Origin of the sequence: Mesorhizobium sp. M0030 (assembly GCF_040323695.1) — a bacterium.
In the GTDB taxonomy this organism is placed as follows: domain Bacteria; phylum Pseudomonadota; class Alphaproteobacteria; order Rhizobiales; family Rhizobiaceae; genus Mesorhizobium.
The window spans coordinates 114,331-172,001 of the sequence record NZ_JAMYVE010000015.1 but is presented as its reverse complement, the minus strand read 5'-3'; the positions used below and the strand labels follow the sequence as shown (position 1 = coordinate 172,001).

At 60.0% G+C, this 57,671-nt stretch carries 36 protein-coding genes and 3 pseudogenes (2 of these 39 only partly in view); 15 read left to right on the top strand and 24 right to left on the bottom strand.

The window, feature by feature from the left end:
- Both NKJ80_RS26465 and NKJ80_RS26460 read right to left on the bottom strand, forming a co-directional pair.
- Window positions 1-441, bottom strand: the 5' end (the start) of a protein-coding gene (locus tag NKJ80_RS26465) for an MFS transporter (protein ID WP_023704122.1). It extends 1,206 nt beyond the left edge of the window; 441 of the gene's 1,647 nt are visible here — the first part of the coding sequence; it begins with the start codon at window positions 439-441; its stop codon lies beyond the left edge, outside the window.
- Window positions 442-989: 548 nt separating this feature from the next.
- Window positions 990-2,135 carry a trans-sulfuration enzyme family protein gene (locus NKJ80_RS26460; protein WP_352498594.1) on the bottom strand — a complete coding sequence of 382 codons (1,146 nt, stop codon included), beginning with the start codon at window positions 2,133-2,135 and terminating at the stop codon, window positions 990-992.
- Between the two features lie 89 nt (window positions 2,136-2,224).
- Between NKJ80_RS26460 and NKJ80_RS26455 the strand changes: the two genes are divergently transcribed.
- Both NKJ80_RS26455 and NKJ80_RS26450 read left to right on the top strand, forming a co-directional pair.
- On the top strand, window positions 2,225-2,869 hold the full coding sequence (locus NKJ80_RS26455) for a helix-turn-helix domain-containing protein (protein ID WP_031197303.1): 645 nt from the start codon (window positions 2,225-2,227) through the stop codon (window positions 2,867-2,869).
- A 49-nt stretch (window positions 2,870-2,918) separates the two neighbouring features.
- Complete coding sequence (locus tag NKJ80_RS26450; RefSeq protein ID WP_023672382.1) at window positions 2,919-3,557, top strand: FMN-binding negative transcriptional regulator; 639 nt, start codon at window positions 2,919-2,921, stop codon at window positions 3,555-3,557.
- Between the two features lie 644 nt (window positions 3,558-4,201).
- On the opposite strand, the gene NKJ80_RS26445 is transcribed toward NKJ80_RS26450, so the two are convergent.
- From NKJ80_RS26445 to NKJ80_RS26425, 5 genes are all read right to left on the bottom strand, one after another.
- Complete coding sequence (locus NKJ80_RS26445) at window positions 4,202-6,265, bottom strand: carbamoyltransferase family protein (RefSeq protein WP_352498604.1); 2,064 nt, start codon at window positions 6,263-6,265, stop codon at window positions 4,202-4,204.
- Window positions 6,266-7,404: 1,139 nt separating this feature from the next.
- Window positions 7,405-9,615: a xanthine dehydrogenase family protein molybdopterin-binding subunit gene (locus tag NKJ80_RS26440; RefSeq protein WP_023827298.1), complete on the bottom strand. Its 2,211-nt coding sequence runs from the start codon at window positions 9,613-9,615 to the stop codon at window positions 7,405-7,407.
- A gap of 3 nt (window positions 9,616-9,618) precedes the next feature.
- Complete coding sequence (locus NKJ80_RS26435; protein WP_023708041.1) at window positions 9,619-10,077, bottom strand: (2Fe-2S)-binding protein; 459 nt, start codon at window positions 10,075-10,077, stop codon at window positions 9,619-9,621.
- A 1,170-nt stretch (window positions 10,078-11,247) separates the two neighbouring features.
- A complete protein-coding gene (locus NKJ80_RS26430) occupies window positions 11,248-12,147 on the bottom strand; it encodes a dihydrodipicolinate synthase family protein (protein ID WP_023747238.1) in 900 nt (299 codons plus the stop codon).
- A 52-nt stretch (window positions 12,148-12,199) separates the two neighbouring features.
- The gene (locus NKJ80_RS26425) at window positions 12,200-13,432 is read right to left on the bottom strand and encodes a trans-sulfuration enzyme family protein (protein ID WP_023750580.1); all 1,233 of its coding nucleotides are present in this window, start codon (window positions 13,430-13,432) and stop codon (window positions 12,200-12,202) included.
- Between the two features lie 74 nt (window positions 13,433-13,506).
- Here NKJ80_RS26425 and pdxR point away from each other — a divergent pair, with 74 nt between their 5' ends.
- From pdxR to NKJ80_RS26405, 4 genes and pseudogenes are all read left to right on the top strand, one after another.
- Entirely contained in the window at window positions 13,507-15,012 is a 1,506-nt protein-coding gene (pdxR, locus tag NKJ80_RS26420) for a MocR-like pyridoxine biosynthesis transcription factor PdxR (RefSeq protein WP_032888641.1), read from the top strand.
- A gap of 158 nt (window positions 15,013-15,170) precedes the next feature.
- Window positions 15,171-15,661, top strand: a pseudogene (locus NKJ80_RS26415) (MOSC domain-containing protein).
- 6 nt (window positions 15,662-15,667) lie between these two features.
- Window positions 15,668-16,618, top strand: coding sequence for a PDR/VanB family oxidoreductase (locus NKJ80_RS26410; protein WP_352498593.1), 951 nt, complete (start codon window positions 15,668-15,670; stop codon window positions 16,616-16,618).
- 52 nt (window positions 16,619-16,670) lie between these two features.
- The gene (locus NKJ80_RS26405; protein WP_352498592.1) at window positions 16,671-19,067 is read left to right on the top strand and encodes a transketolase; all 2,397 of its coding nucleotides are present in this window, start codon (window positions 16,671-16,673) and stop codon (window positions 19,065-19,067) included.
- 186 nt (window positions 19,068-19,253) lie between these two features.
- On the opposite strand, the gene NKJ80_RS26400 is transcribed toward NKJ80_RS26405, so the two are convergent.
- The 3 genes from NKJ80_RS26400 to gmd all read right to left on the bottom strand — a co-directional run bounded on the left by NKJ80_RS26400 (window position 19,254) and on the right by gmd (window position 23,028).
- Window positions 19,254-20,675, bottom strand: coding sequence for a phosphomannomutase (locus NKJ80_RS26400; protein ID WP_352498591.1), 1,422 nt, complete (start codon window positions 20,673-20,675; stop codon window positions 19,254-19,256).
- 338 nt (window positions 20,676-21,013) lie between these two features.
- A complete protein-coding gene (gene fcl, locus NKJ80_RS26395; protein ID WP_352498590.1) occupies window positions 21,014-21,958 on the bottom strand; it encodes a GDP-L-fucose synthase in 945 nt (314 codons plus the stop codon).
- Window positions 21,958-23,028, bottom strand: coding sequence for a GDP-mannose 4,6-dehydratase (gene gmd, locus NKJ80_RS26390; protein WP_023672397.1), 1,071 nt, complete (start codon window positions 23,026-23,028; stop codon window positions 21,958-21,960). Before gmd ends, fcl begins: the two co-directional genes overlap by 1 nt.
- A 995-nt stretch (window positions 23,029-24,023) precedes the next feature.
- Between gmd and NKJ80_RS26385 the strand changes: the two genes are divergently transcribed.
- A complete protein-coding gene (locus tag NKJ80_RS26385; RefSeq protein WP_023708037.1) occupies window positions 24,024-25,010 on the top strand; it encodes a nodulation protein NodZ in 987 nt (328 codons plus the stop codon).
- A gap of 241 nt (window positions 25,011-25,251) precedes the next feature.
- On the top strand, window positions 25,252-26,667 hold the full coding sequence (locus tag NKJ80_RS26380; protein ID WP_023746212.1) for a mannose-1-phosphate guanylyltransferase/mannose-6-phosphate isomerase: 1,416 nt from the start codon (window positions 25,252-25,254) through the stop codon (window positions 26,665-26,667).
- Between the two features lie 198 nt (window positions 26,668-26,865).
- On the opposite strand, the gene NKJ80_RS26375 is transcribed toward NKJ80_RS26380, so the two are convergent.
- The 4 genes from NKJ80_RS26375 to NKJ80_RS26360 form a co-directional block, all read right to left on the bottom strand.
- Window positions 26,866-28,422, bottom strand: coding sequence for an E2 ligase fold family C protein (locus NKJ80_RS26375; RefSeq protein WP_023672400.1), 1,557 nt, complete (start codon window positions 28,420-28,422; stop codon window positions 26,866-26,868).
- A gap of 3 nt (window positions 28,423-28,425) precedes the next feature.
- Window positions 28,426-28,812 (bottom strand): hypothetical protein, encoded by a 387-nt coding sequence (locus NKJ80_RS26370; RefSeq protein ID WP_245261414.1) that lies wholly within the window; start codon window positions 28,810-28,812, stop codon window positions 28,426-28,428.
- Between the two features lie 98 nt (window positions 28,813-28,910).
- A complete protein-coding gene (locus NKJ80_RS26365; protein ID WP_023746214.1) occupies window positions 28,911-29,528 on the bottom strand; it encodes a putative metal-binding protein in 618 nt (205 codons plus the stop codon).
- A complete protein-coding gene (locus NKJ80_RS26360; RefSeq protein WP_023672403.1) occupies window positions 29,521-29,817 on the bottom strand; it encodes a DUF2604 domain-containing protein in 297 nt (98 codons plus the stop codon). The genes NKJ80_RS26365 and NKJ80_RS26360 overlap by 8 nt, the downstream gene beginning before the upstream one ends.
- Window positions 29,818-30,061: 244 nt before the next feature.
- Here NKJ80_RS26360 and NKJ80_RS26355 point away from each other — a divergent pair.
- Window positions 30,062-30,632: pseudogene (locus NKJ80_RS26355) on the top strand (DUF6088 family protein).
- Window positions 30,633-31,055: 423 nt separating this feature from the next.
- On the opposite strand, the gene NKJ80_RS26350 reads toward NKJ80_RS26355, so the two are convergent.
- From NKJ80_RS26350 to NKJ80_RS26310, 9 genes are all read right to left on the bottom strand, one after another.
- On the bottom strand, window positions 31,056-31,247 hold the full coding sequence (locus NKJ80_RS26350) for a hypothetical protein (protein WP_023672407.1): 192 nt from the start codon (window positions 31,245-31,247) through the stop codon (window positions 31,056-31,058).
- Window positions 31,248-31,553: 306 nt separating this feature from the next.
- The gene (locus NKJ80_RS26345; RefSeq protein ID WP_352498589.1) at window positions 31,554-34,928 is read right to left on the bottom strand and encodes a P-loop domain-containing protein; all 3,375 of its coding nucleotides are present in this window, start codon (window positions 34,926-34,928) and stop codon (window positions 31,554-31,556) included.
- Window positions 34,925-37,084 (bottom strand): trypsin-like serine peptidase, encoded by a 2,160-nt coding sequence (locus NKJ80_RS26340; RefSeq protein ID WP_023672410.1) that lies wholly within the window; start codon window positions 37,082-37,084, stop codon window positions 34,925-34,927. The genes NKJ80_RS26345 and NKJ80_RS26340 overlap by 4 nt, the downstream gene beginning before the upstream one ends.
- Window positions 37,085-37,115: 31 nt before the next feature.
- Window positions 37,116-38,294, bottom strand: a complete 1,179-nt coding sequence (locus NKJ80_RS26335) for a trypsin-like serine peptidase (protein ID WP_023672411.1) — start codon at window positions 38,292-38,294, stop codon at window positions 37,116-37,118.
- The gene (locus tag NKJ80_RS26330) at window positions 38,291-42,133 is read right to left on the bottom strand and encodes a DNA/RNA non-specific endonuclease (protein ID WP_352498588.1); all 3,843 of its coding nucleotides are present in this window, start codon (window positions 42,131-42,133) and stop codon (window positions 38,291-38,293) included. The genes NKJ80_RS26335 and NKJ80_RS26330 overlap by 4 nt, the downstream gene beginning before the upstream one ends.
- A gap of 118 nt (window positions 42,134-42,251) precedes the next feature.
- Window positions 42,252-43,094, bottom strand: a complete 843-nt coding sequence (locus tag NKJ80_RS26325) for a matrixin family metalloprotease (RefSeq protein WP_031214812.1) — start codon at window positions 43,092-43,094, stop codon at window positions 42,252-42,254.
- A gap of 268 nt (window positions 43,095-43,362) precedes the next feature.
- Window positions 43,363-44,298: a hypothetical protein gene (locus tag NKJ80_RS26320; protein ID WP_352498587.1), complete on the bottom strand. Its 936-nt coding sequence runs from the start codon at window positions 44,296-44,298 to the stop codon at window positions 43,363-43,365.
- A 179-nt stretch (window positions 44,299-44,477) separates the two neighbouring features.
- The gene (locus NKJ80_RS26315; protein WP_023669242.1) at window positions 44,478-45,395 is read right to left on the bottom strand and encodes a DUF3616 domain-containing protein; all 918 of its coding nucleotides are present in this window, start codon (window positions 45,393-45,395) and stop codon (window positions 44,478-44,480) included.
- A 36-nt stretch (window positions 45,396-45,431) separates the two neighbouring features.
- Window positions 45,432-47,504 (bottom strand): N-acetylmuramoyl-L-alanine amidase, encoded by a 2,073-nt coding sequence (locus NKJ80_RS26310; RefSeq protein WP_050588523.1) that lies wholly within the window; start codon window positions 47,502-47,504, stop codon window positions 45,432-45,434.
- Window positions 47,505-47,864: 360 nt separating this feature from the next.
- Between NKJ80_RS26310 and NKJ80_RS26305 the strand changes: the two genes are divergently transcribed.
- The 6 genes and pseudogenes from NKJ80_RS26305 to NKJ80_RS31515 all read left to right on the top strand — a co-directional run.
- Complete coding sequence (locus tag NKJ80_RS26305) at window positions 47,865-49,493, top strand: AfsR/SARP family transcriptional regulator (protein ID WP_156936420.1); 1,629 nt, start codon at window positions 47,865-47,867, stop codon at window positions 49,491-49,493.
- Window positions 49,494-49,723: 230 nt separating this feature from the next.
- The gene (locus NKJ80_RS26300) at window positions 49,724-51,046 is read left to right on the top strand and encodes a DegT/DnrJ/EryC1/StrS family aminotransferase (protein WP_023827285.1); all 1,323 of its coding nucleotides are present in this window, start codon (window positions 49,724-49,726) and stop codon (window positions 51,044-51,046) included.
- 241 nt (window positions 51,047-51,287) lie between these two features.
- Entirely contained in the window at window positions 51,288-52,637 is a 1,350-nt protein-coding gene (locus NKJ80_RS26295; protein ID WP_352498586.1) for a hypothetical protein, read from the top strand.
- Window positions 52,638-52,818: 181 nt separating this feature from the next.
- On the top strand, window positions 52,819-53,850 hold the full coding sequence (locus tag NKJ80_RS26290; protein ID WP_156936421.1) for an exonuclease/endonuclease/phosphatase family protein: 1,032 nt from the start codon (window positions 52,819-52,821) through the stop codon (window positions 53,848-53,850).
- Window positions 53,851-53,950: 100 nt separating this feature from the next.
- Complete coding sequence (locus NKJ80_RS26285; RefSeq protein ID WP_155922515.1) at window positions 53,951-54,580, top strand: hypothetical protein; 630 nt, start codon at window positions 53,951-53,953, stop codon at window positions 54,578-54,580.
- A gap of 314 nt (window positions 54,581-54,894) precedes the next feature.
- Window positions 54,895-55,083, top strand: a pseudogene (locus NKJ80_RS31515) (ATP-binding protein); the annotation flags it as partial.
- Window positions 55,084-55,527: 444 nt separating this feature from the next.
- Here NKJ80_RS31515 and NKJ80_RS26275 read toward each other — a convergent pair.
- Window positions 55,528-57,671 carry the end of an HNH endonuclease gene (locus tag NKJ80_RS26275; protein ID WP_352498585.1) on the bottom strand. The gene runs 2,662 nt beyond the window's last position, so 2,144 of the gene's 4,806 nt are visible here — the last part of the coding sequence; its start codon lies off the right edge, out of view; its stop codon occupies window positions 55,528-55,530.

Below are 57,671 nucleotides of genomic sequence, written 5' to 3'. Positions count from 1 at the left end.
TATGTCGCGCTTTTCCAGGATATCGCCTACCGACGCGTGCCATGCTGGATCGTTCAAGGCAAAGCCGCATCCGGCCAAGAAACTCAGTCCCAGGATCAGCCATGGACTAACAAAGCCCAGTCCCACAGCGAGTGCCAGCGCCGTGGATGCCAGTGCGATAAGGCAGTGTCCGGCAAGCATCACGCCGCGGCGGCTGAAGCTGTCTGCAATGGCTCCAGCAAGGATCGACAAGAAGAACGCGGGCAGTGTCGATGCAGCCTGTACGAGCGCAACCATTAGATCGGAGGCTGAAATCGTCGCCATGAGCCAGCTTATAGCCACGCTCTGCACCAGCCAGCCAAGGCTGGATATCTGCGTGGCTGTCCAGATAGAACGAAAGACCGGGTTGTGAAGAGGGATCAGTGTGTTTGCCGCAAAGCGCGGAGGATCTTGACGCCGCATCACTTCTCTCCTCCACTGGGTGTCGTTCGTCCGCTCATTTGCTTACAGCGGTGCGCTCTGTGCACAGACTGCGTCACAACGAAGTTCCGAAATCGCGCTCGCAACAAGGACAATGTGACATCCATGGTGCTGATGCGCCTTGAGGTACCAACCTGGCCGTTAGCTGATGGGTCCCGCAGCCCGCTGGGTGCGGTCAGTTCTGCCCTGCGACTCTTGGCTTTGGACGGTGCTAGCGCCCCGATGGCCGGCTTGTCAAACTGCCGTAGTGCCAGCACATCCATCCCATCTGTTGACCGCGATCTCCGACGAGGTCGAGCAGCAGTAGGTCAACGGCAAATCTGGGTATTTCCGCTATCCGGTCGAGCGCGTGGCCATCGTCCGGAAACCCGAAGACGTTCATCACCCAGGCGACCACCACGCCCGAGACAATGCGACACGGCGGTAGCGGTTCACCAGAGGACGTGCGTTCTACTCAGCAGGAACATTGTTCTGCCGATCGTCGGCTGCGTCAGCCGTCACGTAAAGCGGCGCCAGAGTTCTTGCACCCGTCATTGGACTCCCGCTTTGCAGGTTTCGCCTAGGGCCTGCATCAGGTCATCTATAATGTCCTGAGGATGTTCAAGCCCTACAGAAATTCGCAGCAATCCGCCTGGCGCTTTGGACTTCGCACCTTCAACGGATGCGCGATGCTCTATCAGAGAATGCGTCCCGCCAAGGCTTGTCGCCCGGACCACAATCTTCAGGCGGCCGGCCACGGCCATTGCAGCATCGGCTCCGCCCTCGACGATAAAGGATAGCATCGCTCCGTAATGGCTCATTTGCCGCGTAGCAAGATCGTGTCCCGGATCAGTTTGCAAACCAGGAAAGAGCACTTTTTCGACGCGCGGATGAGACGCCAGGGCCTCGGCCACTTTCTGGGCGCCTTCGCAATGGGCGCGCATGCGGACCGGCAATGTCTGCAGGCCCCGCAACGCCAGCCAACAGTCGAAGGGCGCTGCGACGCTGCCCTTGTGTTTCTGGACCATCCGCAATGGGCGACCGAGGGGTGACGCGTTTGGGACAATGACGACACCGGCCATCAAATCCGAGTGGCCGCCAATGTACTTTGTCGCCGAGTGCATCACCGCGTCTGCCCCGATTTCGAGTGGCAGTTGAAGCACTGGGGTGGCCCACGTATTGTCCACCACCGCCAAGGCGTCTGCCTCGTGCGCGATTGCGCAGATGGCCGCAATGTCGACAACGCGGATCATCGGGTTTGACGGCGTCTCGACCCAGACGAGGCCAGTCCGCTTCGATGTCACCGCGGCGCGCAAAGCGTCCAAATCGCGCATGTCGACGGGGGCAAAGTCGAAGCGAGACCCAATGTCGGTCTCTTCGATCAGCGAACGAATGCCGAAATACATGTCATCCGGCAGAACGATCCGACCCGCCGACGGATGGCTCTCGAAAACTGCAGCGATTGCGGCCATGCCCGAAGCGAAGGCGATGCCCTCTCCCCCTCCCTCAAGCGTCGCCATGGCCGCCTCGAACGCATTGCGTGTCGGATTTCCATCCCTTGTGTATTCGAAGCCGGACGGAAATGACCCGTTGGCGCCTCGTTCGAACGTGGTGCTGGTGTGCAGCGGCATGGATACGGCCCCCGTGGACGCGTCGACACCTCGGCCGCAGTGGATCGCCTTCGTCTCAAAACGCATCGGCTATTTCCTTCCTAACGGGCAGTTGCAATTTCGTGCCGGTCACTATACTGACCGCAATACGCGAGCCGAGGACCCAAGTCAATATAATGACCAATGTTACGGAAGCGTTTGATGCCGAGCAAGCGCTTGGGCAAGCGATAGCAGCCCGGATCCGAGACTTGAGGCGTGACCAAAACCTGACCCTGGATCGCCTGGCTAAACTAAGTGGCCTATCGAAGGGAACCGTGGTCGCGCTGGAGCAGGCTAGGGCGAACCCCAGTATCGGCATACTGTGTCGGCTGGCGGCGGCGTTTTCGCTCTCGGTGGCCGATTTGTTGAACGAGCACCCTTCCACGGTGCGCCTTCCCATCGAGCGGACAGAGACCAGGAGGCTTTGGACGAGCGCCAAGGGAAGCTCTGCGCAACTGCATTCGTCGACCTCGGGACGCACGATGTTCGAACTGTGGAGCTGGGTCATGATGCCGGGCGACGTGTTTTCCGCGGACGCTCATAGTCCGGATACGCGCGAGCTGATCTCGGTCAGTCAGGGTGCCCTGAGCGTTGTGGTAGGTACCCACGTGGAAATTTTAAGCGAAGGCGAGAGTGCGCGGCTTGTCACTGACCAACCTCACTCATATGCGGCGGCATCTGATGTGCCCGCCCACTTCACGATGGCGGTGCTTGAGCGTGGTGGACACCGAAATCCGGGGCACTCGTCGACGGCAGCGAAGATTCAGGGGCACGTTCCGTAAGGCCCCGCCGATTACTAACAACCGCACATTCGCGACAGGAGATAAACCGTTGTACGTTCCGCCTCATTTTGCCGTCCCTGATCAGAACGCCCTGTTCGACCTTATCGAGAGACACCCGCTCGGTATCCTCGTCACCCAAAGCAAAGGCACGCTGGACGCGAACCACCTCCCTTTCGAGCTTGACCGCTCGAAGGGAGACAAGGGCGTTCTCAATTGCCATGTCGCTCGCAAGAACCCAGTCTGGGAGGAAGTCGCCAATGGCGATGAGGTTCTCGTAATCTTCCGTGAGGCCGACGCTTACATCTCGCCGAACTGGTATCCGAGCAAGCATGAATTCCACAAGCAGGTGCCGACCTGGAACTATCTCGTCGTCCATGCCCACGGACGCATCACTGTCCGGGATGATGAGCGGTATGTGCGCCGCAACGTGGCGAAGCTCACTCACATGCAAGAAGCCTCGCAGCCGGTCCCATGGAAGATGGGCGACGCGCCGAAGGACTTCATCGACACGATGGTCAGGGCAATCGTCGCCTTGGAGATCGAGATCACCGGCCTGGTTGGAAAATCAAAACTCAGCCAGAACAAAGAGTTGCGCGACATTCAGAACCCTGGCGAAATGCTGCGTGCCCAAGGGGCCATTGCGATGGGAGAAGCGATGCTCGCGGCTGCGGCGGTCAAATCCCAATAGCATGTGTCTTGTCCCGACAAAGCCGCTGGTGCCGGCTTCCCGACGGGTCACCTAGTCCGCCTTGACGCACGGCAATAGCGTTTGACGGCCTGAAGCGACGCTGTGGTCACCCTTGTGATGCTTTTCCACGCGCCTGGTCAGGCGACAGGATTGCTCCGTCGTGAGGACAGGCGGGAGTTTGCAGGTTGCGGTGGGCGGGTTCGTTTCCGGCGCCTGCGCCCCGTCGTATGTCGCGAGTTGAGGAATGCGATCGAGGGCGATGTGCAGGATGCGCTGCGGGAACGTCGTCGGCTGGCACAGACGGACTTCCGATTTCACCTCGACCACCCGCGCAGCGGTTTTGAATGAGGCGCAAACGCACGCGTGTCGAATTGGGCGATTTCCCTTGGGCGCCGAGCTCGACCATGCGCGATGATGCGCTCGACGCAGCTCCAGCTGGCGGCGCCTTCAACGAACTCCTTGAACCTGCAGACCTTGCCCGAAAGCACTTGCTCTTACGGGAGATGATTGGCTTTGTCGCCGAAGCGACTGATGGAGATGTTGGTGGGCGCCGCCGCGTAGGCGACGACCCCGTAATCACAGCGGGAGCTCGCAGGCGGGGTCGACAAACACCCTTGATTGGCCGAGCTTGAGGTGCATCTCTATCAGGCTGATTGCTTATTGGGCTGGTCCAGCGTTTGATCGGACCCATGATCCATCCGACCAGCTTGTGAGGGATGCAACCGAACCAGGCGCTGCTCCCACAGTCTTCGCAGGCCCTCCATTAGAGCTGCATGCCTGGCCTGATCCGGCTCAATCATATTGAGGTGATCTCGCAACACGGCTTCGCCCTCGATCCGCATCAGTAGATTAAACAAGTCGTTTGAAATTCGCACACTGTCAATGCTGGAGTGGTTCGGAATAATCTCGCAGACAGTCTCCTGATGATCTCGCGCTGTGTAAGCACGGGTTTGATGGAGGGAGACTGAGGGAGGCAATGAAATCGCAAGCGCAGTCCAATCCTGCAGCGTTGCAGCCCGTTTTTTTACCAGGAAGGGCCCGACCACAAGTCCATCCAGCTCTGTCGTCAAAAATGTGGCAATCGCGTCTGCAACCGTATCCACGATCGGTTCAGCATTGTTGTTAAAGGACGTATTGAGCAGAATTGGAGTGCCTGTCCGCTTCTTGAAGGCATTGATGACCTCCCAGTAAGCTGGGTTGGCATCGCGCGATACTGTTTGCAGCCGAGCCGTACCGTCGACGTGCGTAATGGCACCCAACAAGGCGCGCTTTGAGTCACGCACGCGAACGACGAAATTCATGAATGGAAATTCGTGCTTACCGTCCGGGAGGTCGAAAAATTCGCTCGCATCCTCTTCCAGCACAGATGGTGCGAAAGGCCTATAGCCTTCGCGCTTCTTGACCATGGCATTGATCCGGTCCTTGTTCGCAGCGGGCCGAGGGTCGGCAAGAATGCTGCGGTTGCCCAGCGCACGTGGCCCAAACTCCGAACGACCCTGCACCCAGCCGATCACGGCGCCGTTGGCGATCCAGTCGGCTGCACTGATCGCTACGTCATAAGAGCGTTCAACCTCGAGATGTCCGGCCCATGCATTCAGTTCCTGTTCCACGGCGCGGTCGCTCCCGAGATCAGGACCCCAATAGACCTCCTGCAGTCGCTCACGCGGCGCGGGGCGGCCCATCTCGTTAGAGACTATCAGCGCAGCTCCCAATGCGCAGCCAGCGTCGTGAGACGCGGGTTGCACGAAGATGTCTTCGAAAAGCCCTGAATACAGCAGCTTGCCGTTCATCGTGCAGTTGTGGGCTACCCCTCCCGCCAGACACAACCGCTTCATGCCGGTGGACTCACGGTGGTGCCGGAGAATGTGGAACACGATCCGCTCAAGCGCTTCCTGCAGTGACGCACTCACATCTCGATGCTGCTGGGTGAAAGGCATTCCCTTTCGCCTGATCTCGATGTTGCGGAGCAACGCCGGACCGATGCGGTCGAGGTGAACACGGTAGCCACCGTTGGCGGAGAGCTCGTAGAACTGCTCGAAGAGCTCGCGATAGGGAGCGGGGTCGCCATAGGGCGCGAGTCCCATTACCTTATACTCGTCGAACATGCCGTAGCCGAGACAGCGGATCGTCTCGAGATAAAACAGCCCAAGAGAATTGTCCTCCGGGAAAGCCTCGATTTGCGTAATTTCTGTGCCAGACCCTACCGCCACAAGGCCCGACAGGAAATCACCACAGCCATCAATCGCTAGAATGAGACTTTGTTCGAAGCCCGACATTGCAAAGGCGCTCACGGCGTGCGCCTGATGATGACCTACGAATGAAATACGCGAACTGTCCAACTTAGTGCCGAACTCACGCGCTAACAGGTTCTGCACCAACATTTTAGCATCCAACGGAGTGGAGAGAATGTCCGGTTGGGAAGCGGACATACCTTCAAGCATGGCGTTGGCATAGGGCTCGCTGGCGTAGACCGCGACACGATCAATGTCGCTGAGCTGAACCCCGGCCGTCGAGAGACAGTATTGAATCGAACCACTTGGCAGCTTGTTCGAGTGCTTGATTCGATTGAGGCGTTCCTCTTCTACGGCGGCTATCACCTTTCCGTCTCGGACGAGCACCGCGGCGCCATCGTGCATAAAGGCGTTCGGACGCTCGAATCGGTTTTCATGGACTTGGTCAAGTCCGCCGCTGATTCCTAGGCACAGCATTTCTTTCTCCAAATAGTAACGGGAAGCCAAGTTGGCTTACCTCGACTGTTTCCAACTAAATAGGCGTGTTGTCGCCTGCAGCTGCGACCGCCCGTCAGGCATCAGCGGCATCGAAGAAAGCCTCATAAACGATCAATGAGATGCTTCGACTGTGACGCCTACAGTGCCATCACGCCGAGAGCTTGGCTGGATCATCCAATCCTGAGCGGCTGCTGACATGTATCCGGCGATGTCGTTTTCATCGGCAGAACCAACTTGCGATGCCGCCTGTTCTTGGGAAGGGCGGCCGTCGACGAATAACAGTACCGCCCCCGTGAACTGGCCCGATTTCATTCTCCGAAGCGACCATGGTCGCACCGCCCGACATTGTCGGCCAGTTGCAACTCACTTTCTCGGCACGACCTCCACTGCACGTCAGGGCGCATGGAAGATTTTCTCCTTTGGATTATTCCTAAGGCAGCTTTCGTCACGCGATAGAGCAGCGTGTGATTGGTGCGTGAGGCTCTTTTTTGTCCATGCACGATTCCGGAAGGGTGATGAAATCGATTGTTTTGATCAAAGTCATCCACGCTATGAATAACAGCCGCAGCACATGCGTTTTCAAAGCGCTTCAGGCTTCCCGGATGGCTACTCCGATGTGAAGCGCATGGCATTCCAAGCGCTCTGTCAACCAAAACGATGAGTATCGGCGTCGACCCACATTGCCTTCGTCTTCGCGACTCCGTGACAGCGGCTGGCATTGTGTTTGTAGAGCATTGGGCGAAGATCATGTCGATCGGCCATCTCGCCTGCCTATCGGCAAACCCTTGAACAATGATCCACGCACCAGCGCGATTGTGATCACGAGCGCCTCTGAGCTCGGGAGGTTCGGTTTTCTGAGGGCCTGGGTCTCCGAAGCGATGGAGGTAGCTAGCCTTCCTGGTGCTATACGGTTGTGCTCTTCATGGAGTGGACGCATTTGCGTCTCGAAAGCGGTTCTTCAGTGGAACCGGCGCCAAGGCCCGTCTGTGGTCGTTCAGAACACGGGGTGCCGTCTCCAAACCGGATATTGGAGCGGGCAGCCGCCGGAATTTGACCCATGGAGATGAGCGCCTGTCAGGAGGCGTTTCGAAAACGGCGCGATCTTCATCGCGGCTGTTTCATGGTGTCATTCCTGACATGTTCTTTATAATCGGCAGCTTGCGGATAGTCTTGCCCGTCGCCGCCCGTAGCGCGTTGGCGACGGCCGGGCCGATAGGCGGCACACCTGGCTCACCAACTCCCGTGGGCGGCTCCTCGGACGGCACAATGTGCACCTCGACTCGCGGCATCTGCTCGATCCTGAGCGGTGTATAGGTATCGTAGTTCTCTTGGTCTACGACACCGCCATTCAGGGTCAGCTCCTCCTGGAGGATCGCGCCTAGCCCGAAGCCGATACCGCCCTCCATCTGAGCGCGAATCTGGTCAGGATTTATCGCGGTGCCGCAATCTACCGCGCAGACGACGCGGTCGACCTTGAAACCATTTTCATCGTTGAGGGTGATCTCCACCACATCGGCGACATAGGTCGAGAGGCTTTCATGCAGGGCCACGCCGCGGAAACGGCCTTCCGGCAGAGGCTTGTCCCAGCCTGCCTTCTCAGCAGCCACTTTAAGCACGGCGGCATTCCGTGGATGGTGACCGAGCATTGACAAGCGGAAGTCGACCGGATCACGGTTCGCAGCGGCGGCGAGCTCATCAATCAGGGTTTCCACCGCGTAAGCGGTGTGGGTGGAGCCTACCGAACGCCACCACAGCACCGGGATGTTCACGTCCGTGGTGGTCAGCTCGACCTTCAGGTTCGGGATCGCATAGGGCAGGTTGGTGGCGCCCTCTACGGAGGTTGGATCGATGCCGTTCTTGATCATCGCCGCAGAGGTCGAACCGCCCAAGACCGATTGGCCCACGATGTGGTCATGGAGAGCGACGACATTGCCTTTCTTGTCGAGCCCCGCCTTGACTGCATGCACATAGGCCGGCCGGTACCGCCCACCCCGCATGTCATTCTCGCGGGTCCACTGCACCTTCACTGGCTTGCCGCGTCCCAGTGCACGCGCTGTGGAAACAGCTTCGATAATGACATCTGCATCAAAGACCGCGCGGCGGCCGAAACTGCCGCCGGTCTTCATCACGTGCAGCCTCACCTTGTCCGGCGTGGTGCCGCCTACCTGAGCGGCAGCCGCCTGATAAAGGTCGGGCATCTGGTGTCCGCCCCAGACGTCGATGGTGCCGTCTTCGTTGATTCGGGCGGCCGCGTTGAGTGGCTCGATCGAAGCATGGACAAGATAGGGGAATTCGTAGTGCCCCTCGATGATTTTCTCAGCACTGGCGAACGCTGCGGGAGTGTTACCGTCGTCGCGCGCGGTGGCCGCGCCCAGATCGTCTGCTGCCTTGTTGTATTCGGCCATGATCTCGGCCGTGCCGCGCCCTTCGGCCTTCTCCTCGTTCCAGGTCACCTCCACGAGTTCGCGGCCCTTGAGCGCCGTCCAGGTGTCCCTGCCAACCACGGCAATGCCTCGCGGCGTCTGGACGACATCGACAATGCCGTCGAGTGCCTTCGCCTTGGTTGCGTCGAAGCTCTCGATCTCGGCGCCGAACTTCGGCGGATGGATCATAACGGCCGTCTGGAGTCCCTCCATCATGAGGTCGATCGTGTAGGTCTGCGCGCCGTTGGTCTTGCCGGCGGAATCGTAGCGCTTGAGGCTGTCCGATCCGATCTGGGCCCACTTGTCGCGCGGCTTTAGCGGCACGTCGTCGGGAACCGGCATTCCCGCTGCGGCTTCAGCCAGGTCACCGTAGCGCGCCTGCATCCCTGAGGCGTGCGACACGACCCCGGAAGCGACTTTGATCTCGCCGGCTGGCACATCCCACCGCTGCGCCGCGGCCGCCACCAGCAAGGCCCGTGCGGCAGCACCCGCCTTGCGGTAGCGTTCCCACGACGAACTCATCGACGTGGAGCCACCGGTTGCCTGTGCGGCCCCGCCCCAGGCGAGATTGCCGTAGAGCGCGGTATTGCCATATCCGCCGACCACGTCCACCTGCGCCCAGTCGCCGTCGAGCTCTTCCATAACCAGGGTGGCGATGCCGAAATAGGAGCCTTGTCCCATCTCGAACTGCGAGGAGTAGATGATGATTCGGTTCTCCTTTGTGATCTCGACATAGGTCTGGAAGGGGTTCGCCTGAACCTTTGCAGTAGTCGTTTGTGCGATGTCGGACGCCGCCAGCACTAGCCGGTAGCCTACGGCGAGGCCAGCGGTGGTGACGCCCGCGCCGACGAGGAACCGGCGGCGCGTGGGCCGCACGGAGTTATGCTTCGAGAGAAACTGCGACATGCCTCAAGTCTCCAGCCGGTTGGCGGTCTCGTGGATGGCCGCGCGGATGCGATGATAGGTGGCGCAGCGGCAGAGATTGCCGCTCATCGCCGAATCAATATCATCGTCCGACGGCTTAGGCGTTTCTGTAAGGAGGGCCACGGCCGACATGATCTGGCCAGACTGGCAATAGCCGCATTGAGGTACGTCGAACTCGGCCCACACGGCCTGGACCGTTTCGCCTATCTTGCCCGACACACCCTCAATGGTGGTGATCGAGGCTCCTTCGATGTCGCCGACTGCGGTCTGGCACGAGCGCGTCGGCATGCCGTTAACGTGAACCGTGCAAGCGCCGCACTGGGCAAGCCCGCAACCGAATTTCGTTCCCGTGAGTCCGATGACGTCACGGACCGCCCAGAGCAGCGGCATCTCTGGATCGACGTCGAGTGTTCGCGCCTCGCCATTGAGGGTAAAAGCGACCATTGCTTGCTCTCCTTGTCCTGAGCTGGCTATCTCGTTGAGCCTCCGCCCGCCTGGCAACCGAGCTCTTGTTGCTGGGCCTAGCGACCACACCGTAGGAACGCGCAGCTCAAGCAACAAGCCGCTAGTTTGGCGAGTTACGAGATCGTGAAGTGGGTCGTGTCGAAAGGCTGGAGGCAACTGAATGTCATTTTTTGGGCGGACAGGCCGCTTAGGCTGGGTTACACGAGACTGGACATTCGGGTCGTCGCGAACATCGACCGCTGGTCGGCCGCGTCCGGCAGGGCCCTGATTGGCTACACGAAATGAAATGGGACGACTATCGATGGGGGCCTACCTCGACCCGCAACCTCCACGACTGGACCCTCAGGTTTCCGACTATCGTCCCGGGCGGTGGCCGAGCTCGGCGCCTCGGACGCTATAATAGACGGTGAGGCGTTCGTCGTTGACCAGAAGGCTTGTCGCGCATTCCCAGTCTTCAGCGGGCTCTTGGCCGCGGCGGGAGACGTCAGGACCATGCTTGCCGGCTTCGACCTGCTCAAATCGACGGCGCGGGTCTTCGCGATCGGCCACTCGTTGATCGACGCAAAGCGCTAGTTAACCTGCTGAAACGCCGCCAAACGGCATCGTTCTGAGCGACGAGATCAGCGGCGGCAGCGACATTCTCGCGCAAGTCTGCCAGTTCGGCCTCGAGGGCACCGTCTCCAAGCTTCGTGTCAGTCCATATCCATCCGGCCGGCGCTAAGAATGGGTGAGACAAAATGCGTGCTGAGTGGTGAGTTCATCGTCATCGGCTGCGAACCCGGCAACAGTTACGGCGGTCGGGAAGCGTGCTCTGGCGAATGTCGAGGACGGAAGTATGGTGTTCGCCGGCGGCATTGGCACTGGCTTCAATGCGCGCACCGGGCCGGAAAGTAAAGCGCCGGCTCGATGCCATCCCAATGGATAAACCACCGATTCCTAGTTTGAAGGGGAACGGTGCGGCATGGGCGGAGTGCCTGCGCAGTCTGTACCTCCGCAGTCGATTGTCGAGTTCGAAGGGGGGTGTTATTGGCGTCGAGACCGCTCAAGCCATGGCTATCAGCACGCCGAGTGCGTTGTTTTCGATCAGTTCTCGAAATGAGCGGGTAAATACATGACACTTCCTTTCACTTGCCGAACGAGGTTTGCTGTTCACCGGCTGGCATCCGATGGCAAACCTTTCAACGCGGCGGCGATCTGGCGCTTCGCTGCTGGGGGCAGAGGCAGGATGGGACGCGGGGGGTCGGCACAAATGTCGAGCAATTCAGCGAGTGCATAGACGACGCGAAGGCTCGAGAACTCCTTGAAGAGGCTCCAGATCGGGACCAGCGCGGCATTGATCCGTCGCGCTTCGGCCGCATCCCCCTGTTGCGCCGCTGTGACGATCGTCATGCAGACCTCGGGCAGGATGCCCGCGAGGACGCTGTACCATGTGTCGGCCCCGGCGATCATGGCCTCGGCGGCGTTCCAGTCGCCGCTGTAGCCAATCGAGAACCCTTCCGGCAGTGTGCGCCTCTGGGCGGTCAGGTGGTTCTTGATCGCATCGCTTTTGTCTGTCGGATTCTTGATGGCGACAATCCCAGCCACCTTTGCCAGGCGGCTGACAAGGGGTGGACTGAAATGGAAATGCGTCGTTCCTGGATTGTCGTAGACGACGATCGGCAGGCCACTTTCGCGCGCCACAGTGGAGAAATGTTCTAGCACCTCGTCATCAGTAAGCGGGGTGTAGGATGCGGCGGCAAGCAAACCCGCAGCTGCTCCAAGGGCCTTGGCGTCTTGCGCGAGCCCCACGGCTTCATCGGTGCGCAGCGCGCCCACACCCACCACGACCGGCATTTGCCCCGCCGTTTGGTCCAAGGTCTCGGAGAGCGCCCGCCGCCGTTGCTCGCGCGACAGATAGATGTATGTGCCGGTGCTGCCGAGAAGACCGATGGAATCGACCTGAGCGATGCCAAGCCGAGCAATCAGCCTGCGCAGGGCAACGCTATCGACGCGGCCGTCACGATTGGTTGGGGTGATGGGGAACGCGGAAAGACCGCTCAGGAATGCCATGGCAAGGCTCCAGATCTATGTGTGAGCGCAGAGGTGACCGCATGCCAGGTCATTACAAGACGTCCAAAGCCCGCCGCAGATCGGCGATCAGATCATCAGCGTCTTCAAGCCCCACCGAGAGACGCATGAGGTCCTCGCCCACTCCATCGGCCAAATGGGCATCCTTGCGGATCGGCTGCCGAGCACGGGTGAGGCTTGCTGGATGATAGATGAGGCTGTCGGCATCGCCGAGGCTGACGGCGCGAATGATCAGGTTGAGCCGGTCCATCATCCGGCGCGCGCCTTCGTATCCAGCGTGGAGGCCAAAGGCCAACATGCCCGATCCGTTGGACATCTGTTTTCGCGCCGTCACCTGATCAGGGTGCGAGTCCAGGAACGGATAACTCACAAATGCCACCGCCGGGTGCGCTTCCAGCGCCCGAGCCACCGCAAGGGCCGTGGCGCTGTGCCGTTCCATACGCAGCGTCAGCGTCTTGAGACCGCGCAGGATCAGGAAAGCTGACATCGGCGAGAGCGCTGCGCCGGTGATGTAGCGCAGGCCCGTTTCATGTAGCGTACGGAGCGTTTGGGCGTCGCCGAGAAGCGCCCCACCAAGGGCATCGCCATGACCATTGATGTACTTGGTCAGCGAATGGAGCACGATGTCCGCCCCGTGCTCAAGCGGTCGCTGGAGCGCGGGCGAGGCGAAGGTGCTGTCGACTGCAACCCTTACACCGCGCGCGTGAGCGCGCTCGGCAATTGCCGCTATGTCGAGGATGCGGCTCAGCGGATTCACCGGCGTCTCGAAGAAAACCAGCCGCGTCCGCTCGGTGATCGCAGCATCGAGATTTTGGGGATTTGACAGATCGACCGCGACGACCTTGATGCCGAAGCGGGGGACCGCCTGTTCGACCATGGCAAGCGTGTTCGCATAAAGCGTCTTGTGGACGATGAGTTCATCGCCCTGGGACAGCAGCGACAGGATCAGAGTGCCGAAGGCCGCCATCCCTGAGGCAACAACCAGCCCCGCCTCGGCTCCTTCCAGAATCGCGAGCCGCTGCTCGAGGATCTCGGTCGTGGGATTGTATTCGCGCGCATAGAGCCGTCCACCAAGGGCGGCGGCGGCATCGTTTGCTGCCACGCTTTCGAACCCATAGGTTGACGTCAGGAACACTGGCGGCTGGACGGCATTGGAAAAGCCGGCCGGATCGTAGCCATGATGGATCGCCCGGGTGGCAAATCCGGGGCTGGTGCGGTTGAGCGACCCCGTGGGAGTATCGGTTTCGGATTGAAGGGAGCTGGTCATTCGGCCTCTGCGATCTTTCTTGGGGTTCCGAAAGATTGACGGCAACCTGGCCAATGTGAAATATCCAGTTGGCGATGAAAGAGATGGTCCAGTCTTCAAGTGCCGGGTCTGCAGCGCGCTCGCATGCGATGGGTGCACGCCAGATCTACGAAGCCCTTCGCGAGCAAATCCTCGGCGGCGTCTACGAAACCGGCAGTCAGTTGCCATCCTCCCGGGCCCTGGCAAATGACCTCGGCGTTTCGCGAACCACGGTGACGGTCGCCTATGAGCAACTGGCTGCGGAGGGTTTCATCGAAGCCCGTCAAGGCGCGCGACCTCGCGTTGCGTCTTCGTTGATCGGCCATGAGACGGGCCGCACTCACGCGAAACGGGTCGGCCCAATCCACCTGTCCGCATATGGCGAGCGGCTGCGCGCGACGTCACCCTGGCCAGATTATCTGCCGACTGGGCTGAAGGTCGAGTTCCGCTATGGGGACCTGGCACCGTCGGATTTCCCATCATTGGTCTGGAAACGCGCGATGAACGAGGCGATGGGGCAGCGCCCGCTGCGTCTTGCCTATGACGATCCTCGCGGCTCGCGCCGGCTCCGCCAGGCGCTTCAGGGATATCTCTGGCGCGCCCGGACCCTGAGCTGCGACCTCGACCAGATCGTCATCGTCAGCGGTTCGCAGCAGGGCCTTGATCTGTGCGCGCGCCTGCTTCTCGATCCCGCCGACCGCTTCGTCATCGAGGACCCGTGCTACAGGATGGCGCGTCAGGTCTTTGCCAGTACGGGTGCTTCACCCATCCCGGTCATCGTCGACGAAGACGGGATGAGGACCGAGTTGCTGGCGGGGATCGGAGCACGACTGGCTTATGTGACGCCGTCGCATCAGTTTCCGCTGGGCGGCGTCATGCCGATCGCGCGCCGCCATCAGCTTCTGGAATGGGCGCGGCACAACAACGCCTATGTGATCGAGGACGACTACGACAGCGAATATCGCTACGACATCAATCCGGTCCCTCCGCTGCACAGTCTCGAGGACCACGGGGCTGTCATCTATCTCGGCACGATCTCCAAAACGCTCTCGCCGATGCTGCGCATCGGCTACCTCGTCCTCCCGCCCGAATTGCAGGAGGTCTTCGCAACCGCCAAACAATTCGCAGACCGGCATTCGCCGGTCGCTGAACAGGAAGCGCTGGCATCGTTGATCGAGAGCGGCGGCTACGAAAGCCATGTGCGTCGTGTGCGCAGGCTGAACGGCGAGCGTCGGGAAACGTTGTTGGGTGCCTTGCAGCACAGCTTCGGGGATCGCATCACTGTCCAGGGAGCTGATGCGGGACTGCACGTCGCGGTTTGGTTCAATGACCTGCCACGATCGCGGGAAACGGCCTTGGTCGAATCCGCCCGCGACGCTGGCCTGGGGCTACACTTGATCTCGCCGCTCTACAAACGGCCATCGGACGAAGGCCGCACCGATCGCGTCGGACTTGTCATGGGCTATGCCGCCTTGAGCATTCGGCAGATCGGGAAGGGCGTTGAGGTCCTGCGAGAGGTTGTCAAGCAGGTGCAAGACGCGATGCCGGCGCGGAACAACTGAGCCGGGGCGACGTCGAAAGCTGGCGCTGAAAACGGTCCGAGGGCCCCCCGTATTTCTTTCCAAACAGCCAACTGGACCGGGAAAATGCCATGCAACTGGCGCTGTTGATCAGGCCAGTTTTGCAGCAGGTTTCCACGGACGAATTTCCGAGAGCGATGATGACCTGGCGAGGAAAGCTGCTTCACGTCCATATCGCGCCTGCCGCCTCCTATGAAATGGAGGAGCTGGCGCAGGCGCAGCTTATTGCCGGCCAAGGCATTGTCGGAGACCGCTACTACCTGGGGACGGGGACCTATTCCGCGCGTCCTGACGTTCGCGAAGTGACGCTGATCGAAGCTGAAGTCTGGACGCCATCGCGCAGGGCGAACCCAGAATTCCGGGCTTCAAGGCCAAGCTCGCACCCGAGGATCACCGGCGCAATCTGACGACACGAGGCGTTCCGCTTAGCCATCTTGTCGGCAAACGCTTCCGGGTCGGGGAAACGATTCTCAGGGCCGCCCGGATGAATGTGCCGTGCAAGTATATCGAGGAGTTGCTCGGGCTTTCGGGTCTCTACGAGGGGCTTCTGAACCGCTCCGGCCTGAACTGCACAATCGACGTCGGGGGCGTGATCCGCCCTGGTGATCTGATCTTGCCCATCGACGAGTGAAACGCCATGGCCTCGCCGCGTATTATCATGAAGCTGACCGTGACCGCCGTCCGCAAGGAGCCGGGCGACGTGCTGGTCATCGACCTGAAACACCCACGCAAACCTGTGCTGCCGGCGTTCGAAGCGGGTTCTCACGTCGACGTCCATCTGCCTGAAGGGAAGGTGCGTCAGTATTCACTTTGCGGCGACCCGACCGAGCTGGGCCGCTACACCATCGCGGTGAAGCGCGAGAATGACGGCCGTGGCGGCTCGGCGTGGATCCACGAAACCATTGCCGTCGGCTCCACACTGCCTGTCTCCGCGCCACGCAACCATTTTGCGCTCAAGCCAGGCGAGGGGCCGACTTTGCTGCTGGCAGGGGGAATCGGGATCACCCCGATTCTGGCCATGGCGCGCGCGCTCACCCGGCAGGCCAAGCCCTTCGAGTTGCACTATTTCACCCGCAGCCGGGCGCTCACGCCACTCTTGGCGGCGATCGGGAGCGATCTTCCTGGCGGCAATGTGCGGATCCATTTCGACGACGAGCCTCAGACCCGGCAGGACATCGCCGCGCTGCTGGCGAACCGTTCGGCCGAGGCTCAGGTTTACTATTGCGGGCCGCCTGGCTTCATGGCGGTTGTGGGGCGCGCGGCCGAACACTGGCCCGAGGGTACTGTTCATTTCGAAACTTTCCAGCCTCCCGAGTTTGATGGCGCGCCACCGGAACCATTCGTCATAGAACTGGGTGAGGGCAGGATGGTCGAGGTTTCGGCGCAGACCACGGCGCTCGCGGCCCTGCGCGCGGCCGGTGTGCCGTTGATGGCCTCGTGTGAGAATGGGGTGTGCGGGACCTGCGAATGCGCAATGCTGGCGGGACAGCCGATCCATCGGGATGCCGTCCTGTCCAAGGAGGCACGCGGCCACCGCTTCATCCCCTGCGTGTCGCGCGCGACAGGTGTGTTGAAACTCGATCTTTGACCATTTGGGCGGGGGTTCCTGTGAGACCGGCAGCTGATTTGCGGGAAACTGAATGACGAGGAAACTGGAATATCTGAACGAGATCGAGCGCTGCGTCTCCTGGCTCGCAGCCTGGACGATCCACCACGCCAACCACGTCCGCGAGGGCGATGAGATCAAGGTCGGGGGGCATCAGGCCTCGTCCGCGTCGCTGAGCACCATCATGACCGCGCTCTACGGTTCGGTCCTACGCCCGCAGGATCGGGTGGCGGTCAAACCCCATGCGGCGCCGATCTTCCATGCACTTCAGTATCTGGCGGGCAACCAGACTCACGAAAAGCTCATGAACTTCCGCGGCTACAAGGGCGCGCAGAGCTACCCTTCGCGGACGAAGGATGTCGACGATGTCGACTTCTCGACCGGGTCGGTGGGTCTCGGCGTTGCTCAGACGCTGTTCTCGTCGCTGGTGCAGGACTACGTCTCGGGTCACGGCTGGATGAAGGAGCGTGCCGAGGGCCGAATGGTCAGCCTGATCGGCGACGCCGAGATGGATGAGGGCAACATCTACGAGGCCCTGATCGAAGGCTGGAAGCACGGGCTCAGGAACTGCTGGTGGGTGGTCGACTACAACCGCCAGTCGCTCGACGCCGTGATCCGGGAGGGCCTCTGGCAGCGGTTCGAACAGATTTTTCGCAATTTCGGCTGGGACGTGATGGTCCTGCGCCACGGCGCTCTGCAAGAGGCTGCCTTTGCCGAGCCGGGGGGCGAGAAGCTGCTCGAGTGGATAGAGCGCTGTCCGAACCAGCTCTATTCGGCGCTGACCTTCCAAGGGGGTGCTGCCTGGCGCAAGCGGCTGCTCGACGAGATCGGAGACCAAGGGCGGGTAACCACTCTGATAGAACGCCGCTCCGACGACGAGTTGCAGGCGTTGATGACGAACCTTGGCGGGCATGACATGCCGAGCCTCCTCAAAGCCTTCGAGGCGGCGTCCAGGCATGACCGTCCCGTCTGCTTCATCTGTTACACCATCAAGGGCTACGGTCTGCCGCTTGCCGGACACAAGGACAACCACGCGGGGCAGATGACGCCCACGCAGATGGAAGACTACCGCCTGCAGATGGGCGTAAAGCGGGGTGAGGAGTGGGACAAATGGGCGGCCGCCACCTTGCCGGAAGCGGAACTTGACGCCTTCTTCGCAAAGGCGCCGTTCTTCAGTGAGGGGCGTAGGAGGCTGTCTGCGCCGTCGGTGCCGGTGCCCGAAACCCTTCCGTCACCGGGGCAGCCCGGCAAGCCGCTCTCGACCCAGATGGGCTTCGGCCAGATCCTGAACGAGATCGCACGCGAGCGCAGTCTGCTTGCCGACCGCATTGTCACCACCTCGCCCGATGTGACGGTCTCGACCAATCTCGGTGGCTGGGTCAACCGGCGCGGCCTTTTCGCCCGGGAGACCATGGCGGACACCTTCAAGGCCGAACGCATTCCGTCGACCTTTACCTGGGAATTTGGACCGAAGGGGCAGCACCTCGAGCTCGGGATCGCCGAGTCGAACCTGATGATCATGCTCGGGGCGCTCGGTCTCTCGCACTCGATCAATGGCGTGCGCCTACTGCCGATCGGGACAGTCTATGATCCCTTCATCTACCGATCGGCCGACCAGCTAAACTACGCCTGCTATCAGGATGCGCGCTTCATGCTGGTCGCAACGCCCTCGGGCGTGACGCTGGCGCCCGAGGGCGGGGCACACCAGTCAATCGGCACCCCATTGATCGGCATGGCGCAGGATGGGCTTTGCGCCTTCGAACCGGCCTTCGTCGACGAACTGTCCGTGATCATGCGCTTTGCCTTCGATTACATGCAACGTAATGGCGAGGGGAATCCAGATGAGACGACGTGGCTGCGTGATCAGACCGGAGGATCGGTCTATCTTCGCCTGTCAACCCGGCCGCTCGAGCAGCCGCTGCGCGACATGAACCCGGCGCTCGCGCGGGACATCGTCAATGGCGCCTATTGGCTGCGTCCGCCCGGGCCGAACGCGAGTGTCGTCATTGTTTATCAAGGCGTTGTCGCACCGGAGGCGATTGCCGCGACGGGTCTTCTGGCGGAGGACCGGCGCGATGTCGGGCTGCTCGCGATCACCTCCGCGGACCGGCTTAATGCGGGCTGGCAGGCGGCGGAACGAGCCCGGCAGCGTGGCGCGATTGGCGCCCTGAGTCATCTCGAGCGGCTGCTCGCGCCGCTATCGCGTGACTGCGGCATCGTCACCGTGATCGACGGCCACCCGGCGACGCTCGCGTGGCTCGGTGGGGTTAACGGGCATCGCGTGAAGGCGCTCGGGGTCGAGCATTTTGGCCAGACGGGGACTATTGCGGACCTCTACCGTCACCACGGCCTGGACACCAACGCCATCGTACATGCGGCACAGGCGGTGAGTGCGGGACCGGCTGTTCGCTACCGGAAGGCGCTGCCTTGACCATGAGCTACCGGACGCTTCGGGCCGGTACGGATCGGCTCACGTCCACCGCCCCGCCATTTCCACGGGCGTTCCGGTTCGCTTCAAAGCGGACAGGGCCAGGGACACTGTGGACGTTCTGATCGCGCTAGAGTAGCTCGTGCGACCCCCAGGGTCACCTGGAATAGGCAGGGAGGCGGCTTTTATTTAGCCTTGCGTCCAATTACGAATTCGATTCAATCCAGCCCGGAGCAAAAGCTCCGCGTCCTCCCGATTTTCGGCTTCGACGTAGCACCGCATTTCCGGGGCATTTCCGGATGGACGCAAATGCAAGACACGCTTATCCGTGAGAGTGATACGAAGCCCGTCAACATCGCTAACCTTGCTTACCACTCCAATCGACCCGACGAAGGCGGCGATGTTAGTTTCCGCTGTACGAAGGTATGTCATGAGGCGAGTGCTGCTTTCGACGGAAAAATTTTCCAAGCGATCCGCCACCGCCGCTGGCAATTGAAAGGAACTGCCAATCTCCGACAGTGGCTGCCCACTTGTATTAACAAGGGAAAGTGCCGCAAGGATGGGGAGAAAACTGTCGCGTGTGGGTAGCGCTCGCAGTTTAGTTCCGTTCGGGTCAAAGTCCGTGCCGGTCAACAAACCACCGTTTGCTTCGAAACCAACCACGCGCTCGTGACCCGACGCAACCAAATCGAGCATGGCAGCAATAACAAATGGCGATCCAACCTTGGTACGTACAACTTTGAAAGAACCTGCGGTCTCGATACCAGAGTTTGATGTGACCGGCGTGACGACCGCCTTCGCTTGCAGGAAGTTCGCCGTAACCAAGCCTAACAAATCACCACGAAGGGGGTCTCCGTGGTCGTCAGCTACCAGTGGGCGGTCACCATCGCCATCTGCCGAGACGATCGCATCAAGTCGATGCTCTTTGGCCCAGAGCTTGAACTGTTGAGCAGTCTCGTCAGGGACCGCTTCAGTGTCGACAGGAATGAAACCTTCCGAACGTCCCAGGGTTACGACCGTCGCACAGTGACATGAGAGAATGTCAACCAAGAGATCGCGCGCGACTGTGCTGTGCTGATATACGCCCACCGTTAAGCCCTTTAGAGCATTAATCTCCATAAGCTTTCGATTGCGCGCCATGAAAAAGGCCTTGCATTCGGCCTCCCGGTGCTGCCGACGTGCAACAGCACCTTCAAGGACGTATCCGCGCTTCTCCAACTGCAAGGCGATGCGCGTTATCTCCCGCTCATCACCCTTGTCGATCTCACCGTCGGGTCGATAGAATTTTATTCCATTACGGTCGGCCGGAATGTGCGAGCCTGTGATCATCAAACAACCACTCTTACGCGCCTGAGCATACAGTGCCAGGGCAGGGGTGGGGACGGCGCCGCAATCGACTACGATGAAGCCGAGCGCAGACAGTGCCGCCGCACAGACGGCGGCGATGGCCGGACTCGAGGCGCGAAAGTCGCGCCCTATGAGTATCTCGTCGCCAATTCTGGCCAGGCCGGATTCCAGCAGGAATGTCGCGAATGCCGTTGCATATAGGGCAGAGGCGGCTCCTGCCAATTCTGTCGCCAGGCCCCGTAATCCACTTGTTCCGAATTTCATACCAAATCCGACGTTGCTAACCGGGTTTTGAGGGTAACATGCTCAAACTTTGGCTCGTCCGGAATGCCCATCGACAGATCCCTCGGACGAGAACAAGAAGTACATTCGGTTACCGTAGACGCGCTCGGTTATCGAGGGTTACCCTTGTGAGGATTGACGCAGTCGGCGTCGGCGTGGGCAGCGCACCGTGACCTTCACGGCGACGAGTTGGAGCGGATGGGGTCCGGGCCCGGCAGGGCTCCTCGCGGCTGGCTCACATGAGCGCTATCGCCATCGAGTGATTGTCTCAGTCTACATTAGCTCTGGGTCCCGAAAGCGCGTACAGCAAATCCTCTTATCTATCGCCGTTCGGTGTAGCTCCCGTTCAGAAATGCATGATAGACACTCTCGATGCCTTCCATGAGAGTGATCTTTGCTGCCCATCCCAAAGTGCGCAGCTTGTCGACGCTCATCAGCTTTCGCGGTGTACCGTCAGGTCTAGAGTGATCATGCGCGATCTCCCCAGTAAATCCGACTACACGGCAGATCATTCTGGTCAGCTCTAGGATCGTGATGTCCTGTCCGCAGCCGAGATTGACGTGATCATGGTCAGAGTAGTTCTTCAGAAGGAAGACTAATGCGTCGGCGCAGTCGTCGACGTGCATGAATTCCCGACGTGGTGTGCCCGTGCCCCAGATGGTGATTCGCTTATCATTTATGAGCTTAGCTTCATGCGCTTTCCGGATCAGCGCTGGGATGACGTGGCTTGACTGCAAGTCATAATTGTCGCCTGGCCCGTAGAGATTCGTCGGCATAGCGGAGATGTAGTCGCGGCCATATTGCTGGCGATAGGCTTGAGCCATTTTGATGCCGGTGATCTTGGCGACGGCGTAGCATTCGTTGGTGCGCTCTAGTGGCCCGGTCAAAAGCGCGCTTTCAGGAATGGGCTGTGGTGCCATCTTCGGATAGATGCAAGACGAGCCGAGGAAGAGGACGCGGTCGACATTGTTTTCGTGGGCTGCCGCGAAGATATTGGCCTCGATCATCAGATTGTCGTAAAGAAAGTCGACCGGATAGGTGGCGTTCGCGAGAATACCACCTACCTTTGCCGCCGCCATAATGATAGCGTCCGGTTTCATCACTGCCACGAAGTTTTCAACCTCGGTCTGTCGCTTGAGATCTAGCTCTCCGCGAGGGGCGGCCACAACTTTGCAGTCTTCAGACGCGAGTCGGCGTACAACAGCGCTGCCCACCATACCTTTGTGGCCAGCGACCCACACGGTTTTTCCGTTCAGATCATACATTACGCTTCCTTCATGACTACAGATGTCTGCATGACCTTCAGGTCTTCGCGGACCATTTCCGCAGCAAGGTCGCGCACGGATATCTCATGCACCCAGCCGAGCTTCTCCTTCGCCTTGGTAGCGTCACCCAGGAGAAGATCGACTTCCGTGGGGCGGAAGTAGCGTGGGTCCACTTGGACTAGGCATCTGCCGCTCGCTAGATCATAGCCCTTTTCGTCGACACCCTTGCCCCGCCATTCGATCTCGACGCCGACATCTTCGAAAGCCCACTCGACGAATTGGCGGACAGGAGTCGTTTTGCCCGTAGCCAGCACGTAATCATCCGGTTGATCCTGCTGCATCATCATCCACATACCTCGCACGTACTCACGCGCATGGCCCCAATCGCGTTGAGCATCGAGATTGCCGAGATAAAGCTTGTCCTGCTTGCCCAGGTAAATAGCAGCGGCAGCGCGGGTGATCTTGCGCGTCACAAAAGTTTCGCCACGGAGGGGGCTTTCGTGATTAAAAAGAATGCCGTTGGAAGCGTGCATACCATAGCCCTCACGATAATTGACGACCATCCAGTAGGCGTAGAGCTTGGCGGCGGCGTAAGGGCTGCGCGGATAAAAAGGCGTCGTTTCGTTCTGCGGTACTGACTGCACGAGGCCGTATAGCTCTGACGTCGAGGCTTGATAGAAGCGGGTCTTGTCCGTCAGACCGAGGAGGCGAATCGCCTCAAGAAGTCGCAATGTACCGATACCGTCCGCGTTTGCTGTGTACTCAGGTGTTTCGAACGACACCTGGACATGGCTCTGAGCAGCCAAGTTGTAAATTTCATCTGGCTGAGATTCCTGAACCACGCGGATGAGGTTAGTCGAATCAGTGAGATCACCGTAATGCAAGATTAAGCGCGGATCGGATTCGTGCGGGTCTTGGTAGAGGTCTTCGATACGACCGGTGTTGAAGGAAGAGGAACGTCGCTTAATCCCATGAACGATGTAGTCTTTTTTGAGAAGAAGACGGGCAAGATAGGCACCATCCTGTCCAGTTATGCCCGTAATAAGAGCAACTTTCCTGCTATCACCCATTCTATTCCTGCTCAATTAAAGTTTAAAGTTTCGGCTCCGGCTCGCCACGCCGACACAATGTGCGGCCCGCCCCGTGCCCCATGGAGCACTTCGACAGATGCGGCGCGAAGATCGTCATTGACTGTCCGCCAGCCGAGCACACCTGCTCTGCTTAGAGTCACGAGCAAAAATAGAGTCGCGCCGCTAACCTGTCGGACTCGTACATGCGGTCTGAGTGCCGCTCAGCTCACGCCCTGAGCGACATGTACTCCCAGCACCTTGCAGCTGATTTGCTCTTCTATCAGCGAGTGAGGACGCCTTTCTTTCTTGCTTCAGCGTCTTCTAATGGGAATTGTTTGGATCCGTGAAATCGATTGTTTGGATAAAGTGCATCCACAGAATGGATGGTCTGAGCGAGCAGCGGGGGCGCATCGCCGGCCCGGAGTCGTAGCGCGAGCTTCCGTTCGGGGCGAGGACAAAGTTCGTGGCCGCGAGCGTCACCACAGCATCCGGCACAGGTCGTGCAGAACTTTGGGAGCCGACTGCGGATTCTGTCGATCAGCTGGTTCCAGGCGCGTCGAGCCGTCGACCTCATCTCGCCCGGTACCGGTTGCTGTATGCAGCCTTGCACCCTTGGCGTACGGCGTCGACGGAATGATTTGCTTCGGCAGGCAGTGTCGTAGCGTTTCCGGCTGTTTCGGCTCTATTGACCGGGCCCGCGTCAGCCGAGCCCCTTCATCATGGCATCCAACACATGGATGGCCGGCATCCACTCAATAGATTTTACATATGCGGCGGAGGCCCAGTAGAGAAGGCTGAACCGGAAGCGAGGGCAACCCTAAGCGAGGGCATCGGCTTCAAGCTTTGCGAGCGTCACGGGATTAGTGGGCAGTGCTGAGTGAGCTCTTCTGCCCTATGGCCCGGCCTCTGCCAAGGGCCCGGCGTCAGGGTCTACTAGTGTCGACTAAGGATTCCAAACCGGATGCAACCTCCTCTCCGAAACGAGATTTCCGAAAATGCATGTTAGTGGATTGGAAAAGCGCCGGTTCGTCGTCTCTCGGAGGCGTACGGGGTTCGGTGATTGTCTGTGGTCGTTGGCGGCCGCTTGGCGCTACGCGCAGCGGTCGGGACGAACTCTAGCCATCGACTGGCGGGGGGCCTGCTACCTCGACCAACCCTTCACAAATGCGTTTCCGGTGTTCTTCCAGCCGATCAATGACATCGCTGGGGTGCCGGCTATTTCCGACGACCGGATCAACGACGTTTCCTTCCCTGGTCCATTCTTCCCAGAGTGGTGGAACAGGCCGGCGATCGAGTGCCTTTACCGGCCAGATGAGCAGATTTTCCAAGAGCGCGATGAGTTGGGCGAGCTCTTTCAGGCCGAACACGATGTCGAAGCGAACACAGTAGTGTGTGACGCTTGTCTGATGTGGCGGTGCGATGAGGAAGCAGAGCGGCAGGTGTTCCAGAGTGTCAAGCCTCGGCCAGAAATTCAAGCCCGCATAGATGCCATTTATCAGGAATGTTTTGAGGGGCACAGCATCATCGGGATTCATGTTCGGCACGGCAACGGTGAAGACATCATGGAGCATGCGCCCTACTGGGCCGATCCGGAGCTCGCCGTTCGGCAAGTGTGCGCTGCAATTGAGAAGGCTAAGGCGTTACCGCACCCTAGGCCTGTGCGGCTGTTCTTATGCACGGACAGCGCGCGGATACTGGATCTTCTGTCGGCCAGGTTTCCCGATCTGCTCACTGTCCCGAAGCACTTCGGATCCAATCAAGGTGGCCCCTTACACACTGCAGCACTCGGGATTGACGGCGGAATTTCCGCCCTCGTTGAGATGTATCTTCTCGGGCGCTGCGATACCGTAATTCGGTTTCCCCCGACGAGCGCCTTTACACGATATGCACGTCTATTCGCACCACGGGTAATTGAATTCGATCTGAAGGAGCCAAGTCGTTTGACTTTGATAGAAGACAGCCAAGTCTCTGATCTCAGTTAAGACCCGCGACCTGCGCAATTCGGCAGAGGCAACCAACAGGCTTAGTTGAATGCGCATTTCTCATCGACGCCAGTGGAGGCGTCGTACATTACCGATAGGGTCGTCATCTGGCGCCGCCCGCAACGCGCCAGAACTTCGCTGTTACGCGGGGGGCCGCAGACAAGCCAGAGCGACGGCGATCGTGACGCTGACGCTCGAAAGAACGCGGGCGATCACTCCAGAGACGAAATCGAGGTTAGTTATGAAAGTGATTCCCGTGATCATCAGCGGCGGAGCCGGATCGCGGCTATGGCCCGCCTCAAGGCAATCGCACCCCAAACCTTTCCTCAAAGTAGCGGATGGATATTCTCTCATTCAGCACACTGTGCTGCGCGCCGCTTCGATAGAAGGTGTCGTGGAACTCGTCGCTGTGACATCCGGGGAACACCTCTTCCTGACCAAGGACGAATTTGACGAACTGGATTCCGTGGTCCTGCCACGCACCTTTCTGCTCGAGCCCGAAGCTCGGGATACGGCCGCCGCCGTGGCTGCAGCCGCGATCCATGCGAGGGTAACGCAAGGCCCTGACGCGATCCTGTGCGTTTTCCCGGCCGATCACCTGATTAGCAACCTGCCTGCGTTTCTAGACGTCATGGGCCTGGCCATGGAACATGCGAAGCTCGGGCGGATCGCCACATTGGGCATCACCCCAACCAGACCGGACACGGCATTCGGCTACATCGAAGCAGATGGTGAGAACGTCGTCCGTTTCGTTGAAAAACCGGATCTGGATACAGCCAAAGCCTATGTCGCGTCTCAACGCTTCTTCTGGAACGCCGGCATCTTCTGCTTCAGTGCGCAAACCATGCTCGACGAGATGGTTTTGCATTGTCCCGAGGTGCTCCAGGCCGTCGCCGACAGCTACGAGAACGGCCGCGCCAGTCAATGCCAAGGCTTTGCCAAAATCGAACTCGCGCTTGAGCATTTCGGTTCCGCGCCGCGGATCTCGCTCGACCACGCTGTCATGGAGAAAACTAACAAACTTGCCGTGATTCCCTGCGACATGGATTGGAGCGACATCGGATCTTGGAACGCAATGGCCGATTTGATCGCCCCCGACGAAAGCGGGAACAGGATACACGGCGATGTGCACATGGTCGACACGACCGGCACCTATGTGAGCTCCGACAAGCGCGTCATCGGCACGGTGGGCGTAAGCGATCTGGTGATCGTGGATTCCCCGGACGCTTTGCTTGTCACATCCCGCGACCGCGTTCAGGACGTTAAGAAGCTCTTCGAGTGCCTCAAGGCTTCGGGACATGAAGCTCATCTGGTCCATAGCACGGTACACCGGCCCTGGGGTTCCTATACGGTTCTGGAGGAAGGCGAGCGCTTCAAGATCAAACGCATCGAGGTGAAGCCCGGTCGCCAGTTGAGCCTGCAGATGCACTATCATCGTTCGGAGCACTGGGTCGTGGTCAGCGGCTCCGCCAAGATCGTCAATGGCGAGCAGGAGTTGTTCCTGGGGACAAACGAATCTACTTACATCCCCTGCGGCCATAAGCATCGGCTCGAGAACCCAGGCAGAATTGACCTGGTGATCATCGAAGTGCAGAGCGGCGATTATCTCGCCGAGGATGATATCGTTCGCTTCGACGACGAATATGGTCGAACGTAGATAACAGTACAAAAAAGTTAAACGACGAGGCGTCGCTCAAGGATCTCTGTCGTGGGTTCTGGGCCTGACATTGGCAAGCAGCGGGCCGAGCGTGTCATAGTATCCGCCCCGCGCTCTCCAGGCACTCGATCGTGGTCGAAAACGTCGGTGAGCGCTTGACAGCGCGCCGTCCGCGGTAACGAAGACTTCAGATCTTTCTCAGGCGGACCAGTTGCTCAGCTGTTCAACGGCACAGCCGTATTTCAGCCTGTAGGCGGCAACGAAATCCTCATCGCTGCAGATGCAGCGGCCGCTGGAATCTTTGGCTTTCGGATCATGGAGGTGAGAACCAAGGGGGCGCAGTAGATTCACGCGAGTGCTGGTCGTCGGACTCATCGGAAAACCCGCACTATGCTTGACCAGGTCTGCGGCAAGCATGATCCCGGCAAGCGCTGATTGAAAGGCCATCGGAACCACGGTTCGAAGGAGACGACTTCCATCGCTAAGCTGGAACACCAGGCCGCCGCAGATAACCTGCTGATAAAAGGAACGGAGGGGCTGGCCAACAAACGCGGCGAGCGGCTCAAACGGCACAGCCATCGCCGTAGCCACCCGAGCTACGAACTCATTGGGGACTCCGGTATTGGTCTGCAGGAGCGTTTTTACCTCCTCGTGTGCTTCCGGCATTCCGAGTTCCTCCGCGACCAGTTGGTGTTCGTCCTTGGATTTCCCGGTCGGCATGTACATGCAGCAAAGGCAAGCCTGGCCGTCATCGAAACCATGCCGCGAGATGCCTAGATCTTGCTCCTGAGTCCAGGCGTTCGCGATCCATCGGGGCAGAGCACCTTGGACAGCTAGACGGTCGGCGGCGGTGTCAAGCGCCACACCCACTCGGTCGAATACCCAATCGCCCCGGCGCGCAACATATTCTGCCCACTTCATAGGGTGCGCCTCCACTTCAAGGGCGGTGGACCGAAGGGCGTGGGTTGCTAGGGCCGCCTTAGAGAGGCCGACCTCCGCCTGACCTGCCAACACGTAGCGCTGCAGGTTTGAGAGTTCGATAGCTTCGTGATCAACTACATGCAGGCGCCCCGACAGACCGGATTGCCTCGCCAGCGCCCAGAGCGAGCCATGGCCTATCGCGCCGAGCCCAACGAGGTGCGTTTCGCCAAGGTCGACAGGGAAATTTAAGGGGCTGGAATCGCCGGCGTTGCTCTTGTTGTAGGTGCATAAAGAGAGGTCGATGTTCTCGTCCAGCTCGGCGCCGGTCAACTGGGAAGCAAAGACGGTTCGAAAGACGTTGGCGGCGGCAAAGCAGCTTGCGGCGCCGGCTCCATAGGGCAGCAAGCTCGAGCCAGAGCCCACCGGGTCCGTACGCGACAGCTTTGCCGCCCAACCCTGCGATCCCATGAAAAACGTTGGGCACCGAAGTGATGGGTGCACCGCGCCTGCAGCTACACAGACCGTCGCATACTTGCCGGAACGCCGGATGCTGATTTTTGGATTGATCGACTTTGCCAAGCGCTCGAGCGCTTGGGCTTGAGAGCTCGCGGCCATGTCCAGGGGGAGTATGGCCAGAACCGGATAAAGTCTGGCAAGCAACCTGACCGTAAGGTCAAGCGTCGCCTGGCCCTCGGCACACGAAGCGGCTTGGCTGTCGAAGGCCACAGCCACGACCTGCTTTTCGAGGGCTGCTTTGAAGTCGCATAGATGAAAGTCGGCCAGCACCTGAGAAGCTGCCGTGGCGGCGCGGTCGATGAAGTTAGCGAGTGCCATCGTTCAACCCGTTATCGTGATCATCCGCCTGAGTGCCGCGGATGGGACCTCATTCCAGTTCGCCTTCGCGTCAAGTCGATAGGCGGCGACCCGAGCAAGATCGAAAGGCTCGCGGGCGAAATTGGGCACCACCAGCGACAGACACCCAACCGTCGTAGCGACCGCGTAGGCGTCGTCGGTCGTCGAATGGTAGGCTCGGCCCGGATGGCTATGGATCTGGGCGAAGAGTTTAAGGCTGCTCTTGTAGAGCCAGACATTGAGCCGGTGTAGTTCTTCGGCCGGAACTATCACGCAAACGCCGTCGCCCGTCCGAATGTGACGCTGTGCCGGTATAACGGTCTCTGTTACGCCAAAGTGCTGGTCCTGCTGAACGCCGACCCAGAGCGCCATCCCCTCATGGCCCTGTCGCCCAACTGAGCGCAGGTGCGCCTGGACACTTGAAAGACAGTCTCGGGGAAGAGCGACTGTCCCGACATCCTTGAGCTCGGTCATTCTGGAATGGCGGGTAGGGGTGCTATCATGGCTCCCACTGAGATTTGGAACTGATACTGAAGCTGCTCCACGGGACCGGTCCCGTACTTGATGATCTTGTCCAGGATGAAGGCCAAACAGCCTTCGCCAGAACCCCGGTGGAGAAGCCATGAATCACCTGAATGGGCTGGATTGTCGTGGTATTCCCGGACGCCTGACATGCACAGGAATGGCGTGTGTTCCGCACTGTTGGCCTGGATGAAGTCCGACAGCGACAGAGCGTTCTGCTGCATGAGGACCAAAATCATATCCGGTGGGGTTCCGGGTAGATGCGGTCGTCTCAGCATCCTGAGCAGCAAATCCTTCCGGGCAATCGGCCGGCGTATAAAGGGGTCTACGAAGACCACCGACGGAGGTCGGAGGTCGTAATTGGAGAAGTCGATCTCGACAGCTGCACCGATGATCTGTGGCTTTATCTTCGGCGGTACGAAGATGAAGAAGGCCGTCGGGAAGCTCGCCTCGATTAGGAAACAACCCTGAGCCCGGTAAATACCTGCTTGTGTTTGGAACCAGCCGATCTGCCGACCGAACTTCGCTCGGGACACCTCCGGGTCCACAGTTTGGAGTTCAGGCACCTGCGACGCCCGCCTTCAGGCTGAGGAACAGGGTCACAGTGGTCGCGAAACCGAAATCGCCAACTTTTTTGTCGACGTCGAGCAAGGTGCCGGCCTCGTCCTTGAATTCCCAATTCTCGGCCGGTTGGGCGACGTTCTGCGTATTTTCAAGCGCTTTGGTGCGGACGACGTGAAGCGGCTGGTTGGGATTGGCTTCGACCTGTGTGGGCTGGCCGTTCACCACCACCGTGATCTCGATCTTCCCGGGGCCGCCGCCGTGATTTTCGCCCTTGCCCGAATCCTTCGACATTGTCCTACTCCTGTGGCTTACCAACGGGCCCCAAGCCGCCAGTGCAGACCTGCTAGTGAGCGGGCTGGCGGTCCTCAATCGTCCACTCGGCGCCACGGACCGCGAGTACGCGAAAGACAAGGGATAACATCGAATCGATGCTGTCTCCTTTTATGGGGACTTGTGCGGCAAGTAAACGGCCGAAACTGCTCTTCACAACTATAATCGATTTGAGCATTGGCAAAATACCGGCCCCCACCTATTCATAAACCCGCCGCCGCTTGCTCATTCCACTGGCCGCGTGCAACTCGGGCACTCAGTGATTCAGTTGGCAACATGCAAAATGGACCCACGCCCCAATATCCAACGTCGAAGTCGGCAATACCCCCGCAAGTTGTCCCTGCTCGTTTGGAATAACGCGCCTGGGTTGGGCCCGCTCTCGCCCTCTCCTGACAACGTCGCCCAGGCCCTCGCTCGCGAGATCGGCTCGCGGGTGCAGATCGCGGGCGCTCGCGCTGCGAGCGTGCTTGGCCTCTGACGCAAGTTCCGGCCAGGAGCACTTACCTGGCCGATGGCCTTCTCGTCGCGTTGTTGTGGATCTGCGTCACGCCTCCCCGAAGCATCTGATCGCCCCGGGCAGCGCCGCTGGCACCGTCGTGCACGCTCTGCGTCACCTGGATCCAATGCTTGCGCACGACGTTGCCCAGGTGGCCGCGCGCCAGCTATCGGTGAGCGACAAGAAAGCACTTGTCGCTGGCGCCACTCGGGCACCTGCATGGATGCGGCCGACGCTCGTCGCCATCGCCAACAACGCAAGTGGTGCCCTTGGTGGATAAGGTTGCCCTCTTGCCGTCCGAAATGCGACTGCGGACCTGCGCTCCGACTACCGTGGCATGCCGCCGTATGTTCGATGAAAAGCCACTGTCGTGCGACGAAGTCGTTTCGCGTCACCGGAAATTTAAAGAAACCACCAATGCCTCGTCGCCCGTTCTGCAGAAGCCGGACGAGTAATTCAAGTCTGAGCAGCGTACGGCCGAATACAGGGCCCGTTCCAATTGGGGCAATCGGCCGGCACTGGCGGTGGCGTGATGGCGACAGGAACAGTTCTCGATCTTTTTACTTCGCCAACCACTGCTTTGCGCCCCCGTCTCGGCCGTCCAGGGCCTCGTAGCCGCCGCCTGAAAGCGGACGTCCCCGACAGCGAAATTCAGTTCGAGTGTGTGCTTGAGCGGACAAGTTTGTCTTCGGATCGCTCTATCTTAGCAGGGGCGCCACGAACCCACGGTCGATCGATTTGGTTGCGCCGCCGCCAGATCTCGGCCAGAGGAGGTCTCGTGGCGCATGAGAGAGCGCTCTATGGCGCGGATGATCGCGATCAGCAGCAGATTGATCACGAGGTAGAGCACGCCGGCAATGGCGAAGATCTCGAAAATCGCGAAGGTCTGGCTCATCAGCCGCTTGGCGAGGTGAAGCCGTCGAGAACTGGCGCGGCGTCGCTGCTGAAGCCGGCATCGGCAAGGCCGAAGTCAACCGCATGGCGTCGGCGTTCGAACACGACGACCTGTCCCAGGCGCTTGCGTAGAAGTGTACATCCCTGAAACGCAGGCGCTTCTCGGGCTGACAGCGTAACGCCGGTGGAACGCCTGGTCGGCACAGGAAGCGCCCGAGCCGGCCCGGGCCGATGGACGGAGGCGGGATCATGCGCAGCCGGTTCTTGAGACCGCGAACGCCACATTTGTTCGGGCATCTGGCCATTGTCACCCGTTGCTAGTATGCCCGGGAACGACCATCTCGACATTTACCATTTTCGTGCGTGCCTGCCGTCGGATCTTGTCCAAACTCTGGATGTCAACATTTCGATTGGCATCGATCAACTCGCACAGGCGCCGAACTACAGTATCAAAGTCGCCCGCACGATCAGCAAGCATCAAGTATTCGATCAGGTCCGCAGGTATCCGTGAGCGCCGTAGCGTCGACGTGATCTGGCCGAAGAACCCCTGGCGCCCGGGGTCGTATCGATCTGATGAAACCTCCTGCCCTACCACCTGTTGCCAAGTTTGGGGCAAGCAGGCGTTGAGCAAATAGGCGAACGGCACGATCCACTCAGGCTGCCTGACGGAACAGTACTGTCGCGCGAAACACTGAATTCGGCTGCGGTCACCCCAGGTCGCGATCGCGCTCAAAAGGGTTGTCGCCTCAGCGATGACGTCGCGCTCCTTGAGTATCTGCCTTGGAACCTCCGCCATCGAGCCGCGCTCGATAGCGTCTCTATGCTCGGTTGCAAGAGCGCGGAATTTGTCGGAGGCTCCGCGTCCGCGCGAACCGCTGCCGCCCGCCCAGTGGACGAGAATGGCATATTCGGCAAATGAGATTCCGCCCAGTATGCGATCCTTTTCCGCCTTTGCCCAGATCGTCAGTGCAGTGCCTTGGGTTTCGAAACCGACCTGCAGCAGGAATCGTAGCGAGCATTCCCGCATACGGCCCTGGCCGGAAGCGCCGGCGAGCGAATCGCCGAGGCGCCATTCGATGTGGGCGAAAAGCGTGGGGTCGTAGAGTCCTGCGGTGATCAACGACTGCGTCAGCGCATGCCAGTTGTCGTTGCCGCGGCTGCTGTACAGCGAATCGATCAACGCAGGATAGCGTTGGGTCCAATACGCTGGCGGGCGTTCGCCGGCAAGCGAGAGCTGGGCTACGTAGAATGCGAATTGGGTGAGATCGAACTGGGCCGAGGGGATCACCAGAGCGGCCGGGTCGAGGCGCGACCAGAATCCGCATTTGATCTGGATTGCCTGCCAAGCACTCTGCTGTCCAACATCGTCGGACGAGGCCGGCCTGTCGCGCTCGGCCAGAAGCTGTACACGCGGCTCGATCCTGCGGTCGTTTATGCCGCGCAGACCGCTGCCGGTGCGACCGAGATGCTCCCACAAGAGATCATCCGGGAGCTGACTCATATGGTCGAATTCGAGTGATCGTTTGCCAAACTTCGCTTGAATCAGATTCCAGGCTGGAGAACCGGTTTCGAAATCCTGGATGTCGACCACGAACTCGGGGAGGTAACCGTGAAGGCTCCGATCCGAGTAGATTTCCTCTTTGTCGCCCCGCAGCAGGACATAGTATACGTGCTCGACGGGGTCCCGGTCGGCGTAGTAAACAATCAGCGCCTCGACTACCCGGTTGAACCTCTCCGGATCGCGGCGGCGCATCAGCGGGAGCGTGCGCGCCCTGAGTTCCCTGCGGTGACGAATGCTGTCACCGCCGGGCTGTCCTTCGACGAGCCATGTCTCCCGGGACAAGAGATCAAAAGCCACCTCAGCTTCCGACGCATCAAGTCCGCAGACCGGCGCCAGCACCTCCCGCGCCATGTGGCGCGTGACGTTGCGCGCAACCAGCCCGGGCCATGCAAGCTTGCGGGCGCGTTCGTCGCGGACATGGTCCAGGATGCGCCGCTCATAGAGTGCGGCGACGAACTTGTCGTCGGCGCTTTCGCCCAGCCGGACGATGTCGTCGACGACGGTCGCTCGCATGTCGGGCTTCGTGTCGCGCACCATCTCGACCGCTACTCGCAGGCTGAGCGGCTCCCGGCGGCTGTCGGGGTCCTTCTTGCGCCCCGCAATCCGCCGCGACCAGCTTTCAACCCATTCATTGGGGAGCAGGTCTTTGCCCAACTGCTCGACCATGCCCCGCGCGTCGTCTACTGAGAGCGGTTGTAGCTTCAGCGGGGTGACCTCAAACGCATCGCCGACCGAAAGCTGGTCGACACCAGACCTTCCCGCGGCAACAACGCAGAATTCGAGAAATGGATCCTCGGAATCGGCGCCCAGGGTACGCAGCAAGATGACGACGCCCTCCGTCGCTGCCAGGTCGGACTCCACTATCTCCAGCGTGTCGAGCACCAGCAGGAACGTCGCGGCGCCATTCAACCTGAGCGCAGTTCTGATGATGCTGCGAAACGTCTTGCACCATTGCCTGAGGTCGCCGGTCGCCCGGCCCATGAGCGACTGCCGCATTTGTTCGCTCAATTGATGGAGAGCCTGCTCAGCGTTCGGATACTGGAAGGACAGTTGACGGCAGATTTCCAGCAGCATCAAGCCGGGGCCGCGAGGCTGGACATCCGAGCGATCGAAGTCGAGATACGCGAACGGAAATTGCTGCCGGGAAAGCGTCGCATGATCGTAGAGGAACTTCGCCACCAGCGCCGTCTTGCCTAGGCCGCCGCGCGCGACAAGAGAAAGCAGCCTCGGCTTGCTGCGGATTACGCGATGAAAGCCGCGGCTGGCCGATTCCAGGACGGAGTGCGAAGCCAGCTCATCGACAACGCTGCGCAAAATGAGCAGTTCCTCGGCCCGCCCGACGAACCGGTCTCCCACGCTCTTTGGCGCTTTGGCCGGATCTACTCCGATCAGAATGCCGAGCGGGATCAGGATTTCCGCCAGGCCGGCACGTCGCCGGCATTCCGCCAGCGAGGGGACGGAGGGCGAGATGTTCATGACGCCCTCGAGTTCTTCGCGGGCGGCCGTGATCGCACGGCGGTGATTGGCCAAGAGCGCATCCGAGACGCTGCGTCCGCGGAGGAATTCGCGCAGATACGTGTCGGCGAGTTTCTCGAGCTCGGCGTTCGGGGTCGACAGCATGGCGCGGTCGTCGGCCTCGTACTCACCAAGCAAGCTAGGCAGCGCGAGTGTCGCGTCGACCGAATTCAGCAATCGCTGTCGCTCGGCATTCAAAAGACGCAGGTGTTTGGCGCCCGAAGCAGAAACAAGAACCGACTGGCGAAGCAGCCATGCTCGCGTCCTGACGTCAGGGTTTAGTGCGTCGAGGTGGTAATTGTAGCTGATGGCCGCGCGCAGCAACGCCCCAGAAATATCAAGCGGGGGTGTCGCGGCATCGGCAGGCGTGGACAGGCCCGCTGCCTCAAGCGCCGGCAAGTCGGGACCGCCTTTCTGCGCTCCGAACTCCGACACGTCCGAGCCTGGTCGTGCCGGCTCGAACGATGGTAGGTTGGGGCCCGTCCACGCCGCGTCGAACCGAACGATCGTCTCCAGAGCAGTCTTTCCGACCGCTTTCTCCAACTGGTCGCGAATGTCCGACCTTGCGAGGAGATTGGTCAGATAGTCGGCGGAGAGGCTTTTCATAGCTTGTGCCCGCTGCTCTGGTAGGCGCCGGCAATGAGATTTGCCAGAATCTGCTGACAAACGCTCAACGGCGTGTGGTCAAGATTGCCCTTTGCGTGTTCGCCCTGCAGAACGCCGGGCACCAGCAGCAGTACGCCCGATGCAAGGGCGAGCGGATCCTGCAGGATGCCGGCCTCGTCAAAAGCTGCCTGAAATGTGGCCGAGATATGCTGGACTTGCACGTCGGCCGGAGAAAACGTCTCGACGGACATGTCTTGCGAGGTCAGGAACTCTGGAACGGCTCCTAGGAATAACCACTGCAGCTCGGCGCGCACGTCCGTCACCGCACCCTCATCAATGTCGGCGCCGATAAGGCCGGCTGTGAACTTGCGGACCTGAGATGACAGCGGACGCTGGTCGAGGTCGTCCAACAGTATCCAAGTTTTCGCCCATTTCACGGACGACACCATCACCGGCGGATTCGCATTTGCGATGGCGAGATCCTCTTGTGTGTTGGGACGCCCGAGCGCGATGTTGTCCTGAACAATTCGTTTCAAGACTTCGGTCGTGTTGACCGTGGTCGTGCGGTGCGCGGCGAGCCGCTTGGAAAACCACTCCGGCATCTCCTGGGATTCCCAGCGATCGACCTTGTCCCCGTCCTTGGCGTCTTTTGGCAAGTCAACGCTGGGCCTTGGTGGGAAGGCGCCAAGGTCTTCCTTCGACATCCCGAATCCGGCTGCGAGCGCGAGCACGAAGTCCTCCAGAGTTTCGGGAATGAGCTCGGTGTCGCCGCCCAACACGATAATATTCTGCGTTCCATCGGCCGCCAGAAAGGTCCTCACGATGTCCGCCGTGAACGACTTTCCGGCACCCTTCTGTGGCGCATCGGCGACATAAACCCTGTTGCTGCGGCTCCTTGTCTGGGGCGATGGACTTGTCGCGTTGTCGAGCCACGTCTGAAGCTTATCCCTGCCCAGCACCGGGACCAAGGCACTTCCGGGCCGTGTCACGCGCCAGATCGATTTTGCCGCTCGCTGCACGGAGTTGATCGGAAGATGTGTGAGGACTTTCGGATGGATTGCATCGATGCGGACGGCCAGATTTCCCTTGAGTACCCCTGCAGGCCTGTATGCAGCGCTGTGGATGCCGATCAGTTCCATCCGGCTGTTGAGACAGGGGGCGCCAGAAGAGCCCTCGTCAGTTTCCAACTCGTAGATCACACGGGTGTTGGGATCCCAGTTGCCGAGTATCCTGCCGAATGCGTGCTGCATTGACATGCCTTGCGGATGCTGCGGCATGACGACCTGGCTCTCGACTGCGTAGGCCGGCGGCGCAGGCATGTCCACGGCGAACCAGCCACGTCGCGCCCTGAAGCCGCCGCTGACGGGAAGGTTTCCAACAGCTTCGTCCAGCCTGATAAGCCCGAAATCAAGATCGGTTGCCAGCTGCGCGAGCTCTTCGTCGTTCAGCGCCGCCACGGTGCCCGCCCATGGAACGGGCGAGCTTTGTGCAACCAACCAGTTGGTTGGGTGCAATCCAACCACGCGCACGCCATGGAGATTGGCGAGGTCGGCCGTGCCCTGAATCGGATCACCCGCCCAATAGTCGAAAACGACCTTAAACGATTGAGGCACCTGGGCGGACCGACCTGATGAAAGCAGTGGGTCGAAGGTGTGTAGAGCCGTCAAGATCAGGTCGGGACCCACGAGAAAGGCGGTCCCGCTTGTCGAGACAGCTTGACCTTGGGCGTTGAGGAATGTTCCCACCACAATGGCCACCCGTGGGCGGACCTTGGTAAACAGCTCTGAAAGTCCTCGGTCGGTGATGAAATGGCTGCGCTTTTTCAGCAGCGCCTGGAGGGCGTTTGGCGGCGCGGCCGGCATTCGAACCGATCGCGCCAATGCCGCTATCCTTTCCTGGTGATCCCCCGACCATGAGATTTCGAAGAAGAGCCTCTCGGCGAGATCGCACGCAAGTCCCCTTTCGTTGAATTCATGAAGGAGCGCCCGAAACAGGGCAAGCACGGGGTCAGCCTGCCCGGCGGACTTCTCCTTCACGAACGCCTCGTAGTCGGGAACAATCTCGAAGGCGCGCACTTCCCGTTCAAGACGGCTCGGCGCGACGTCACGCGCGCACGCAGTGGCAAAGACGTCCAGTTCTGCTGGCGTCAGCTTCATGTTCGCAGTCTCGGGGCAAGACGCTGGCTTTTCATGGCCGCGGCAGCAGATTGCCCAGTTCGGGGTGGTTCACGATATCATCCGCCGGGATGGCGCGGTTGCCGGACTTGGAGTCTCCCCAGTAGTGCAGCGCGCGGACGTCCGGCGCGGCAAAGCCGACGACGGCGGCCCCCGAATAGCCGCCGACCGTGGAGGCGTCGTGGACGATGTGCGTCTGTTCCGGGGCTACCGGGTCCATCAACTCGCCGAAACTCACGCGCTTACGCTCGTCCGGGCGGCCGAATACCGCCATGATGTCGTCGGGCACGCTCTCCAGATAGCCGGGGTGGCCGACGATATATAGTCGGTCGATGTCGAACACATCGGCGCGTGATACGGCAAGGGGAGACGGGCCGGCGCCATGCACACATTCGACGCGCAGCAGCGCGGCGTCGACAGGATCGGAATCGGAGGCCACAAACGGCACGTCCATTATCCGGTAGAGGATCTGCCTTGCCGCACCGTTGTCGAAGGCGAAGTCGAGCAGCACCTCGTAGTCACCCTTCATGCGGGCCTTGTTCGTGCCAGGGAAACGCCGCGCGATGCGTACGCCACCGTCAGGCGGGAACAGGACGTGGCGGTTGGTCAGTGCCAGATCAGGGCCGATCAGGAATGCCGTTCCCTGGACCCAGGGAGGCCGGTTGGCAATGAGCCGGTCGGTGACCCGCACTGCAGCGGTTGCCGACGTGACCGTCCAAAGGTTCTTGAAGTGCTCATCGGCGAGCAGTTTCCACAGACCGGCCTCCGGGTAGACGCCAATGTCCTCCAACCCCTCCGACAGCACCCTGACCGCAGGGCGGCCGCGCACATGGACCACCGCCTCCAGAGCGATCGCCTCGGCTTGGTTGAGTGCTCCGTTGGACGCTACGTCGAGTTTCAGAAGCGCCCGGTTGGCGCTGGCGACGATGGTACGGGCGATCCCTTCCGCCTCCGCGGGGCCGATAGGTCGGCCTTCCTGGACACGCGAGGCCATCAGTCGCCTGGCGATGGCTAGGACGTCGCGGTCAGCGGGACCGCCGCTGGACGCGCCACCCGACTCCGCGCCAGTGCTTTCGAGACTACCCATCGGTTTCGCCACACCGCCTGCCTCAAGCTGGCCCGGGGCGCGCCCAAGGATCTTGTGTACGCGGCTCGCTGTATGCTCAAGCCGCAGCGTGTCGATATCGCTCATGGCCGCCCTCCCGTGGCGGTGGTGCGTGTCAGAGACGGCCCCAATTGTGTCCGCAAGCCCCTGGAGATCCGCGCCGGTGGCATGGCTTCCAGACTGCCCTCGCGGGCACGCGCCATGCGGGCACGGTCGAGCCCCATGCAGGCAAGCTCCAGCAAGCCCTGATTGTCGCTAAACAGCGGGGCCACCGCCTCGAGCTGGCTGAAGGCTCCGGTCTCCGCCAGCAGATCCCGCACCTGATCCGTCGTCGAGCGAGCACCGGCCGCTTCGGGTGCCCCCGCGAAGTCGGGCGCGCGGCGCAGCAGCGCTTCGGCGTTGACGATCCCTGCCCCATACTCGTCCGTGTCGAAGCCGGGTGGTACGTGGGCGCTTCGTTGCACTGTCGCCTTGAACACAGACTGCAACTTCGTTCCGGGCCTGAGGTTCTGAACAAGCTGGTTGCGCCCATGGTGGGCAAGCCAGCACGCGGCGACGCCAGCCAGGTGAGCGACCGCGTACGATGTTCCCTCGCCGCCGCCCACCTTGCCGGCATTGGTCGGATCGCGCGCGTCAGCGCGCAGCACAAGTTCTGCTGGGCCGGAGATATCCACGGCCTGGCCGTGGCTCGAGCCTTTCCAGGGCAGCATCTTCTCATTGATGCCGCCAACCGCCACGACCTCGTCATAGCGCGCCGGCCAGACGACCGTCCCGACGCAGTTGCCGGCTGCTGCGAGGACGATGATGTTGGCGTCCACCGCCTTACGGACCGCGGCTTGCAATGCCGAACCAAAAAGCCCGCCCAGGCTCATGGTGATCACATGCGCGCCCTGCAGCCTGGCATGGTTGATCGCCTGGGCCACGCGGCTCTGGTCGATAACGACGACGGAGGTGATGGCGCGGATCGGTATCAGGGTGGCCTCCGGCGCGCTGCCGCTCATCGCGCCAGCCTCGGGACTGGCAACCACGCTGCCAGTCGAGGTGCCGTGGCCAATGTTGCCAGAGCCCTTCATCGGATCGACGGGCGGTTTGCCGGGCTCGATGAAATTGGCCGAGCGCTTGTCCTTGTCGACTTTCGTGGGCATTTCCGTGTGGGTTGGCACCACACCGGTGTCCGGCTGGAACACGAGGATGCCCTTGCCGCCGCGCGGGCGCCCCTGCGCCTGCGAGAATGCCCAGGCCTGGCGAACATTGGTCTTGTTGATTGCCCAGTCCGGGTCCAGCGGAGCGTCGTCCTTCTCGTCCACCCAACACCAGAAGGCAAAATTCGCGCTCTCGGCGGTGCCGTCCGCCGGCGGCGCCGCGCCGACGGCGAAATAGTTGGTCGACAGGTCCGGCTCCACCGTTTCGCTGCCGAGCAGATGGTTGAGGTGGCGAGCGACGTCGAACAGGTCCGAGCGATCAGTGGCGACCACGCCTGGGATGGTGATGAGACGGAAACGGTCGAGCTGAGGATCGGCATCGAACAGCGGCCCGACCTCGACATCGAGGTTGAGCGCTCGGCTGACCTCAGCGCGAATAGTGCTGTCGGTCATCGGGGTCGACAGGGTGACGACGAGCCGAATATCGTCGGCGGAGGGCTTTTGGCTTTTCTGCACGTCGCCCCAGAAGGCCACAATATCGGCGATGTCGGCGCCGGCCGGCGGAGGCGGCGCGGCCGGACCTTCGCCGGCCGCCAGCCCGGCGGCGACCCCGGCCGACGCCATGATGCCGGCGCCCTCGGCGGTGGTGAACTGGTCCGCATCACGGATCTTGCGGGCGAAATCGACCCCTGCGAGTTGCTCGATTTCGGCGATCGGGCGCATGTACTTGACCCACTTGTCGGGCACCACCAACTCGGTGTCGACGCCCGACAGGTCCTGTTCCAGTGTGAAGCCGTAGCTCTGCAGCCGGCCCTCGGTGCTGGCGACAATCAGCTTCCAGAACTTTCGAGGGATCTTGATCGCGATCTCGCCCTCCGTGTCGACGCCGCGAAAGATCGGATCGTCCCCGGCGAGAACAGGTCCGCCGAAGACGGCCAGGTTCTCGGTTCGCGCGCTCTTCAGCACCAGGTTCTCAAGCGCGCCCCAATTGTCGGCCTCCTCGTCGGGCCGATTGAAACGGGCTGTCTGCGGGGAGCAGTTGGTGACATGAAACGTGTCGCCATTGGCGTTCTGCATCTCGGCGTAGGTGTCGCCCCAGGCGACGTCCTCCCGCCGCACGATATGACCCTTGTCGAAGGCCTTGCGGTCCTTGTTGTAGAACTTGTCCGGCAATTGCTCGGTGTCGAGGATTCGCCCATCGCCGAACCATTTCTCGCTATCGTCCTTGCCCATGCCGCCGAGGCCCTTGCGGCCATAGTCCGCTTGTGGCCGATTGCCCGGCCTCTTCCTGGCGGGATCGGCGCTGACATTTGCCGCCGCGAAAAGGGCCAGCCGTCGCGCCTTGTGCATAACCACTGAGAAGTGATGGTAGGAGATTTCGTGGCTGCCATCCGCCATGCGGACCAGTTCGTTCGGGCGTCGCGGCTTCGGCATGGGGACGGAGACCCCAAGGAATGTCGGATTATAGCCTTTGCGTGTCGAATAGTCGGTCTCGTGCACCGGCTCGACGGCGCGCTCGACGATAACCGTCGCGGTAGCGTTGGATTGTTGCGTGGTCACGGACGCGGCACCGAGTTGCGCCTGGCCGAGGCGGACCGTGATTTCGAGCGGTATGGTGATGCGCGTTTCTTCGCCATTCGCGGCCATTGCACGTCCTCCTGAGCCAGATGATGGGGATGCGTCCGCGGCGATAGGCCCAGTCGTGATGTCGACGGGCTCGGGCCGAGCCGAGCCGGTGGACACTTGGCGCCAGGCGTCGTCCCATGCGGTCGCCCTGCGCGTGACCGGGCCTGCGAAGGTCACGCCCGTGTCGATGACGCGCCCGTCGGCGGCCAGGGCGCCCGCGGGAACGCAATAGTTTGCGACGGCGTAACGCCCACCGAAGTGGAGACCGAGCACATCGCCGGTCTCAAGATCGAGCACGCACGACCCCGAATTGCCGCCGAGCGTGGAACTGTCATGGAGGGCAGCGTCGACGACGCGGTTGTAGTAGGTGTCGACGGCTGCGATCTCGCGTATCTTTCCGGGTTGAAGGCGCTTGATGCCGTAGACCCCCGCGAACACATCGTTCTGGATGTCGGCGGGGTTGCGAATGTCGAAGGTCGGATAGCCGATCACGGCGACTTCCTTGCCCGTCATCGCGCCGGGATCGAGGGTTGAGAGACGCAGATGCTGGCGGATCGCGGGTAGACCTTCGACCTCAAGGAGGGCCATGTCCCAATGGGGGTGGATCATAGCAACCCGCAACACCTGCAGATAGGCCGTCGCTGGGAGACCGCGCTCCTTCAGGAAATCGATGCCTGCTTCGAGCCCCTGAATGAAATTCAGACCCGACGTCCCGAGGCCCTCCGCGAATGTCTCCGCGACATGCCGGTTGGTCATGAGCAGTCGGGGTCCGACCACGAAGCCGGTGCCGCCATAAGGCAGCGTGGGGTGATTTGGCAGTTCAATCCGGCCGATGCCGGGGAACTTCGCCTTCAGTCGGTCGCGGAGTTCCGGCTTGTTCAGATGCAGCCAATCGGGGTGTCGTGTGCTGAAGTCGCCGCCCACAATGTCAATGGCGGGTCGCTTCGCCGGCAAGATGACCGCTTCAAGATGGTAGCGTTCACGGGGATCGAGCATTTCGCCACGGTCCAGCTTCTGAAGTGTGGTGCGGGTCAGAGTTTCAGCCGCCCCCGCGCTTTCCGGCCCAGAAGCACCGGGCATCATTTCTTCGATCGTTTTGGACGCCGTCGTCTTCGTGAGGAATTCGCGCAGCTGATTTTGCGATGCAAAGGAAGTCATGACCGATTCGATGCCTCTTGCGTCAATTTCCAGTGCAGAACTATCTGAGTTCAGAATATGGGTGGTTTGCCGACGGTTTGGGTCTGCACTGGCGAAACCCGCTCCGCTGTCGCGAATCTCAAGCCCCGGGCAATGGCGCGACAACGGTCCGCGTTGCCGCAAGCGCCAGCGCGCTTTCGGTGGCCGCGCCGCTCGCATGAAATGGCTTTACAATTCTGATCGGTGTCCCATTGATCTCCGTCAACAGGCCGTTCCACACCATCTGATAAAGGCGCTTGAGATCGAATGTGTCCTGGGAGGTTAGCTTACTGTCGTTGCCGTAATTCATTATGCTGAATTTCTTATGCTCCCCGAAAATCTCGGCAGGCCAGTCGGTTTCGCTGATCAATGCAAAAAAATGTCTCAAGCCAAATATGTGGCCGATCTCATGGATAAGCGTTTCGACCTGTTCTTCCGAAGGCTGTTCGAACATACGCGGATAAAGCGTTAGCTTGTGACGCCCTGCGTCTGGGAAAAACGCACTGGCCAGGACGCACCCATTGTCATCGCAATCGTCCGTCGATCTCATGACGACTTCGAAGTCCCAGGAATCGTCGCGCTTGGCAAATTTGACGGGAGCCGAGTCGCCCCACTTTAAGATGGCTTGGCCGAGCAGTTCTTCTACAGCCGCTTTCGCCGCGGCCTGATTTTCAAACACTGCGAAGGAATTGTCACGGAAACGCCAGCGCAGTGTGGTGCCCTTGGCCCACAGCGGAATAAAGCCCTCGGACGCATCGACCACAATTTCTAGCGGCGTGCGTCCGTGTGGCGTTGTGTGCCCCCTCTTTTCCGTGTCGCAACGCACACCCTCTCTAATAATGTGGGCGTCTTTGACTTGCGCCTTTTTCGTTCTCGTCAGTTTGAACGGATTGGCGTTACCAGCTTGTTTGGACGCCGTAGTCTTCGCGTGTGAACGTGCCATCGACCTATCCTCCAATACGTTCGGTGCATGCGCATTGTTTGCGCTGACGTCAGTTTTACGCATCTTACACATTACGGCAGTTAGAAATTATAATATATGTCATACTTGTTTGTATGATACAACAGTATATTATGATAAAAACAGTATCTATGCGACTCAACACAAGACCTTTGGCAGTTCGATCAAGCTGATCTGTGCTGCCAGAAATAACTTACGTGTGTCGCGGTGACGAGAAACACCTGCCGCTGCAGGCGACCTTCTTGTTTGCCTATCCAGCTTTCACCGAGACGTGTATGTGGGACGAGTCCTCAAAGAAAACCCAGTCGCAACCCGCATCCACCGCCAGGCGAGCTAGCCTGCCGAGCTTTGCACCGTCGACCGGATTGGTCGTGAGGTCGGCGGCCCTGCCTTCGTAATGGAGCGAGGCGTCGGCATGTTCATTGTCCTCATCCCAAGCCTCCGTAACCCGCAGCTTGGCGCCGGGCCATTCCGACGCAACCACATTGGCAAGGGAATCCAGTTTGCTCTTGAGGCGGGGCGTCATCATGCGATCCGCGCCGGTGTTTTCCTCGTCCTTGAATACGATCTTGGCGTTTGTATTCGTGACAAGACCGGCGAATTCGGGATCGGTGCGTGTAATTTTTTTAGTGATCGGACCGCAGGTCACCACTTCCGATGCGTTGGGGACCTTTTGACCCTGCGATAGGTCGCCAGTGGCAAATGTCGCAGGACCGCCGCCTACCCGTCTATCGGATGAAGGCCTGATGCCGAAATATGCGTACGCCGCTGATACTGCCAGGCCAAGCCAGGTGGAGCCGATATCGGAAAGGGTCGAACTGGCCTTTGGGTAGAGCATGACGCCGACAACGAGTGCGGCCAAGCCAGTTGCGATCCATGCCAGAAGGTAGAGCACAACAACGGTATTGGTCGCGTAGACGGCGGCTTTGGATTCCGGCGCGAAGGAACCAACGGTGGGCGCATTTCCTGGTTCGGTAACCGTCAGGTGGGCAATGACCAATGCAGAGACCAAGCCGCCTACGGTGGTGACGACATACTTGAAGCCGTCTCCAAATAACGGAGATGCCGGCTCGCATACCGGCATGGACCGACAATTTTCGACGACCAACGAAATCACATAAAACGTCGAAAACGAAAACAGGCATAGAAGAAGTACTGCGATAACACTGCCGAAGAATGCAGTCATCGGAGAGTTCATACCCTTAGCTCCAGGTTACATCGTAAGTGTTTCTGCGATTGGCGGTGAGACGCTGACGACACACCTGCCGCTTTTCATTTGCTGTCAGCTCACGGTACTCGGCGGCTAGGCCCCGCAGCCGCATCTAGTTGATCGCCTCGATCCGAGTTCGTAGTTCTCGCTGCCGCTCAGAGGGGAACGTCAATGCTGGAGAAGCCGCGCTGATCTGAAGGGGGATCCTCCTCCTCGACTTCCGCACAACGGTCTCCATCGTCACTGATAATCTGGAGCGCGCGTCCGTCCTGGAGCACCATGGCAACTTCCGGATCAAGACCGGAGAGATTCGGTTGTGTCTCCCAAGCCACCGCTTTGTGCTCGGGCTCCCCATCCCACCAGTAGAGCGCGTAATCGACGGCTGCCGCGTCACTGGCCTTGCCAGCAACGATCAAATAGCGATCCCCAACCCGTTCCAGGCTGCGAATGCCGCGCCCATCCAGGTCGAGCATCGCCGTATCGCCGAATTCAGCCAGACTGTCTTTCGCGGCGAGCACCAGGTCGGCGTTCTTCAGCTTCACAACCGCCGCCTTGCCGTCGACGAGATTACGAAACCCGAACAGCAAGCCTCCATCGGGTGCGGCGGCGAGACCCTCGATGTTGATGCGACCGTCGGATGATCCTGAAAGCTTCACCAGCTGCGGCTTCAGATCCTCGCGCAAGACCCCCGTCGGTTCGAGCGTCGTGCCGCCGTTGCCCTGCACAATCCGGGTCGCGAAGATCACCTTTCTCTTTTTGTCGCTACCGCCCGAGCTATTGGACTGGGAGGCAGTCCAATAGACCGTGTCGCCTCTCGCAGTGGCGCCCTCGAGATCAGACTTCTCGTACCCGGTGAATGTCGTAAGATCCACGGAAGCAGAGATGGTGGGTGATCCGCGCTCATAAATCCGGATCACATTCGACTCGTCGCTTGCGACGGCGAACCTTGATGGGCCGATAAACGCTCCGCCGGAGGGCTCGCAAATCCCACTGTATCGCTGCAGGTCGGCCGTCGATCCGGCCGCTGCGGCTCCGCAAAAGAAAACGATAGCGATGCCGACGCTCCTGTTCATAGCTGCCTCCTTGCTGCCGTCTGTCGAACCCGCCGGCTAGACAATCCCGATTTCAATCAAAAGCGCGCAGGCATCGCCGTACCATTTTGCCGCCCGGTCGAGATGATCGCCATAAGTGCGCAGACCCCACGGACTATGCGCGCTGCTGTAAAGTCCGCCGGCGTTGAACGCGGCTGCCACGAAGATCGGATCAATGCCGCTCTTGTCGAGCCGGATCCGTATTTCTGCAGCGCCAAGATCAAGATTGGTCGCAAAGTCATACAGCGGATGACTGTCCGGTTTGGGGTGGGGTTTGGCCGGATACACCGGTGCGACCGCAAAAGGATCGTAGTTGAGGCCGAACGCCGTGCCTTTCGAGCGGATGACCCAGCGCGCCGTCGTGCCGAGCGATTGCACGGGGCCCGCCGAATAGTCCCCAAGCGTCGGCGGATTGACGTCATCGTTCTCGACATGCGCCTCCCAGCGAAATGTCTTCGGGCCTGTGAACTTGTCGGCTTTGTAGATGTGCGTCTCGGTCGCCACCGTCATCAAGAGCAGCGCCGGCGGTATGCCGTGTTTGGCGCTCGCGGCAAGCAGCTCCGAGCCCATGTATTGCATGATCTTCCTTATCGTATCGAGACTTTGCTCCGAACGCTGTTGCTCGACGGTGCCGTTCTCGCGGGTGGCAAGGCCACGCGCGTCGTACCGCCATTCCCTTGTTCCGTTGCCGAAAGGATGCCAATCCTTCTCATCCATTGGCGGGACGGCCGTCGGCGCGAAAGCAATCGAGGGCGCGCTGACAGTCTGCATGCGGTCCGATCTTGCAACATTGAGGGCAGTCGTGGCGTGATCGGCATCGAGCCGCACGGCAGATACAGCGAGGTCAAGAAGAAGCTGGCTTGGATTGCGCAGCCGGCTCGGGCGGGGGTTGGCCTTCGGCCAGGAATAGTTTTTGGTCGTGCCGCTCGAATAAGTTTCAAAATGCAGCATGTTCAATCGGCCGACAGTGCCGATCCGCTGCCCGGCGTTCACCCGGTCGCCGACGCTCAGGCCGAGCGATGCGAGCGAGTTGGGCGAGACTTCGCCGTAGTTGACCACATATCCATCGTGCTGCACCAGGAGCGCGTTGGTGTTTTCATAGAAGGGGTAGAAATTTGCGATTCTGCCGTCTTCAACGGCGACGATCGCGTCTCCTTCGGAACAATAGAGATCGATCGCGCAGTGATAGCGGGCGCCGCCGCTTCGATCGGCAAGGAAGCGACGTGAGGCGTTGGCACCCGAAGCGCCTCCGCCGACCAGTCGCGTGTTGACTTCCAAGGCGCGCGGATGGCGCGTCACAACAGGCCAATAGACTGTGCTTGCTGTGGACGCGGCGAACGCAATCGGGTCCCCAGTCGGGATCGGCAGGGCCTGCTCGGCAGCGGTGCCGGCGTCGGCATGCGCTGCAAAGTGATGATCGATGGACCTGAGCGCGTCGTCCATGGCCTCTGGAGCTAGCTTGCTCGCGGCTCCCGCCTTTGCCGCTGCGACAAAGGTGACGTCGGGCATTGCGCGCCTGCGCGATCCCCTGCTGTAGAAGGCGACGCGGTCGAGGAACGTTTGCCAGCCATCTGGCCGCCCGCGCAGGACGCTGGGGCAGTTTTTGCCGGTCCAGTCATGATGCTGGCGCAGGCCCTCGGGCACGGTGATGCCGAGCTGCATGCCCAGAAACACGCAAAGCCGTGCCGCCCGGTCGTATGCGGCTGCTTCATTCATGCCGCGATGCATGCAGATCTCGATGCCAATGCTGGATGCATTGGCGGCAGCATGGGCGTGCCAGCCCATCTCGTTGACCGGGAGATGCTGGTAGATCTCGTTGTCGTCCACCGTGAAGTGCCACGATACCTTGCGCGCGACTGCGTCGCTGCCGCGAATGTATCGATTGTGCGCGTCGGCATCGGCGCCCGGACCGGGGTTGTCGGTGTTGTGAATGGTAATAGTGGTCGGCCGTATCCGTGTGCCAGGCCGCGTCGGGAAACCCGGTGGCAAGAGGTCGACAATGATGCCCAGCGGATCGGCGGATGCCGCGCTGGTTGCCCGGTGCGAGCCGGTATTCGATCTGACCTTTGTTTTCGGTGCCTGGGTATCCAACGCATCCTCCTTCGATGGGCAATTCAATCGTTCGAACGATCTCACCAAATCGGCTTTGCAAAATTGTTCGTTCGAGATGCTCGCAATCCTAGATCAGGAAAAAAATCGCGGGCGTGAAAACACCGTGAAATACATCGATGCGAGCTTAAGGGGTGAATGGAGCCGCTATTGTGCGTGTGTCAGCTCACGCTTACCCAGCAACTCTTGCCGAACGGACTTCGCTCCCTTCAGCAGCAGGATTTTGCTTTTCCCCACGAGGATCAGCAAGGACGCATGAACATTTGCTTCTTCTAATGGATAGCGGGACGCAGAAAATTGCAGTAAGTAAATATGGGCACAGAATACTTCTGCAGGGCGGACATGCTAAAGCTAAATGCTCTCGGCAGGCTTACCCTCACCGATGAGGGGGGGCGTGATTTCGCGCCACAAGGTAGCAAGGCGCGCGGCGCGATTGCTCTTTTGGCCGTCGCGCCTGGTCACACCCGCACGCGGGCATGGCTGCAGCAGCGCCTGTGGAGCGACCGGGCCGCGGAACAAGCGGCAGGCAGTTTGCGGGCGGCCCTTAGTGAGATACGCCGCGCGTTGGGGCCGCACGGCCAACTGCTGGTGGCCTCGCGCCATGCCGTGACTCTAGACCCAGCGAGCTTCAAGGTCGTGTATGAAGCGTCTGCCGACATGAGGCGGGCAGGCACGGTCGAGGCCTTTGAAGACGTCGACGTGCACGACCATGAATTCGAACATGTTATCCGCGACGTGCGCAGCCATGTCCTCGAGAGATGGATGCAGCAGCGTAGGGCAGCGCCGCGCCGAAGACGCATCGTGCTGGTGCGTAGCGATGCACGAGGAGCGCCAGCGGCCGATGTCGGCGCACGATTGTTGCAGAATCGGATTCTGAGCGCATTGCGGCAGATGGACGATTTGGAGATCATGAGTGCGGACGGGGACGGCGGCGCGGATGATCTCGATGCACCCGCAGGCCAACCGCAGGCGATGCTCTTGATCCGGGTGCTTTCCGTTGCGGTTGGTGGTGACGTTTTCCTGTCCTGCGAAATTCAGAATGGAAGACGGCTGTGGTCCGACAATGCAAGCGTACCTGGCGCCATCGGCGCGATGCACGAGTCGGTCGACTTGGACAGGCTTGCGCTCAACACAGTCGAACGGGTTTGCGAAGCTTTTGCCGAATCGGCATCGATTGATGGAGCGGATGCTTGCGCATCTGTCCTGGCGCACCAGGCGCGGAACCTGTTTTTTCGTCTTGACAAGAAAAGCCTCGTTGCTGCTGACAGCCTGTTCAAGCGCGCCTTTGAGATAGAGCCGCGCGGCCGGTACCTGGTGTGGCGGGGCTTCTTGCGCAATGCCGCATTCTTTCAACATCGAACGATGTCATTCCTGGACAACGTTGCGCCGGTCACCGAGCTCGCTGCGGAGGCGCTCCGCCACTCGCCCGACGATGCCGTTGTCCAGACAATCAGTTCGCAGATTGAATATATTCACCAAGGCAATCTGCGGACCCCGCTCGTGATGGCGCAGCGCGGCGTCGAGCGCGATCCGACGGACCCGTTGGGATGGGCGCTGCTCTCCAACGCCCTGAGCACAAACGGCAAGTTGGAAGAAGGATACCAGACAGCCCGGCGTGCTCTGGAACTTACAAAGCACAGTCCCTATCAGTTCTATTTCGAGCATTTCGCTTGCATGGCCGCAACCGCTCTGGCTGACTACGATCAGGCGCTGCTGCACGCCAGAACGGCGCTTCGCTTCCGCCCGGATTTTGTCTCGACACGGCGTTATGAGGTGGCCTTGCAGCTGCGCCGCGTTGAAGTGCCCCAGCTTCGCCAAGCTGTTAAGGCTCTGCGAGAGCAGGAGCCCGACTTTGCTCCAGCGGCGCTGCTTGATCCGGCCTATCCGGTCAACACGCTGCGGCGGCTGCCGATCATGGCAGCAATAGAAAAGAAGGCTGCGGGCCGGGCCGATGACTGGCTGGAAGCGTAGCTGGCCCATCCGCTAGCGACGCGGTCTGGCGTCCTACCGCCGTTGCGTGAAATCGTCGTGAATTCGTCCCCGACGGCCTGAAGAGCCCCAGCGCCCACTATCCTTTTTTTCCTGAAGCGCATTTACTCGAAGAAAGCTTCAATCGCGTTCAGCTAGGAGGCCTTGTTGCCTGGGTGGACAAACAAACTGCCCGAACGTCGCGATCGCCTCGGGCGTGAAGAAATCGACGCATGTCGCGCACGACAACCCGCGACCAGAAAGGACAGCCTGTGACCGCACCTGAGCGACGCAGATTTGACAGTGCCGAGCGGCAACTGCTTGACGCCGCGTTGGCAGGGCAGGAACTATGGCCCTATACCAGCAGCGGCGATCCAAAGCGGAATTTCTGGAACGAGGCCCGTGAGGCTTTGGAAAACTACTATAGCGACACGAGCGGCGAGCGTCTCCGCGCCGTCCCGGCGGGATCTGGCACCGCCGCCATCCACGTCGCGCTTGGCGGCCTCCAAATTCCCGCCGGAACGGAGGTTATCGTTCCACCAATCACCGACATGGGAACTGTCATGCCGGTGATCTTTCAGAACGCGATTCCCGTGTTCGCCGATCTTGATCCGAATACCGGATTGCTGACGGCCGAAACGATCGCGCGCGTCGCTACCAGTCGCACTTCGGCGGTCATTGTCGTGCACCTGGGGGGCTCGCCTGCAGATATGGATCCGATTCTTGATTTCTGTCGGCAACACAATATCAAAGTGATCGAAGATGCTGCGCAGGCTCAGGGGGCCAGCTATAAAGGACGTCCCGCGGGAACGCGAGGCGATGCTGGCTGCTTCAGCCTCAACTCCCAAAAACACATCACGTGTGGCGAGGGCGGCTTTGTCCTCGTAAGGAGCGAGGATGATTTCCTGCGGTGCCTCAACTTCTCCGACAAGCACCGCAACCGGACCGGCGTCACGGATCCCAATAGCGAGCACTACATATACAACGGGTCAGGTGTGAATTACCGGATGAGCGACCTGGAGTTCGCCATGCTCCTGGCGCAGCTTCCCAAATTGGCTAAAGTAGCGGCTCGCTTTACAGCCGTTGGCCAACGGCTTGATGAGAGGCTGTCAAAGATCCCCGGTGTGCGGCCGCAGCAACACCACGGCAAAGCGATCTCCAGCTATTTCTTTCAAATGTTTCGCTTGGAGCCGGATCTTGTAGCGCGCCGGGAAGATGTGCTGAAGGCAATGCGCGCCGCTGCGACTTCGGTCGGCATGGGCGTCGGTAAATCCTACGGCGATGAGACCCTTTATCGGACTGGGGTGTTCAGGAACCGAAACTTTTTCGACACTTTCGGACAACCCAACAACGAAACTCCAATCTGGCCGGCCGAGCTGGTTGCCCGACAAATCTTTCCGGATATCCCCGAGACTGTCTTTGACTATAAGCAGACACACTGCCCGGAAGCTGAAAGGTGGATCGAAAGCTCGTTGCAGATAGTGTTCCACGACGGCCATGAACCACATCACGCCGACATCGTTGCTGATGCAATTGAGACCGTACTGTCTATCTAACACGGATCGCCCAGAAAATGGACAGTGGGACGGGGTATCGTCGAAGGCGAGAGCGATCCCCTGAGGTAGAACACCGTCGCCCGAAGCAACGGGTTGCCAGACCTTATGCCTGACGACACTGAGGGACCTTGCGGTATTAAAATAACGATCACTGCAGGTATAACATAATCTGGCAGACCGGTGACTACACCAATGGGGGACGCGGATGCGTGTCTGTGCAAATGCTATAACGCTGATTTGGATGTTGCTCGGCATCTTTGCTATTGCGCCTCGGCCGGCTCACGCCGCCTGCGACGTTGCGGAGAACGCCTCGCTCGATACGGCGGCGAGTATCCTCTTCAAGTGCTCAAGCACTATGGCTCTTTCTGGTCTGCCTGCCGGGGAGAAGGAGTTCGTTGCCAATTTTTCCTTTCCGAAGACCCTCCCAGCCGTGGAGACTCCATGGCGTGGGATCGACTTTCGAGTACAGCCTGAGCGTTACCTTCGCACTCTTCTTGCCTATGGGCTGAAGGATAATGTCTCTATTGACTGGAGGATCGAGAAAGGATCGCAAAGTTGGTGCCACGCGCCGTGGTTTCAGGATATTCGCGAGCGCATTCACGGTATGACCCGCGAGCGAGGATCGCGCCTCTTCGAACTCTCGGAGCATCAACGCTCTCGCGCCGAAAACTGGGCAATTGGGTTCTACAACGGGGTTGGATGCTATGGGCTCGGTCAGGTTTGGGGGGACCCCGCGCGACCGAAGACCAAGGCCATGGTGTTCCCGCCCAACACATTTGCAATCAAGCTGCTCTTCACCACCGCGCCGGTTTCGCGGGTGCCATATCTAACCGGGTCGAAAATATGGAACGCCGCCATTGGCGAAGGCGGCTCCGTGCAGGAAATGCGCCTTTTGCAGGTGGATGTTGCGGTGAAGGATCCAGCGGCTGGCGCCCTGACAGGTTGGGTTTTTGGCACGTTCATGTACGACGCCTATGCACCTGGTGACGATGTCTGGTCAAAGCTCGTTCCCGTGGGACTGTTGTGGGGAAACGACCCTGAACTGACTGCCAAGAAGTATCAGGAAGATGGAGGCACCGTGCAGGAGAGCTGGGTCAATCCCACGGTAGCTGCCCGGTTTTTCTCGCTGCCTCGGCACCATCTTGGACTGTTTGGGCGCCTCAATGGACCCGTCGACAACTTCAAGTCTGCATGCCTTGCCTGCCATGCGCGTGCCCTCGATTGGGGTCGGGGAATTCCGCCTGAAGGCCCTGTTTTTGATGAAATGAATGGCCTTTTGCCGTTCACCATCAATCCTTACGATGAACAGGCGCTGAGACATTATTTCAAGAATCGCGCACCCACAGAACCATTCGTCGCCGAGACCCAGTCGCTCGACTATTCACTCCAGCTTGCGGGTGGCATTTTCAATTTTCGCCGTTGGGTGGATCTAAAGTTTTCATCCCAGGCCGCGGAAACGCGCGATGTTGCCCCTTACATTTTTGAAGCAGAAAAGAGCGGCAACGCCGAAGCAGCACTGTCCAGGATACTGCCGCCGACACAAGACAGGTCCCACGTGGGTCCTTCGCCGTTTTCCCGCGACGAACCATGAAGAACGCTTACCCAACTTGCCGGTGTGAGGTCTCCCACCGCAGGGTGAGCACCTAGTGGAGGAACGACGTTGATGCGTGCAATTGTGACTTTCGCTTGGCTTTGTGCGTGGACGGGCTGTTGTCTTTGCACAGTCGACCACAATTGTATCCTGGAACATAGGTCGTGGGTTGGAGGAGTCCATGCTTGGCCGGCAAGCTGACTTCGCGGGCCTGGATGCTGAATTGTCACCCGATGTGGTCGTAATGGTCGAGGTGATCGGGCGAACTGGCGCCGAAATCGTTGCCAATCACTTAGGGTGGTCAAACTATCACGTGGCGGTATCCGACCTATCGGTTCCAAATACAGCAGCCCACGAGGGCCTGGAGGTCGCGGTTATCTCCAAGATTCCGATGATCCGCGTCACAGAGTACGATGTGAAACTCGACGGGCGGACGCATGAGGTCTTTGGAAGCTTCGGCGGACTGCAAGTGGCGGAAGAACTTCTAACTTCGAGCGGTCTTTCGCAGGTCCAGCCAACAGGAGGCAACGACCGCGGTACCCTGCGCGTGGATCTGGCGAACGGCCTTACGATCTTTCCTGTGCATCTGAAGAGCAATATCAACAATGCATGCTCCGACGCGACGGACGCAAACCGGGCATTGGAAAATATGGCCATCGATGTTCCAGCCAAGCTCATCACAGCGATAGCACAAGGCTTTGCCCGTCAAGTAGATGCCGATAAACGCAACGCGGCCGAGCGAGAACGCGTGATCGCCGCGGTGAAGGTCGTCGCCGACAAAGCGACCGCAGAAGGCCGCACAACGATCATCGCCGGCGACTTCAATACGAGTCTTGAACAGGGCAAAGCAGGGTCCGCTTTCGCGGACTGCAATCTCCAGCCGTTTGAATGCAAGAAAGCGCCCTTTCCCGCCGCAGCCTGCGTCGCCGGCGACGGGTTCGACGATACTTTCGCAATCCTGACGACACCCCTCATCGGTGCAAGCGCGTTTGCGTTGCTTACACAGGGGCTGGGTCGCACTTACAAGGACACCGCTTTTGCCGACGCTGCAATCGATCACATGGCTGTGCCGGCTGGCGATCAAGCCGATTTCAAAGCGCCGACGCTTGGTTGCAACGCCGGCGTCGACCTGGCGCAGACCGATTGGGCGGCGAAAGCTTGTCAGTTGCACGGGTCCGATCACTTCGCAGTCGTGACCACCTACGACCCATAAACGGTTTTGGCGGATCCTGAGCAATCACTCATCGAAAAGGCGCGCAGCCACCCGCCAAAACGCAGCGTGTTGCACCTGCTAACTTAAAGGAGAGGGAACCGTGACACTTCAAGCTGCAGATTTCTCAGAAGACCGCTGCATGGCATGCCGGCTCAAAATCGAACACGGCGCCGAAAAGTGTCCTCACTGTGGCACATCTCAAAAGAAGAGCTGGTGGGGCAATCTTGGGAACGCGTCAACGGTCTTGGCTATAATCACCGGTTTGGCGTCAATCGCCACATTTCTGGTCGTCGGACTTCCGGCACTAACCAAACAAGTGACGGAAAATCGTGCCATTGTGGCTGCCAGCTTTGTGGGCGGAGGGTCCAGCCCGGGGGAGGCCGGGTATGTTGAAATCTTGTTCGTGAACTACGGGCTCAGGTCGGCGATCGTTTTCAAGCGGTACCCGTGTTATTCCTATACCGAAGATGACAAGCAGGTAGTGGACAGCTCGGGTCAATCATATCCAGAGATATTTATTACGACCGCAGACAATACGACCGTCGACGGCCAATCCACGAAGATCATCCGCTTTGACTCCCAGGGCGGGCTTCCTCTCCCGGAAGGCTCCCAGCAGAATGTCAAAATCACCTATCAGCTCTGCGATTTACAATTCGTCGACATATCCGATGTCCCAAAACCGGGCGCAGAGCCACGCATTCAACGCTTGCAAGTGAAGGTGCCGGTATAATGTCAGTGCTGATTTCGCAGACGTTGCGCAAGAATATGCTGACGAGGAAGGACGTCCCGGTGTTGCCGAGATATTCAGCTGCTGCCCGTCGTTCTGCAGGCGGCTCATTTCTCACCTAAGTGTCAGTGCCTCGACGCGCAAGAGCGCACGGTCTGGAGTGTCGGGTTTGCTCTGAGACGTCGAGAAGGATCAGCGCTAAGATATGCCAAGCATCATCACAAGCGGGTTCGCTTCTTCTCGACGGTCGAGCTGGTCAATGCGCTGGAACAGCAGAAGGCACAGGGACGATCGGGCCAGATCGCCAATAGCCCAGCGAGTGGGCCAGTGTCTTCGGCGATGCCAAGATGACAACCGCGCTACTCGACGGGCTGACCCATCATTGCCACATCCGCGAAACCGGAAACGACAGCTTCCGATTCAAAAACAGCTCTGCCCACGAGCCTAAAAAAGCGAAGGAGAAAGCCAGAACCTTGACCCTCAATCCCGAACCGAAACATACATGAAAGGCGGGTCAAATCTCGGTGGAAACGCCGGGTCAGTTCTCAGTGAAAATCAACACCATAGTCATACGGAGGCAGGCACCGAAGCGCCCCCGACCATCGAAAGACTGGGGCAGCTTGTCGAACGCGCCAAGGCAATTATCACCAAAGCAAAATCTGATAAGTGGAAGGACTAGAGATTTTGATGCAGTACACTCAGCAGTCAAGGTCGCCTTCTCATGCGTTCTCCACGACGTGAATGGCAGCTTTGCGCCCAATTTCGGCCGTTCAGGTCTGTAGCGTCGTCTCCTGAAAGCCGACTTCGTTCATGAAGACATCGGAGACTTCGTTGAGGATCAAATCGGGCGTCCATCCAATCGCTTCCGTGCTTCGTGAGCGGACCTCCCTGTAGGTGCCCGCGCGGTATCTTCGCGCTAAGGGATGGGACGCAGCTGTCGGCACTGCCGCCTAAGACGAGGTCGCCCGTCGCGCCGCGCGTCGGCGGGCGGCCCGGTTGCGGCGAGGCAGCCGCTGGCGTTGCGGAGCCTGGTTTCTGAACCTGTTGTCGATCTGCTCAAGCGTTTCCTTGACCGTGTAAGCCTGGATTTCGACCAGCTGCTCGAAAAGCTCCAGCCCTACCTCGCGGGTATCATCGCCAATGCGGTGAAGCGTAATCGCAAGGTCAACCAGCTCGGAAGCGGAGCCCGCTATCCCTGTCTGGATGTCCCCGAGTTCGTCACGCCAGGTCTCGATCAGTCTCCTGGCGATCTTCGCCACGAGGAGAGCGCAATGGGGGAGAAGTGTCTGGAGGCGATCCACGACGAACGTCGCGTTGATTTTCGGAGCGCCTTCAAGGTTGGCCTCAATGGCAGTGAGCAACGCGACCCAGCTCGGATCGGGCGTGATCTCGTCTACGAGCCGGAACACGTCGAAAAGGTTGTTCCAGGCAACGCCGCTTATCTGGGGGATTACGCGAACGAGTAGCTCAGACGCGCGCTCCCGACACTCAAGATCCGGAAACAGGTTGACGGCGGCATTGATGGCTCCAAGCCGTGTCGAGTCCGTACCCGGTCCAAAGACGACCTGCTCCAGCAATGGCTTCGTCCAGGGCAGCTTCGGTTGCAGGAACGCAATCAAGGGCGTCAGCTCACCTGCAAGCTGCTCGAAATACTCGTCGCCGGAGGCGGCCCACTTCTCCAGGTAAGAACGCACGAAACCGGCATGCCTCCAGTGAAGGTAGGCGAACAGAATGGCAAGCTCGGTAGTCCTCAGCAGAGCCGGGTAGCGTTTGAAGACGGTGTCCAGGAGCCCCTCAAGCTCTTCCCTATTGGTCGGCTTAAGGTAGCGTAACCAATGAAGGATGGCCCTCCATACCCGATCGTCTTCTCCGCGCTCGCTGGCGCGTGTCAGTACGGCCAGGACGCGGTCGTGCTGCCCTGCCAGCAGCAGGGCATGGACTAGAACATCCAGCTTGGGAAAGCTTCCAGCGGGAAGTGTAAAGGCGGAGCCCATTCCCCAGAGGATGCTTTGCTCCCGCCTTCCTGCGTCCTTCTCGCTGGCCTTCTCCTCTCCCGTGTCGAGGAGTTCTTGATCCTGATCGTCGCTCCGATCTTCCTTAGGCTGCGCTGTAGCGGTGTCTGGAGCGGCAGGCTCATTGAGCCACTTCTCAATGATGTCGAGGGTTTCCGGTGAGACCGCAATCTCCCGGCGGACCAATCGGCTGACGGCCTCGGACGCCGAGTTCTGAAACTCATCGCCGGTGAATCCACGCCCGTCGAGTTCGGCCATGAGATTCATCACAAGCTGAGGATCACCCGCTTCGGCGATGGCCTCCAGCGCGTAGCCTGCTGCGCGGGTCCCAAAGCTCGGCTCGAACTTGCGTATGAGCGTAGCGGCCCGCTGGGGGTCGGTCTTTGCAAACTCCGCGAAGGCCCGCGACAGCTGTATGTTGCCGCCCTCCATCATGCGGTTGGGATGGTCCCACTCATACTTGTCCGGCAACTGGCGGAAAGCGTTGAGAACTTCGTCGTTCTGCGCCTTTGCGAGCTGCTCCGCCGAAATGGGCGAACCTATCCACGACGGCCCATAATGCCGTATTCCCTCGTCCGAACCGGGGAAGCGGCGGCGTTCTTCCATCACAAGGCGGCGGGTCGCTCCCGGCAAGCGTTCGGAAGGCAGTGCCGATAAGAGGCCCAGCTTTATGCGACGAACCCTGTCGCTGAAAAGTTTGCGGCCTTTGACGTCCAGATCGGGATAAGCTGTCGGTGCGTAAGCGTTGACGGCGGCGATAAAGGCTTCGACATCCGCGTCGGACCAGTGAAGGCTCGCCTCCGCGATGAGGCGCTTTGTTGTCCCAGAAGGGTCTTCGTGGTTTCCGAGCCTAAATCGTCTCGGATCGCCCTGAAGGAAACGATACGCGACTTGCGCATACTGATCCGGGTAGAGCGATAGTACATGCGCGAACAGCCGCTGGGCAGGATTGAATTCATCTCCTTCATGCTCTGACAGCCATTGAAGAAAGTTCTTTTCGTCGTTGAGGGCAAGGGTCTCCAACGCAACGCGAATGGCGCTGAGTATGGGGGGGTCAGAACGCCCTTGACTCCGCTCTTCCT

What these genes read in the sequence shown, in the direction of transcription:
- fcl (WP_352498590.1), bottom strand. Translation starts at nt 21,958, where the DNA reads ATGTATGATCTGAACGGAAAAACCGTGTGGGTCGCTGGCCACAAAGGT.
- NKJ80_RS26425 (WP_023750580.1), bottom strand. Translation starts at nt 13,432, where the DNA reads ATGACCAGCTCCCTTCAATCCGAAACCGATACTCCCACGGGGTCGCTC.
- NKJ80_RS26380 (WP_023746212.1), top strand. Translation starts at nt 25,252, where the DNA reads ATGAAAGTGATTCCCGTGATCATCAGCGGCGGAGCCGGATCGCGGCTA.
- NKJ80_RS26445 (WP_352498604.1), bottom strand. Translation starts at nt 6,265, where the DNA reads ATGCTGTGCCTAGGAATCAGCGGCGGACTTGACCAAGTCCATGAAAAC.
- NKJ80_RS26315 (WP_023669242.1), bottom strand. Translation starts at nt 45,395, where the DNA reads ATGAACAGGAGCGTCGGCATCGCTATCGTTTTCTTTTGCGGAGCCGCA.
- NKJ80_RS26455 (WP_031197303.1), top strand. Translation starts at nt 2,225, where the DNA reads ATGACCAATGTTACGGAAGCGTTTGATGCCGAGCAAGCGCTTGGGCAA.
- NKJ80_RS26410 (WP_352498593.1), top strand. Translation starts at nt 15,668, where the DNA reads ATGGCCTCGCCGCGTATTATCATGAAGCTGACCGTGACCGCCGTCCGC.
- NKJ80_RS26385 (WP_023708037.1), top strand. Translation starts at nt 24,024, where the DNA reads ATGCATGTTAGTGGATTGGAAAAGCGCCGGTTCGTCGTCTCTCGGAGG.
- NKJ80_RS26320 (WP_352498587.1), bottom strand. Translation starts at nt 44,298, where the DNA reads ATGACTGCATTCTTCGGCAGTGTTATCGCAGTACTTCTTCTATGCCTG.
- NKJ80_RS26300 (WP_023827285.1), top strand. Translation starts at nt 49,724, where the DNA reads ATGTCGCGCACGACAACCCGCGACCAGAAAGGACAGCCTGTGACCGCA.
- NKJ80_RS26440 (WP_023827298.1), bottom strand. Translation starts at nt 9,615, where the DNA reads ATGTCGCAGTTTCTCTCGAAGCATAACTCCGTGCGGCCCACGCGCCGC.
- NKJ80_RS26330 (WP_352498588.1), bottom strand. Translation starts at nt 42,133, where the DNA reads ATGACTTCCTTTGCATCGCAAAATCAGCTGCGCGAATTCCTCACGAAG.
- NKJ80_RS26335 (WP_023672411.1), bottom strand. Translation starts at nt 38,294, where the DNA reads ATGAGCGATATCGACACGCTGCGGCTTGAGCATACAGCGAGCCGCGTA.
- NKJ80_RS26340 (WP_023672410.1), bottom strand. Translation starts at nt 37,084, where the DNA reads ATGAAGCTGACGCCAGCAGAACTGGACGTCTTTGCCACTGCGTGCGCG.
- NKJ80_RS26405 (WP_352498592.1), top strand. Translation starts at nt 16,671, where the DNA reads ATGACGAGGAAACTGGAATATCTGAACGAGATCGAGCGCTGCGTCTCC.
- NKJ80_RS26345 (WP_352498589.1), bottom strand. Translation starts at nt 34,928, where the DNA reads ATGAAAAGCCTCTCCGCCGACTATCTGACCAATCTCCTCGCAAGGTCG.
- NKJ80_RS26375 (WP_023672400.1), bottom strand. Translation starts at nt 28,422, where the DNA reads ATGGCACTCGCTAACTTCATCGACCGCGCCGCCACGGCAGCTTCTCAG.
- NKJ80_RS26350 (WP_023672407.1), bottom strand. Translation starts at nt 31,247, where the DNA reads ATGAGCCAGACCTTCGCGATTTTCGAGATCTTCGCCATTGCCGGCGTG.
- NKJ80_RS26460 (WP_352498594.1), bottom strand. Translation starts at nt 2,135, where the DNA reads ATGCGTTTTGAGACGAAGGCGATCCACTGCGGCCGAGGTGTCGACGCG.
- NKJ80_RS26305 (WP_156936420.1), top strand. Translation starts at nt 47,865, where the DNA reads ATGCTAAAGCTAAATGCTCTCGGCAGGCTTACCCTCACCGATGAGGGG.
- pdxR (WP_032888641.1), top strand. Translation starts at nt 13,507, where the DNA reads ATGAAAGAGATGGTCCAGTCTTCAAGTGCCGGGTCTGCAGCGCGCTCG.
- NKJ80_RS26400 (WP_352498591.1), bottom strand. Translation starts at nt 20,675, where the DNA reads ATGAAATTCGGAACAAGTGGATTACGGGGCCTGGCGACAGAATTGGCA.
- NKJ80_RS26430 (WP_023747238.1), bottom strand. Translation starts at nt 12,147, where the DNA reads ATGGCATTCCTGAGCGGTCTTTCCGCGTTCCCCATCACCCCAACCAAT.
- NKJ80_RS26360 (WP_023672403.1), bottom strand. Translation starts at nt 29,817, where the DNA reads ATGTCGAAGGATTCGGGCAAGGGCGAAAATCACGGCGGCGGCCCCGGG.
- NKJ80_RS26435 (WP_023708041.1), bottom strand. Translation starts at nt 10,077, where the DNA reads ATGGTCGCTTTTACCCTCAATGGCGAGGCGCGAACACTCGACGTCGAT.
- NKJ80_RS26370 (WP_245261414.1), bottom strand. Translation starts at nt 28,812, where the DNA reads ATGGCGCTCTGGGTCGGCGTTCAGCAGGACCAGCACTTTGGCGTAACA.
- NKJ80_RS26325 (WP_031214812.1), bottom strand. Translation starts at nt 43,094, where the DNA reads ATGGCACGTTCACACGCGAAGACTACGGCGTCCAAACAAGCTGGTAAC.
- gmd (WP_023672397.1), bottom strand. Translation starts at nt 23,028, where the DNA reads ATGGGTGATAGCAGGAAAGTTGCTCTTATTACGGGCATAACTGGACAG.
- NKJ80_RS26290 (WP_156936421.1), top strand. Translation starts at nt 52,819, where the DNA reads ATGCTTGGCCGGCAAGCTGACTTCGCGGGCCTGGATGCTGAATTGTCA.
- NKJ80_RS26295 (WP_352498586.1), top strand. Translation starts at nt 51,288, where the DNA reads ATGTTGCTCGGCATCTTTGCTATTGCGCCTCGGCCGGCTCACGCCGCC.